Origin of the sequence: Shinella sp. JR1-6, assembly GCF_004284735.1 — a bacterium.
In the GTDB taxonomy this organism is placed as follows: domain Bacteria; phylum Pseudomonadota; class Alphaproteobacteria; order Rhizobiales; family Rhizobiaceae; genus Shinella.
This window is the reverse complement of sequence record NZ_SHMI01000002.1, coordinates 455126-510903: the sequence shown is the minus strand read 5'-3', so window position 1 is coordinate 510903 and position 55778 is coordinate 455126. Positions and strand designations below refer to the sequence as shown.

Here is a 55778-nt window from a genome sequence, read left to right as displayed (position 1 = left end):
GCGCCGGCTTGCCCATCAGGCGCGACCGCAGCGCATTCGAAATGCCGTCAAAGACGAAAACGACGATCAGGATGAGCAGCACCATATAGGCGACGTTCTCCCAATCGGAATTCGTGCGCATCGCTTCCCAGAGCTTGAGGCCGATACCGCCAGCGCCGACGGCGCCGATGATCGTGGCAGAACGGGTGTTGGATTCCCAGAAGTAAAGCGCCTGTGATGCAAAGAGCGGCATGACCTGCGGCAGCACGCCATAGCGTTGCACGGCGACCGGCGCCGCGCCGACGGATTTGACGCCCTCGCGCTGCTTGTCGTCGATGTTCTCCAGCGCCTCGGAGTAGAGTTTTCCGAGCGTGCCCGTATCCGTGAAGAAGATCGCCGACATGCCGGCAAGCGGTCCCGGACCGAAGGCACGGGTGAAGAACAGCGCCCAGATAAGCATGTCGACCGAACGCAGGAAGTCGAAGAGGCGTTTCGTCACCTGGTTGGAAATCCAGCTGCGCGTGATGTTGCGTGCGGCAAGGAAAGCGAGCGGAAAGGCGAGCAGCATGGCGAAGAGCGTGCCGACAAAAGCCATGACGATGGTCTGGAGCAGCTTCGTCCAGACATCGAGGTGCTGCCATTCCGCATTGTAGAGAATGTTGTTCCAGGCGAGCGAGAGGTTCGACTGCTTCGGGTCGATGCGATCGCCTGACGTCAGCAGCGAGAAAACCTCGGAGGTCGACCTGCCGTGGAACGGCGAGTTGGTGTCGAACAGGAAATTGGCCCAGCCGAAGAAGCGCTTGCGGATCGAGATATCATCAGCCTCGATCTCGCCCCAGCCGGTAACGCCGAAGGCGAGCGTGATCTTTTCGCCCGGCGCCTTCTGGGTCGCCCAGGCCGGCAGCCCACCCTCGACCTTGGCGCCCTCGCCCGAGAGGTCGACGACCATCGTCTCGCCGGAATGCTGTACGGTCACGCGATCAGGAACAACTTCGACGCTCGTCGAGGAATTCAGCGTGATTTTCGCGCGCTTGACGACCTCCTCTTCGCGGGTCGTCGCGGTCGCCAGAGCTTCCGCGGCCGCAGCAGAACCACCGACAGCGCCGCCGCTTCCCATGAAGCCCATCGAGGCGGGTTTCTTTTCCGTCGTCGTCGCGCCGCCTGCGGCGGGCGTGGTGCGGATCATCGTGCCGCGTTCGATCTCGACCCAGTCAGGCTCGGCATTCGGGCCGAGCGGCGAGAAACGTGGATAGGTGAGCTTCATCGCGCCATCGGCGTCGATGGTCACTTCAGGGCGCACCTCGTAGGAGACCCAGTCTGCGAGATAAGTGCCGGCGATGTTCCAGTTGGCGGTGCCGAGCACATGGCCGATGGCAAAGAACCACCAGCAATAAAGCGCATAGAGCACGAAGCCGCCGGCGATGATGGCGACGCGAAAACGCTGCCAGAACGAGCGGTGGAAGACGGCGGGATGACGTGCCGCGATCTCATCCATCTGTGTGGGATTGAGGGTCGTCATGGCACTCTCCTATTGAGCCAGCCGGAAGGCCTGGTCGCCGACGAGCTTGCGGCGCAGCCAGGCGGAGAACTGATCGACGGCAATGATTGTGATGAGCAGCAGCAGCACGATGGCAAGTGTCTTGGCCTGATGTCCCTGACCGATGGACAGGCGCAGCAATTCGCCGATGCCGCCGCCGCCGACGGCACCGATGATGGTGGAGGCGCGCACATTGATCTCCAAACGCAGCAGGAAATAGCTCATGAAATTCGGAAGCACCTGCGGCACGATGCCGAACCAGACGCGCTCCACCCAGCTTGCGCCGACCGCGCGAAGCCCCTCCTCCGCCTTCATGTCCGCATTCTCGACCACTTCAAAGAAGAGTTTTCCAAGCGCCCCGACCGTGTGGATCGACACGGCAATGACGGCAGGCAGCGGGCCGAGCGAGAGGATGGCGAGGAAGAAGCCGGCGAGAACGACCTCCGGAAAGGCGCGCAGGATTTCCATGAAGCGGCGCACGAAGCCGCGCAGCAGGCGGTTGGCGACAAGGTTCTTTGCCGCCAGAAAGCAGAGCAGGAAGCCGAAGGTCATGCCGATCACGGTGGAGAAGATCGCGATGTTCAGCGTCTCCAGCATCTTGTGGAAATATTCCGACACATAGAGGCTCTCGGTGATGTAGAGCCGCCCTTCGGGATAGTTGTACTTGAAACTGCCGTCATCGTAGGGCGACGGCAGGTCGAACAGCGCGCGAAAGACCTCGAGGCCATCGCGCGGCACCATATCGCCGACGAAGTCAAAGAAATACGGCAGCCTATCGAAGAATTTTCCGGCATTCGTCTCGTTGGCGAACCAGAGCGAGCCGGTGAGCGCCGTGACGAGGATGGCAAGGCCGAGCCAGGTATAGAGCCGGCGGCGGGCGTTCAGCTCCTGCCAGTGCCGCTCGATGAGCGCACCCTTTTCGCTGAAGCCGTCGTGAAGCGTGTTCATGGCCATGGTCAGTCCGCCTTGCGGTTCCCTGTGCACAATTCCGGCTGCTGATGACGTGCCGCGAACCTCCCCTCCGTCATCCTCGGGCTTGACCCGAGCATCCACGGCCGCAGGTGCCGCATGGATCCTCGGGTCAAGCCCGAGGATGGCGTCGAGAGTGGGGTAATGGCATCAGCAAAAAAGCGCCGGCCGGTTGTCCAGCCGGCGCCGGAAACATCGAGGCTATCAACCGCCGATCGTCGCCTTGCGGGCGTCGATGATCGGCTTGTAGAAGTCGACATTGACTTCCGTGAAGGAGGTGAAGTCACCGCCCATGACGGCGGCGAAGCAGGCCGCGTCCTTCTTCGGCAGGTCGAGCATGAACTGCTTGAACTTCGCCTTCATGTCGCCGTCCATGGAAGAGCGAACGACGATCGGGCCGTTCGGGATCAGCGGCGATTTCCAGAGTTCGACGAGGTCGTTCATGTCGAGAATGCCCTTCTCGACCATCTTGTGCAGGTTGCCGGACGTGTAGCCGTCCTTCCACTCGCCAACGCCCGAACCGAAGGTGGTGCCGGCATCGAAGGTGCCCTTCACGACTTCGAGGACGAGGTTTTCGTGACCACCGCCGAAGCCGGTCTCACCAAAAAACTCCTTGACCGGTCCGCCGATGGCTTCCGGCAGCGTGACGAGCGGCACGAGGTAGCCGGAGGTCGAGTCCGGATCGGCGAAACCGAGCTTCTTGCCCTTCAGGTCTTCGAGCTTTGTGATGCCGCTGTCCTTACGGGCAACCATGATCGAGTGGTAGCCGGTCGAGCCGTCGGTCTGGACGGTCGTCAGGATCGGCTCGACGGCGTCGGCCTTGGCAAGGTAGATCTTGGCAAAGCCGGAAGCGCCGAGTTCGGCATAGTCGAGCGTGCCGCCGAGCAGGCCCTGGATGACACCGTCATAGTCGGCAGCCGGGAAGAACGAGACCTTTTCGAAGCCGAGTTCGGCCTTCAGCTGGTCGCCGAGGCACTGGTAGTTGCGCAGGCGGTCGGCTTCGTTCTCGCCGCCGATGATGCCGACGCGGAATTCCTTGAGGTCTTCAGCCTGTACGTGGCCGGCGAGCGCGATGAGCGCGACGGCGCCGAGAAGAGCTTTCTTCAGCATGGTCTTTCTCCTGTTTGACCGGCTTCGCCGGGGCTCTTTAAAAATGATGGCCCTTCACGCGGGCCCTTCGATCCCAGTCGGCTTAAAGGCCGGCCAGTGCCAGCGGTGTCGGGCTGGCGGATTCCTTTGCATTGTCCTGGCGGGCCGGATTGCGGATCGCCGTCGAGGTCATGCTTTCGTCGATTTCCGCGCCGTCGGCGCCGGTGCCGTAGATCGTGCGCACCGCATCTGCATCAAGCTCACGGGCCGGGCCATCGAAGACGACGCGACCGCCGGACATGCCGATGATGCGTTCGCAATAGGCGCGCGCCGTATCCAGCGTGTGCAGGTTGGTGATGACGGTGATGCCTTCGCGCTCGTTGATGTCGCGCAGTGCATCCATGACGATTTTTGCGTTCAGCGGATCGAGCGAGGCGATCGGTTCGTCCGCGAGCAGCATCTTGGGGTTCTGCATCAGCGCCCTTGCGATCGCCACACGCTGCTGCTGGCCGCCCGAGAGTGTGCCGGTCGGCTGAAGCGCCGTCTGTTCGATGCCGAGGCGCTCGAGCGCTGCGATCGCCATGATGCGCTCCTCACGGGTGAAGAGATTGAGGGCGCTCATGACCGTCGGGCGGTGGTTGAGGCGACCGAGCAGCACGTTGGTGAGCACGTCAAGACGCGGCACGAGATTGAACTGCTGAAAAATCATCGCGCAGTCGCGCTGCCAGTTGCGCAAGCTCGCGCCGCGCAGCGCGGAGACTTCCACATCGTTGAAATGGATCGTGCCCTCGCTCGGATCGGCAAGGCGGTTGATCATGCGCAGCATGGTCGACTTGCCGGCGCCGGAGCGGCCGATGACGCCGACCATCTGGCCCTGCGGAATGTCGAAGGTCACATCGTCGACCGCTACGCGCACGCCAAAGCGGCGGGTGACATTCTTCAGTCGAAACATGGTGGATCCCTTTTTGTCCTGTGTCGGATCAAGGCTGGGCCAAAGGCCGGGCCCTGTCGCTTTCGGGACTGGCTCTAAACGCTGTTGATGAAGGGGCAATGTCAGTTTCATGTCGGAAAAATAACAGTCCACAGGCCTGAATTTCCGGCATCGGAAAGCGCTTTCTCACCCGCCGTGACGGGCAAGAAAGGCTTCTGCGTCAAGTTTGCGAAAGTCGTCGAGAGCGGTGCGCAGCCGGGCATGATCCCAGTCCCACCAGGCAAGTTTTTCCATGTGTTCGGCAATGCTTCGGGGGAAACGTTCGCGGATGACCTTCGCCGCGACGCCGCCGACGACCGTATAGGGTTCGACGTCTTTTGTGACGACCGCGCCCGAGCCTATGACAGCACCGTTGCCGACTGTGACACCCGGCAGGATGGTCGATCCGTGACCGATCCAGACGTCATGGCCGATGACGACGCGGTGCCCGCGCCGCCATTCGAAGAAGTCGGCTTCGTGGTCGGCATCCGGCCAGTAATCGTTGGCGCGGTAGGTGAAATGATGCAGCGTCGCCCGCCACATCGGGTGGTTCGTCGCATTGATGCGCACTGAGGCGGCGATGTTGGCGAACTTGCCGATCGTCGCACACCAGACGGAGCCGCCGTTCATGATGTAGGAATAATCGCCGATCTCGACTTCGCTGACGCGGCAGTTCTCGTCGATCTCCGTGTAGCGGCCGAGCACCGTGTCGGACACGACTGCAGTCGGATGGATCAGCGGCGTTTCGGACAGGCGGGTCATGCGGCGGCCTTTCGTGGCGAGAAGGCGGAGACGTCGACGATGCGGTCGGCGACCTTTTCGCGCACGTCTTCGTCGTGGAAGATACCGAGGAGCGCGACACCGGCCGCCTTCTTCTCAGCGATCATCTCGACGACCACGGCGCGGTTCTTCGCATCGAGCGATGCGGTCGGCTCGTCGAGCAGCAGGATGCGGTGATCGGTAATGAAGCCGCGCGCGATGTTGACGCGCTGCTGTTCGCCACCGGAAAAGGTGGCGGGCGGCAGTTGCCAGAGTTCGCGCGGCAGGTTGAGCCGCGCCAGCATGGCTTCGGCCGTCGCCTTCGCCTCGGCGGCATTGACGCCGCGGGCGGTGAGCGGCTCGGCGACGACATCGACGGCCGCAACGCGCGGCACGGTGCGCAGAAACTGGCTGACATAGCCGAGCGTGGCGCGGCGCACCGAAAGAATGGTGCGCGGATCGGCGATCGCCAGGTCGAGCAGGCGGCCGCCGTGCTCGATCAGGATCTGGCCGCTGTCGACGGCATAGTTGCCGTAGACCATCTTCAGGAGCGAACTCTTGCCGATGCCGGACGGGCCGCCCAATACGACGCATTCACCCGCCTTCACCGAGAAGGCGACATTTGACATCACGGGCAGACGAATGCCGTCGCGAAGATGCATGGTAAAGCTCTTCGCGACTTCGGAAACAACGAGGGGTGTGGCCATGGTTACACCTGAAGGATCGAGGAGACGAGGAGCTGCGTATAGGCTTCGCGCGGATCGTCGAGCACGCGGTCGGTCAGCCCCTGTTCGATGACGACGCCATCCTTCATCACCATCATGCGGTGCGAGAGGAGGCGCGCGACGGCGAGGTCGTGCGTGACGATGATCGCCGAGAGGCCGAGGTCCTGCACGAGGCCGCGCAGGAGATCGAGCAACCGCGCCTGCACCGAGACGTCGAGACCGCCGGTCGGTTCGTCCATGAAGATGAGGCGCGGCGAGGTGACGAGGTTGCGGGCGATCTGCAGGCGCTGGCGCATGCCGCCGGAGAAGGCGCGCGGCTGGTCGTCGATACGGTCGACGCTGATCTCGACGCGGCCGAGCCAGGTGCCCGCCGTCTCGCGGATATTGCCGTAGTGGCGTTCGCCGACGGCCATCAGCCGCTCGCCGACATTGGCGCCGGCCGACACAGCCATGCGCAGGCCATCGGCCGGGTTCTGGTGCACGAAACCCCAGTCCGTACGCATCAGGAAGCGGCGTTCCGCCTCGCTCATGCGGGAGAGGTCACGCATCTGGCCGTCGCGCATGCGGTATTCGACGGCGCCCGATGTTGGCATCAGACGGGTGGCGAGGCAGTTGAGCAACGTCGTCTTGCCGGAGCCGGATTCGCCGACGATTGCCAGGACTTCACCCGGCCAGAGATCGAAGGAGACATTCTGGCAGCCGATGCGCGCGCCGTAGAATTTCGAGATGTCGCGGACTTTGAGAAGCGGCGTGTCGGTCATTCGGCAGCCTCCTTGTTGTAAGCCAGATGGCCGCGATGGCCGCCTGCGCAGCGTTCTTCGCAATGGTCGGTGTCCGAGCAGACGAACATCCGCCCGCCCCGGTCATCGAGCACCACCTCGTCAAGATAGACGTTCTCCGCGCCACACAGCGCGCAGGGCTTGTCGAAGGTCTGGATCTCGAAGGGATGGTCCTCGAAATCGAGGCTGACGACTTCGGTATAGGGCGGCACGGCGTAGATGCGCTTTTCGCGGCCCGCGCCAAAAAGCTGGAGCGCCTCCGACATGTGCATCTTCGGATTGTCGAATTTCGGGGTCGGCGACGGATCCATCACGTAGCGGCCCTCGACCTTGACCGGATAGGCATAGGTCGTGGCGATATGGCCGTTGCGGGCGATGTCCTCGTAGAGTTTGACATGCATCAGGCCGTATTCTTCCAGCGCATGCATTTTCCGCGTCTCGGTCTCGCGCGGCTCGAGGAAACGCAGGGGCTCCGGGATCGGCACCTGGTAGACCAGCGTCTGGCCGGCCGTCAGCTTCTCCTCGGGAATGCGATGGCGCGTCTGGATGATCGTCGCTTCGCGCGTCTTGGTCGTGACCGCCACATTGGCGACCTTCTGGAAGAAGGCGCGGATGGAGACGGCGTTGGTGGTGTCATCCGCTCCCTGGTCGATGACTTTCAGCACGTCCTTCGGCCCGAGGATCGCCGCCGTCACCTGCACGCCGCCGGTGCCCCAGCCGTAGGGCATCGGCATTTCGCGCGAGGCGAAGGGCACCTGGTAGCCGGGAATGGCGATCGCCTTCAGGATCGCGCGGCGGATCATGCGTTTGGTCTGTTCGTCGAGATAGGCGAAATTGTAGGTTGCGAGGTCTGCCGTGCTCATTCTGCGGCCTCCGGAAGATCGATGTTTTGCGCGGTCTCGTATTCGCGCCGCATGCGGCGAACGAGATCGAGTTCGGCCTGGAAATCCACGTAATGCGGGAGTTTCAGGTGCTCGACGAAGCCGGTCGCCTGCACGTTGTCGGAATGGGAGATGACGAATTCCTCGTCCTGCGCCGGCGCGACGATGTCCTCGCCGAATTCCTCCGCGCGCAGCGCCCGGTCGACCAGCGACATGGCCATAGCCTTGCGCTCGCTCTGGCCGAAGACGAGGCCATAGCCGCGGGTGAACTGCGGCGGGTTCTTCGCCGATCCCTTGAACTGGGCGATCATCTGGCACTCCGTCACCTGGATGCGGCCGAGCGAGACGGCAAAGCCGAGTTCAGGCATGTCCAGCTCCACCTCGACCTCGCCGATGCGCACCTCGCCGACAAAGGGATGGGTGCGGGCATAGCCGCGCTGCGTGGAATAGCCGAGCGCCAGCAAAAAGCCCTCGTCGCCGCGGGCGAGCGCCTGCAATCGCAGGTCCCGCGCCATCGGGAATTCCAGCGGCTCGCGCGTCAGGTCGCCAGCGACATGACCGTCCGGCAGGCTGCCGTCATCCTCGACAAGGCCCTCGCCGGCGAGAATGTCGGAAACGCGCATGACCGGCTCGCCGGCCTCCTCGCGCTCCAGCGGCACATCCACCGCTTCGTCGTTCAGCAGCGACGGGTCGAGCAGGCGGTGCGTATAGTCGAAGGTCGGCCCGAGAAGCTGGCCGCCCGGCAGGTCCTTGTAGGTCGCCGAGACGCGGCGCTCGACGCACATGTCGCCCGTCTCGACCGGCTTCGAATAGCCGAAGCGCGGCAAAGTCGTGCGGTAGGCGCGCAGGATGAAGATCGCCTCGATCATGTCGCCCCGGGCCTGCCGGACGGCAAGCGCCGCAAGCGCGCGGTCGTAGAGCGAGGCTTCCGCCATCACGCGGTCGACGGCGAGGCCGAGCTGGGCGACGATCTGCTCGATGCCGATGGCCGGCAGCGAACGGTCGCCACGGCGGCGGTCGGCAAGAAGGCGGTGGGCGTTGGAGATGGCGGCTTCGCCACCCTTGACGGCAACATACATGGTCTTATGCCTCCTTCACGCTGACGACGGTGGTGCGCGGCAGGCAGAGGATTTTCGTGCCGGCAATGAGGATCAGGTCGACCCCGCGCGGAAACTTTTGGCGGTTTTCCGACCAGAAATGCGGGAACATGTCCGGCAGACCGACGGGGGCGATCTCTTCTTCCGTGCGGATGCCAGGCCCCTTCAGCGTCAACGGCCGGCCGCCCTCGAAGGCGTCGATCTCGACGACCAGCGTCGTCGAACGATCGGGGTATTCCTGCGTGCCCTGCGCGAAGAGGCAGAGGTTCGGCAGCATCGCGCCTTTCTCGATGAAGGCGAAGCGGGCGTCCTGGCGCTCCTCGGTGACGGTCGCGCCGGCATTGAAGGCGAGCCAGCCGAGCAGCGCGGAATTGGCGAGCGCCGGGGTCAGCCAGACAGCGGTGTCATGGTCGCACAGCGTCAGCGCGACCGCGCCGGCCGTCGCATTCAGCGGCGCGGGCGGCAGGACCGAGGCCGCGACATCGCCGATCGTGCCCGGGCGAGCCATGCAGTCCATCAGCGTGCGGAAAACGGCCTGGGCCTCGAACACCGGCTCCTCAAAACCGCCGGCAAAAGCGAGCGTATCCAATGTCATCAGTCCTCTCCGCGAACCATGGTGAAGAAATCGACGCGCGTGGCGGCCGTCTGGCGCGCCTTTTCGGCGTCCTCGCCGGCAATGCGCGCGGCGATGGTTTCGAGCAGCGCCGCCACCTCGGCCTGGTGGGCCGGCTGCTGGAAGAGCGCATCGAAGATCGCCGCAAGCCGCGCCTTGGCGCCGTCCGTGCCGAGCGCCTGGCCGTGGCCGACCGTGCCGTCCTGAAGGCGGATGCTGGCGCGGCTCACCGTCGCCTCGCCGAGATTGAACGGCGCACCGCCGCCGCCGATGCGGCCACGGATCATGACGAGGCCCGTTTCCGGCCCGCGCACCGGTTGAACGGCGGGCTGTTCCGCCAGCGCGTCAAAAGCCGCCTGCAACTCGGCCCGGCTCGCCTTCGCCAAGAGACCCATGGCCCTCTGCCGGCCGTCCCCCGCGCTTGCGGCAGATTTCTGAACTGATGTCATTGCCTTCCCTCCAAATGTCTATTAATCTAGACAACTGAACATCTAAGTCTCGTCTTAAAGGGCCGGGATGACAAGGGTGTGACAGAGGGTTTCGCGGGGGCGAAAATGGTGGAACGACAATCGGGCGTGGCGCTCTGGCGGCAAATCGCCGACCGCATGCGCCTTGCGATCAACAATGGCGATTTCGACGAAACCGGCATGATGCCGCCGGAAATCACGCTCGCCGCCCGCTTCGGCGTGAACCGCCACACGGTGCGCAGCGCCATGGCGGCACTGGCAGAGGAAGGCATCGTGCGCCCCATCCAGGGCATCGGCACGCGCATCGAGCGGCGCGACCGGCTGCGCTTCCCGATCTCCCGCCGTACCCGATTTTCGCAGGGTCTCGGAAATCAGACGCGCAATCTGGAAGGCCAGTTACTGGCGGCGGCGACGGAGCCAGCGACCGCCGCCGTTGCCGTGGCGCTCGGCCTTGCAGCCGGCGCGCCCTGCGTGCGGCTCGAAACCGTGAACAGCGCCGACAGGCGGCCCATCTCCTGCGGCACGCATTATTTCCCCGCGGACCGTTTCAGCGGGATCGACACCGTCTACGAAAGGACACGCTCCATCACCGCTGCGTTCCAGGAGCTAGGTGTGTCCGACTATGTGCGCCGCTCGACCGAAATATCCGCCATCCATGCCGAAGGCGACGACATCCGCCACCTGAAGCTCTCACCGGGGGCGATCATTCTTGTGGCGACGGCCGTCAACACCGATCTTGACGGCGTTCCGGTCCAGTTCTCCCGCACGCGTTTTGCCGCCGACCGCGTCAAGCTGACCGTGGAGCCGGAAACCGACGGAGTTACTTCCGGCAGCAGAGAATGAAACGGCGGTAAAGCAGTGTGCGCAGCCTGTTGCGCAGATCCGCCGTGCGCCGCTGCGCCCTCGCGATCGGGCCATGTGAGCCGATCTTGATATCGCGGAACCCCACCGCCGCCAGAAGCGGCTGGACGCGTTCAACGGTAAGCCCGTCGCCAAAGGGCAGCCGGCCCATGATATCGACATGGCGCGCGCTCATCGCGCCGTCATAGTGCGGATCGGCGCCGATGACCTTGTCGAGCAGGGCGATGGCCCGGCCCGCCAGCCTGCCGAGCCGGGTCGGTGCTGCCCAGTCGCCGTCGAAGAACAGAAGGATGCCGCCCGGCCTCAACATGCGGTGCCATTCGGAAAAAGCCTCGACCGGCGTCGTCAGCGTCCAGACCAGATGGCGGCAGACGATCGCGTCATAGCTCTCGTCCGACTCCATCGGGTTTTCCGCATCCGCGAGCAGGAAACGCACGCCCTTGGCACCGGCATGTTTCTTCCGTGCGACCTTCAGCATCGCCTCGGAAAAGTCGAGCGCCGTCACCTCATGGCCGAGGGAAAGCAGCAGACGTGTCACCTCACCTGTACCGCAAGCAAGCTCCAATACGCGGCGTGGCTCCGGACCGAGATTTTCGCGGATCGCCGCCGCCCAGGCCTCGAACTCCGGTCCTTCGGGAATGCGGTGGCCGAAGGCGAGATCGAAGGTCTCGGAGCGGCGCGACCAGTAGTCGCGAATGTCTTCCTTGAGATGACTGTTGCCGCGTGTGCCGTGCATCACTGCCCCTCGCCCGCATCGATACGGGCAAAGATGTCGTCGAAGCGCGGCCGGGCGCGGGCTGGCACTTCAACCGTGCGGATCGCCTCCGTCAGTTCCGCCTCGCCAACCTTCACCAGCATGACCATGCCCATGCCGAAATGCGGCGAGCATTTGATGCCGTAGAAACCGGGGGCATCAAAGGTGACCTCGATCTCCTCGTTGATCTTGCCCTTGAAGCCGGCATATCCCTGCGGAACCATGCCGTCGATGCTGGCGGCGTTGTGGCTCTTGTGGGTGGCGATGAACTTGACGCTGTCCCCCGGCTTGATTGCCAGGAAATCCGGTTCGAAAACCATGGAGCCCTTTTCGCCGCGATTGCGCATCTCAACCCGGAAGGTTTCAGCGGCGACGGGGGCGGCGTGGAGAAGTACGGCGATGGCCGCAGCCAGGAGGAAACGGGTTTTCATCTTGCCTTTGCAACGAGCTTGAGTTTGGCAGGCCGGGGCTCTGGCCGGCGATAGCGAATGAAGCAGCCGCCGGCGCTGTCGCGCTCGACATCCACGGTGACGCCGAAGACATCGTGCAGGCGCTGCGGCTCCAGCACCTTTGCAGGTGTACCGAGCACGACGATGCGGCCGCCCTGCATGACGGCGATGCGGTCGCAGAACATGGCCGCGTGATTGAGGTCGTGCAATGCCGCAACGACGGTCAGGTCCTGTTCGCGCACCAGCTGGAGCAGGCCGATCTGGTGGCCGATGTCGAGATGGTTGGTCGGCTCGTCGAGCAGGAGGATCGGCGCCTGCTGGGCGAGCGCGCGGGCGATGTGCAGCCGCTGCCGCTCGCCGCCGGAAAGCGTGTGCCACAGCCGGCCGGCAAAGTGCGCCATGTCGACCTCCTCCAGCGCCCTGTCGACGATGGCATCATCCGCCCGCGACCAGGGCGTCAGCGCGCCGAGATGCGGCGTGCGGCCGAGTTCGACCGCCTGGCGCGCAGTGATACGCTCGGTCGTCTCCGCCTGCTGCTCGACGAAGGCGATGCGGCGGGCTATGGCTTGCCGGCCGTGGGCCGAAAGCGGCGAGCCCTCAAGCGTTACCAGACCCGCCTGCGGCTTGCGGATGCCCGCCATCAACGCCATCAGGCTGGTCTTGCCCGAACCATTGGGTCCGATGATGCCGAGAAATTCGCCGGGACGCACGTCGAGCGAGACGTCGGTCAGGATGGTCGCGCCGCCGGCCGACCAGCAAAGACCTTTTGCCGAAAGGGTCACAGGGCCGATCTCCTTTGGCTGAGGATGAGCGCGAAGGCCGGCGCGCCGAACAGCGCGGTGATGACACCGATGGGCAGCACCTGGCCGGGAATGATGATCCGCGACAGCACGTCCGCGGCAATCATGAAGATCGCGCCGATCAGCGCCGAGGCCGGCAGCAGCAAACCGTGGCGGACACCGACGACCATGCGCGCGGCATGGGGAATGACGAGGCCGACGAAACCGATCGACCCGACGATGGAGACCATGACGGCGGTCATCAGTGCCGAGACGGCGATCAGCACGACATAGACCCGGCGCACCGGAATGCCGAGCGAGGCCGCCGATTCCGTGCCGAAGGTGAAGGCATCGAGCGCGCGCGCATGCCAGAGGCACACGACAAGCCCGAGAAGCGCAACCGGCAGCGCCAGCCAGACATCCGGCCAGCGCACGCCCGAGAGATTGCCGAGCAGCCAGAACATGATGCCGCGTGCCTGTTCCGCATTGGCCGCCTTGGTGACGATGAAGGAGGTCAGCGCATTGAAGAGCTGCGAACCGGCGACCCCTGCAAGGATGATCGCCCCCGTACCGCGGCCTGCGCGAACCGCCAGCGCGCTGACGAGACCGAAGGCGACGAGCGCCCCGATAAAGGCACCGATCGGCAGCGTCAGGATACCGGCGCCGATGCCGAGGATCGCCACCGCGACAGCGCCCGTGGAGGCACCGGCGGAAATGCCGAGAATGTAGGGATCGGCCAGCGCGTTGCGCAGCAGCGACTGCAGGATCACCCCGCAGATCGCGAGCGCCGATCCGCAGCAGGCCGCAACCACGGCGCGGCTCAGCCGGTAGTTCCAGACGATGCCCTCGTCTATCGGCTCGATGGCGTGCCCCGCCTGCCAGAGGCGGTTCGCCACGGTCTTTGCCACGACGTCGAGCGGAATAGCGGTCTCGCCCACCGCCGCGCCCACCCCGAGCGCGGCGACAAGCAGCACGAGCGCCGCAAGAGCGACACCCGTGCGCAGCAGGATGGGGCGATCAGCCGTCACTTCGCGAGGCCAGCCTTCTCGATGGCGTCGGCAAGCACCTCGATGCCCTCGATCGTGCGGATCGTCGGGTTCATCGCCTGGGCGTCCATATCGACGACATGGCCGTTCTTCACGGCCGGCATCAGGCTGGCGACGGGATCTTCCTTGAGGAACGTGTGCTTGACCGCGACGTCATCGGCAGGGAAGCGGCGGCGCTCCATCTTGCCGGCGACGATGATGCTCGGATCGGCCTTGGCAACGGTTTCCCAGCCGACCGTCGGCCATTCCTCGTCGCTCTCAATGACATTGCGGATGCCGAGCGCCGACATGATGTAGCCCGGCGCGCCGTTGCGCCCGGCGACATAGGGGTCGATGTCGAGTTCGGCGCTGGAGAACCAGAAGACGGCGGAAAGCTTGCCATCCGCCGAAGCGATCTTCTTGCGCGCCGCGTCTTCGCGCGCCTTGAGGTCGGCGATGACTTTCTCGCCCTGATCCTGCACATCAAAGATCTGCGCCAATTCGCTGATTTCCTTGTAGATCAGCTCCATCGTGAAGACCGTCTTGCGCACCCCGTCGCCGCCACCGGAATTGTCCTTACCGATGCAATCGGCCGGCGAGGTGTAGACCGGGATCTTCAGTTCATCGAACTGCTCTGGCGTCGCGACGATGCCCTCCGGACCGACATGCCACTGGAACTGCGCCGTCACAAGGTCGGGCTTCTTGGCGACGACGCTCTCGAAGCTCGGATCGTTGTCGGCAAGGCGCTCGACCTTGGCGTTGGCATCCTCGTAACCCGACAGCACCGGGCCGATCCAGACCGCCGTGCCGACCATGCGCTCGCCAACGCCGAGGAGATACAGGATTTCGGTCGAGCTCTGGCCGAGCGAGACAGCCCGTTCCGGCGCCTTCTCGAAGGTGACCTTGCGGCCGCAATTTTCCAGCGTCAGCGGATACTGCGTCGCGGCCGCCTGCGCGGCGCCCGCTGACAGGGCAAACACGGCGGCACCGGCCAGCGCGGAAACGAGGGATGCGGCGCGCACGGCCGCAGGCAGAATGGTCATGGGTTTCTCCCGAATGAATGAAAGCGTGCGGGCTCAGCCGACGCGCCGACAGGCGCGCGCCGATTGCGGTCGGGAGAAAACGATTGGAATTCCGCCGTTGCCGGCAGCCAGGGTCGTCATAGGGTCTCCTGTTCCGGGCATCCCCGCCCGTGACTTGGATTTTTCTCGACGACGGCAGGTCTCCTGGCTCACGGATATCTGCTGCCTGTCTGCCTTCCCGCGGAAAAACCGCAGTGGCATGACGCGAAAACGCGTCCGAGGACAGGCGGCAATCCGCCTACAGTTGCGGGGGCAGCCACGGAATGGGTCCCTGTTGGGTCGTCCGCACCGTGTTCCCTATTAATCCCCTGGGAGTCATCCCTCGGGAAACCGTCGATCCATCCTTAATCCGCCGCGCTCGGCAGCGTCAAGGCGCTCAGCTCTCGAAATCTCCGAAGATGTCCTGGAGGCGGGTAAGCGTATCGACGCGCTCGCTCACGGCTTCGCCCATGAGCACAATGATATTGCTGAGCATGAGGTCCATGACGGCGGTCATGGTGGCTGCGCCATCCCAGAGCGGCCCGTGCGAGCCCGGCACGACGAGGCAGATATCGGAAACATCCGGCCCCCAGGGGCAGAATTCGTCGGTTAGCAGCACGACCTTGACGCCGGCCCGCCGGGCCTCCAGCGCCAGCGGCCGGGCCTTGGCGGCAAAGCGGCGCACATCGTGCAGGAACAGCACCCTTCCCTCGACGGAACCATCGAGCAATTCCGCATAGGTGCCGTTGAGACCATCGACGAACTGCACGCGCGGGCGCGTATAGGAAAGCTGGCTGGCGAAATATTGCGCGATGCCGCGCACGTTCTGATAGGCGGCGACATAGACCTCGCTTGCGCCGATCAACGCGTCGATCGTCTGCTGCCATTCCGGTGCGCTGGTAATCGCATAGATCTGGCCGAGATTGTCGATCTGCTGCTGGATGAGGCCGGCGAGGAGCTTTCCCTCCTTGCGGTCCTGTTCCAGCGAAGCGACTTGGGCCTTGACTTCCCAGGCCGGATTGGAACCGCCGCGGCGCAGTTCGCTCTTCAACTCGTCGAGGCCGTCAAAGCCCATGCGGCGCAGATACCGGCCGATGGTCATCGGCGAGACCTGAAGCCGCTGGGCGATCGAGCGCGCGGTCTCGAAGGGGAGATCGGCGATGTTGCGCTCGATATAGTGGGCGATCAGCTTGTCGGATTTGGACCGCCTGAGATCGTCGGACTGAACGAGCTTCAGAATGCGTTTCGACACGTCGCCCTCTCCCAAAAATCCCGCCCGCCGAAAAGGCGGGCGGGGATCGCGCATGGTCACTGCGCCGTCTTCACCCGCGTCCAGACCCGGTCGAGCTGGCGGAGCGCCGGGCCCAGGTCCTCAAAAATCTGGAGACGCGCCATGGTCTCGGCGGGCGGATTGATCTCCTTGCTATTCTTGATCTTTTCCGGGGTCAATTGCCGCGCCGGCACGTTGGCCGTGCCGTTGGTCTGCTGCGAGACGTTGAGCGCGGCAATTTCCGGGCGGGTGTAGAATTGCAGGAATTTGATCGCGTTCTCCTTGTTCGGCGCGCTCTTCAGGACGCAGGCATCCTCCTGGTACATCGTCGCCCCCTCCTCGGGGATGACATAGCCAAGATCCTTCTCGTCGCCGAAGACATCGACCATCGCGCCGACGAAGAAGTGGCCGGCCGCGACGTCGCCGGATTGCACCATCGGCCGCGTGTCATAGGTGAAGGCCGCGACATAGGGCTTCATGGCGATGATCGTTTCCGCCGCCTGTTGCAATTCCGCCGGATCGGTGGAGTTGATCTTGTGGCCGTTCAGCATCAGGCCGACCGCCAGAACCTCGCGCATGTCGTCGAGCAGGTTGAATTTCAGCCCCTTGGCCTTCACCGTCTCGATCAGGTCCTTCCAGCCGGTGACGTCCTTGCCGAGGATCGTGCGGTTATAGAAGATGCCGACCGAGCCCCAAGCATAGGGCAGGCAATATTCACCCTTCGGATCGCTTTTCGCCCTCAGGAAGGCGGGATCGATGTTCTTGAAGCCCTCGAATGTGTTGATGTCGGTCTTTTCCAGAAGCTCCAGCTTGGCCATGATGTCGTGCATGTGCACGGAGGGGAAGACGATGTCGTAGCCCGTCGCGCCGCCCTGGATTTTCGCCAGCATCTCCTCGTTGGAGGAATAGGTCGAGAGGTTGACCTTGATCTGGGTCTCCTCCTCGAACTTCTTCAAAACCTCCGGATTGATGTATTCGCCCCAGTTGTAGATGTTGAGTTCGGCGGCGCTCGCCATACCGGCCGTCGCCGCGAGGGCGGCGAGCGAAAAGGCGGTGCGGCGCGTCCATTTGCCAAGGCCGAATGGGCCGCCGCGGTAAAATTTCGTCATCGAATGATCTCCTCTGATGGTTTGGCCCGTCACGGCCCCGGCGTTTTCCTTTGCGCCGGATGTTCCTGTCCCGGCTTCTTTCGGCCGTTGACTTGAATGGATAAATGGTATCCAACTATCGAAATCGCACAAGCGTTATTTTAATAACATTTTGGGGAACGACGATGCGAGATTCGATAGTCCGCCTGGAGAAGGCGGCGAAAGCCTTCGGCACGCCCGAGGGACAGACGGTGACAGCGCTCGACGCGATCGACCTTGATGTGCGCCGCAACGAATTCCTGACGCTGCTCGGCCCGTCCGGCTGCGGCAAGACCACCCTGCTCCAGGCGATCAGCGGCTTCGTGGAACTCGATTCCGGCCGCATCCTGATCGACGGCGAGGACATGACGGACCGCCCGCCCTATCGCCGGCCGGTCAACACGGTGTTCCAGAACTACGCGCTCTTTCCGCATATGACCGTCGGCGAGAACACCGGCTACGCGCTGGAAGTGGCCGGTGTCGCGCGGCCGGAGCGGGCCAAGCGCGTTGCCGAGGCGTTGCGCATGGTCGGCCTTGAGGGCATGGAGGGCCGCAAGCCGCGCCAGCTCTCCGGCGGCCAGCAGCAGCGCGTGGCGCTCGCCCGCGCCATCATCGCGCGTCCGAAACTGCTGCTGCTCGACGAGCCACTTTCCGCCCTAGACAAGAACCTGCGCCAAGCCATGCAGATCGAGCTGAAGACGCTCCAGCACGAGCTTGGCATCTCCTTCATCTTCGTCACGCACGACCAGCAGGAGGCGCTGACCATGTCGGATCGCGTTGCGGTGCTCTCGGGCGGGCGCATCCAGCAGCTCGATACGCCGCGCGCCATCTACGACCAGCCGAAGAACAGCTTTGTCGCCACCTTCGTCGGCGCGAGCAACCTTTTCGAAGGCGAGGCGATCGGCGGACAATTGCTGACGACGGACGGCCTCTCCATCACACACGCCAGGGCACAAACGACGGGCACGGCAACCGCCCTCATCCGCCCCGAACAGTTCTTCCTCGCACAGCAGGAAGACACCGCCCCCGCCCTCGACGTCGACCTCGAACAGATCGTGTTCGTCGGCTCCACCTTCGAGCTGTTCGGCCGCACGGCGACCGGCCGGCGCGTCATCGCAGAAATCCCGGCGGCACGCCGCAGCCTCGTCGGCGAAATCGAGCAATCGCGCCGCGCCCGTCTTGCCTACGATCCCGCGGCGGTGCACCTCATCCCGGCGGAGGCCGCCTGACATGTCGTCGATCGCCTCTCGTCGCCGCGCCCAGCTCGGCCTGCTGCTCGGGCCGGTCTCGCTGTTCCTCGCCGTCTTCTTCCTCGGCCCGCTCGCCATCATGATCGTGACGAGTTTTCTCGCGCCCGGCCTCTACGGCGGGGTGGAATGGATCTGGTATCCGCACAATTACGGCCGCATCCTCGGCTTTGCCGATCCGATGTTCGAGGATTTCGATCCTGTCTATATCGCCATCTTCCTGCGCTCGCTGAAGATCGCGGCGCTGACGGTGGTCGCCACGCTCCTCGTCTGCTACCCGGCCGCCTTCTGCATCAGCCGGCTTTCCGAGCGCTGGAAGAACTTTTGCCTCTTCCTCATCACCCTGCCCTTCTTCACCAGCCTCATCGTGCGGCTGTTCATCTGGGTGCTGATTCTCCGCCAGACCGGCCTCGTCAATTCCGTACTGCTGAGCACCGGCGTCGTCGCCCGCCCGCTGGAGCTGATCTATACGGACGGGGCGATCGTGCTCGGTATGGTCTATGTCTTCATCCCCTTCATGTTCATGCCTGTCTATGCCAGCGTCGAAAAACTCGACTGGACGCTGGTGCGCGCCTCGCTCGATCTCGGCGCCGGGCCGATCCGCACCTTCCTGCGCATCATCCTGCCGCTGACGGCGCCCGGCATCGCCGGCGGAGCGGTCATCGTCTTCATTCCGGCGCTCGGCAATTTCGTCGTGCCGGCCATTCTGGGCGGGGCGAAGGTGATGATGCTCGGCAACCTCATCGAGCAGCAGTTCCTTGCCGCGCGCAACTGGCCCTTCGGCTCGGCGCTCGCCATGATGGTGATGTGCGTGATGCTGGTCCTGCTCTTCGCCTATGTCATCGTGTCCGGCCGCCGCGACCTCGACACTGCTACCGGCCGCTGAGGAGGTTTTCGATGAAGATTTTCGCCTCCCTCGCCCGCGGCAGCCTGATCGCCTACACCGCGCTGTTCTTCGCCTTCATCTATATCCCGCTGGTGCTGATCGCCGTCTATTCGTTCAACGCCAACCCGATCAACATGATGACCTGGACCGGCTTCACCACCGAATGGTACGCCCAGGTCCTCGGCTTCAAGACGACGATCTCCGAAGACGCGCTCTACATCGAATCGACCGACCAACTGGTGCAGGCCGTCTGGAACAGCCTGATGATCGCCGCTTCGACGACGACCATCGCCACCGTGCTCGGCACGGCGATCGCCATCGCCCTCTACCGCTTCGACTTTTTCGGCAGGCGTTTCTACCGCACCGTCATGTTCATGCCGATGCTGATGCCGGATATCGTGCTCGGCATCGCGCTCCTGATCTTCTTCGTCAATGCCGGCGTCAATCTCGGCATGAAGACGATCATCATCGGCCAGTGCACCTTCCTGATCTCCTATGTCTTCATCGTCGTCTCCGCCCGGCTCGCCGGCATGGATCGCACGCTGGAAAACGCCTCGGCCGATCTCGGCGCCAACGAATGGAAGACCTTCCGCAAGGTAGTGTTCCCGCAGCTCCTGCCCGGCATCGTCGGCGGCGCGCTGCTTGCCTTCATCATCTCGATGGATGACCTCGTCATCACCTATTTCATCGCCGGCGTCGATGTGACGACCCTGCCGATGTTCATCTTCGCCATGCTCCGGCGCGGCATCAAGCCGGAGATCAACGCCATCGCCGTGATGATGCTGACCTTCTCCTTCGTCGTCGCCTCGCTCGGCCTCTACCTTCGTTCCCGGCAGAAATGACATGACCCAGACCGTAAAACCCCGCGCCCGCGCCCTCGGCCTGCCCTTCACCGGCCGCACCGGGCCCTTCAACGCCATCACCGACGTCGAAGGCATCGCCGTCGGCTTCCAGACCATTGTCGAAGAGACCCCGCGACCCGGCCGCAAACTGCCGGTGCGCACCGGCGTCACCGCCATCCTGCCGCATGCCGAGAGCGAAACGCCCGTCCCGGTCTATGCCGGCATTCACCGCTTCAACGGCAATGGCGAGATGACCGGCACCCATTGGATCGAGGACGGCGGCACGTTTCTGGGCCCGGTGATGATCACCAACACCCACGCCGTCGGCATCACCCATCATGCGACGATCCGCTGGATGCTGGAGCGCTACGCCTCGACCTACGAGATCGGCGATTTCCTCTGGCTGATGCCCGTCGTCGCCGAGACCTATGACGGCGTGCTGAGCGATATCAATGCCATGCCGGTGACGGAAGCCGATGCCCGCGCGGCGCTAAACAATCTTTCCTTCGGACCCGTCGCGGAAGGAAATTGCGGCGGCGGCACGGGCATGATCACCTACGGTTTCAAGGGCGGCACCGGCACGGCGTCGCGTATCGTCTCCTTCGGCGACAGGGATTACACCATCGGCACGCTGGTGCAGGCCAACCACGGCCAACGCGACTGGTTGACGGTCTGCGGCGTGCCGGTCGGAAAACATATCAAGGACAACACGCCGCAAAGCCAGCTTCAGGAGCGCGGCTCGATCATCGTCGTCATCGCCACCGACCTGCCGCTGGCCCCACACCAGCTAAAACGTCTCGCCCGCCGCGCTGCCATCGGCATCGGCCGCAACGGCACGCCCGGCGGCAACAATTCCGGCGATATCTTTCTCGCATTCTCCACCGCCAATCCGCAGCTGATGGCGCATCGCGCGCCGCTTATGCTCGGCCTCGGCATGGTCAACGACGAATATCTCGATCCGATCTACCAGGCGGCGGTGGAAAGCGTGGAGGAGGCCGTGGTCAACGCCATGCTGGCGGCCGAGGACAGCGGCGGCACGCCACATGACCGGTTTCGCATCGATGCCATCAGGCACGACGAGCTGGTGGCCGTCATGCAGCGCTATGGCCGGTTCGGAGAAACGCAGACCAGCGCCTGATTGTCGATAGCATCGGGCGCCCGCAGCAGGAGGCAGCTCAAAGTACGGCTTCAGGCTTCTGCCGGGCCGTCCAGCCCGAGGGCTTCGAGAAGCCGCCGCTGGCGCAAAAGCAGATGGGTGAGCGCAACGACGTCGCCGGCCGCCGGCTGGTGCGTCATGCCCTCGTCCACCGCCTCGACGATCGCCTCCAGCGTATCGAAGATTTCACGCGAGACACCGTGAAGTTCGGAGAACCGCCGATCGGCGACGGCGGCAGCAAGCGTCGCGGTCGACACACGGCCGATGCCGTGCGGCACCTTCGCCCCCGCGTCGACATAGCCTTCCGGCAGGTCGCCCTTGAGGTTGCGGATGCGGCGATAGCGGATGACGTCGATGATCTGGTCGACCGCCTGGCAGGCCCCGGCAACACGCGAGGGATGGTCCGTGTCGGCTGCCGCATGCGGCAGAAGCTCGAGCTTTCCGGGATGGCGGGCGGCGAGCGTCAGATAGGGCAGCATCGGCCCGCTGAGTGCGCTGCTTGCCGCATCCTTGAAGAGATCGGCATCGATGGCAGCGTGGCGCACCTGGCCGGAGGCGAGCGCCCGGTCGAGCGCCCCGGCATCCACCACCTCGCCACGATCATAGTTGACGACGACGGCGCCGCGGCTCATCGCCGAGAGCACGGCGTCGTTGATGATGCCGGCATTGGCATAGGCGCGTGTCACGGGATCGAGCCGTCCGAGGCCGACATGGACACTGAGTGCATCAGCCCCCGCCGCCGCATCCGTCGGAGAGGATGCATATTCGAACCCCTCCGCCTCGATCCACTGGCGATGTTTTGCGCGCGCATGAACGGCCACCTCCATGCCGAAGGCGCGGGCGAGTTTGGCGACTTCGCGGCCGATGTTGCCATAGCCGATGACCGCCATGCGGCACCCCTCCAGCTTGGCGGTCGGATAGGATTTGAGGTCGCGGCCGGTGTCGAAATCGCCGTTCGCAACGCGTTCATGCATGAGGCCGACCGGCAGATCCGGCGACACCTTCAACAACGCCTTCATCACCATCTGCGCCGTCGCCCGGCTGTTGATGCCCGGCGTGTTCATCAGCGGCGCGATGCCACCCTCGCCGTTGCCGCCGCCCCAGGAAAGCGAGCCCATATTGCCGGTCCCCGCGCCAATGCGCACCCCGCCGAGGGGAAAGACCGCCAGCCGCGGAATGAAGGTCGCCGCGGCGATGAGCGCATCGTACTGCCCGCGTGAGGTCTGCGCCAGGATCTCTGCCTCGGTGCTGATATCCGGCTGGTAGAAGAAGTGGATGCCGGGCGGTAGGGCCTCGCCGGCGAAGGCCCCGTCATGGAACGTGCCGCCTCTTTCTTCGATATAGGCTGCGACCTCGCTGAAATCGGGGCGCCCTTCGGCATCGAAGCGCAGGCCGACCAAATCGGCAATCAGGACACGGTAGGCACGTTCGGGATCGTCGAGCCGCACACTCTCCTGCAAAGCCGTGTTTCGATCCTGCATGATACCCCTCCTACGTGTCCCCTTCCTTCCGTATGCGAGTTTCCCGACCCTCGCAAGCTGCCCGGCATACCGGGACAAGCGCCGCAAAGAGCGCAAGGGCGAAGAGGATGCCGCCGAGTTCAACTGCCCGGCAAAGATATCGCGGCCTCTACAATTTTTATGAAGACATTTTTGACGATATCGCAAAGGCTTGAGCATCAATGCTGACAAAATACATCAGGCTGGAGTGCCGAGACCGTAGCGCACTTCGTCAGCAGTGCACGGTGTGCAACCGAGATGGCCGAGGGCCAGCGTGACCGCGCCGACAAGATCGGCATTGGACATCGCGCGGCTGCCGTCGGGCCTGAAGAGATTGTTCTCGAAGCCGACGCGGGCATGGCCGCCGAGCAAGGCGGCGGCGGTGACGCAGGCCGCTTCATGGCGACCGAAGGCGCAGACGCTCCAGTTGGAAAAACGCGGCGTCTCCGGTGACAGGAAAGGCAGCAGGTCCGCAGGCTGCGAGGTCTGGGAGACGGTGTAGCGCCCGAGCACGTAGAGCACGGGAATATCCGGCCAGGGCACGAGGCCGCGCCGGATCATTTCGGCGAGGCGCACCGCCTCCGTCGGCTCGTAGAGGATGATCTGCGGCAGGACGTTTTCCCGTTTCATCCAGAGGAGCACGTCGGCGAAGGCGGGTTCGGCAGCCGCATCCGGCACGAGTTCCCGCAACGCCAGCGAGGCCGCTTCCGGCTTCACCGCCTTCAGAACGGCGATCTGCTCCGCTGGCGTATAGAGATCGAGCGCTTCCGTGGTGATCTGGATGACCAGGCGATCGCCCACCGCCGCGCGGACGGCCGCAATCGCCGCCCCGTAGGCATCGGCGTCAAGGAGATGGCGGCCATCCGGCCGGCGCACATGGGCGTGGATCATCGCGGCACCCGCCTCCAGGCAGCGTGCGGCGGTATCCGCCAGTTCGGCAGGCGTCAGCGGAATAGCAGGATGGTCCACTCTGGTGCGGCGGCCGCCGTTCGGGGCCACGGCGATGGCCACGCGGCGCAGTACGGAAGAATCTGTCATCGTACATCCATGCTATGATTCATATGGATCATTATTCTACATTAATGAAACACATGTTGCAAAGAGATTTGGAAAGGTGTATTCGATCGCCATGCAAACCAGCCCTCTCGCAGATCAGATCGTCCAGGCCTTCGACACGATGTCGGAGCAACTTCAGGCCGCCGCGCAATATGTGCTGAACCAGCCGCACGAGGTTGCGTTGCTCTCCATGCGCGAACAGGCAAGGCAGGCGGGCGTGCAACCCGCCACCATGACGCGGCTTGCCAAACATCTCGGCCTCGCCGGCTATGAGGATATCCGCCAGCGCCATGCGGATGCCATGCGCGGCGACGTCACGGGCTTTGCCGGCCGCGTCGGCGCACAGGCGAAAAGCCAGAAGCTCAAGGGTGACCAGGTATTGGCGGCCGACATGCTGGGCGGCATCGCCGCGCAAGTCAGCCAGCTCTCGCAGCCGCAATCGCTGGAAATGCTGGTGGAGGCCGCCCGCCTGCTCGGCACAGCGCGACGCATCTACTGCCTTGGCCTGCGCTCCAGTCATTCGCCGGCCTGGCATCTGCACTACATCCTGTCGCTCGCGGGAAAACATTCGATCATGCTGGATGCCATCGGCGGCATCGGCGCCGATGCGCTCGGCAGCGCGAGCGCCGGGGACGTGATGGTCGCTGTCAGCGTTCTGCCCTATACGCGCCAGACGATCGAAATCGCCGACTACGCCGGCGAGGCGAGCGTGCCGCTGATCGCCATCACCGACAGCCTCGTCGCCCCTCTCGCCCAGCTAGCCACCTGCACGCTGGTGGTGCCGACCGAAAGCCCCTCGTTCCTGCACACGATGTCGCCTGCCTTCGTCGTCGCCGAAGTGCTCGGCGCGTTGGTCGCCGGCCAGGCCGGGGATGTGGCAGGAGCCGCGCTTGCTGCCGTCGACCGGCAGTCGGTGGCCCTCAACATCCATCTCAAGACAAGGGTGAAGCGTCCGTGACCCGCCTCCTGCATCGCACCATCCATTCCCGCATGCCGATCGCCGTGGGCGGCAGGGGCATCGAACTGTTCGACGCCGAGGGCAAGGCCTATATCGACGCCTCGGGCGGCGCCGCCGTCTCCTGCCTCGGCCACGCCCATCCCGCTGTCCTTTCCGCGCTGCACGAACAGCTTGACCGGCTCGCCTATGCCCATACGGGCTTCTTCACCTCCGAGGCCGCCGAGGCGCTGGCGGAGTTGCTGATCGCTGATGCGCCGGCAGGCTTGAGCCACGCCTATCTCGTCAGCGGTGGCTCGGAAGCGGTCGAGGCGGCACTGAAGATGGCGCGGCAGTACTTCGTTGAGAAGGGCGAACCGCAGCGCCGTCACATCATTGCACGCCGGCAGAGCTATCACGGCAACACGCTCGGGGCGCTCGCGGCGGGCGGCAACGAGTGGCGGCGGGCGCAGTTCAAGCCGCTGCTCGTCGAAACCCACCATATCGACCCGTGTTACGCCTACCGCCTGCAGGAAACGGGCGAGAGCGACGAGGCCTACGCGGCCCGCGCGGCCCGGCAGCTTGAGGACAAGATCCTGGAACTGGGCGCAGACGAAGTCATCGCCTTCGTCGCCGAAACGGTCGTCGGCGCCACGGCCGGCGCGGTCCCGCCCGTCGCCGACTATCTGAAGCGCATCCGCACCATCTGCGACCGTTACGGCGTGCTGCTGATCCTCGACGAGGTGATGTGCGGCATGGGGCGCACCGGCACGTTGCACGCCTGCGAGCAGGATGGTGTCGCGCCCGACCTGATGACCATCGCCAAGGGGCTTGGCGGCGGCTACCAGCCGGTCGGCGCCGTCCTGCTTTCGGAAAAGATCTTCGAGGCCTTCGCCAGCGGCTCTGGCTTCTTCCAGCACGGCCATACCTATATGGGCCATCCGATGGCCGCTGCCGCCGGGCTTGCCGTCCAGCAGGTCATCCGGCGTGAAAATCTCCTTGCCAATGTCGTCGCGATGGGCGCCGAACTGGAAAGCCAGCTCGTCGAGCGCCTCGGCAATTACCACCATGTCGGCGACATCCGCGGGCGCGGTCTTTTCCGCGGGGTGGAACTGGTGGCGGATCGTATCAGCAAGCGGCCCTTCGACCCGAAATTGAAGCTCAACGGTCTGATCAAGAAGGAAGCCATGGCGCGCGGCCTGATGGTCTACCCGATGGGCGGCACGATCGACGGCCGGCAGGGCGACCATATCCTGATCGCCCCGCCCTTCATCGTCGAGCGCGCGGGCATCACGCGCATCGTCGAAAGGCTGGGCGACGCAATCGACGCCGCTATCGGCGCACTACCAAACGCATAACCAAGCAAAAGGGGAACAACCATGAAACTGCGTACCATTCTCTTTGCCGCCTTCGCATCGGCCCTTGCCTTTGGCCAGGGCGTGCATGCCGAAGACCTGGTGGTCGCCACCGACACGGCCTTCGTGCCCTTCGAGTTCAAGGAAGGCGACAAATATGTCGGATTCGACATCGACATGTGGGATGCCATCGCCAAGGAGATCGGCGTTACCTACACGCTGCAGCCGATGGACTTCAACGGCATCATTCCCGCTCTCCAGACCAAGCAGGTGGACGTGGCGCTTGCCGGCATCACCATCAAGGATGAGCGCAAGAAGGCGATCGATTTTTCCGACGGCTACTACGACAGCGGCTTCCTGTTGATGGTGCCGGCGGACAGCACGGTCCAGAGCGCCGAGGACCTGAAGGGCAAGATCCTTGCCACCAAGACCGGCACGTCGGCGACGGACTATGCCAAGGAGCACTTCAAGGAAACGGAGCTGCGCCAGTTCCCGAACATCGACAACGCCTATCTGGAACTCCAGACCGGCCGCGTCGATGCCGCCATGCACGACACGCCGAACGTGCTCTACTACGTCAAGACCGCCGGCGGCGGCAAGGTGAAGGCCGTCGGCGAGCAGATGATGGCCCACCAATACGGCATCGGCTTTCCGAAGGGCAGTGAGCTCGTCGTCAAGGTGAACGCCGCGCTCGCCAATATGAAGAAGGACGGACGCTACACCGAGATCTACAAGAAGTGGTTCGGCACCGAACCGAAACTCTGATGTCTCGGCGTTCGGCAAGTTTCGGCGGGCAAACCGCCCCGCCCACTTGCTGAACCTGCTCTCGCCGGGCGCGCCGGCATGCCGGCGCACCCTCCTCACGCTGGGGAGCCCTTCATGGAATTCGACTGGTCCGTCATCGGCGAGGCCATGCCCGCCCTGTTGAGCGGCGCACGCCTCACCATCCTCATCACCCTCGCCGGCCTTGTGGGCGGCCTTGTCGTCGGCTTCGTCGCAGGTCTGATGCGCGCCTATGGCAACGCATTGCTGAACGCCATCGCCTTTACTTATATCGAGCTCATCCGCGGCACGCCGATCGTCGTGCAGGTGATGTTCATCTATTTCGCGCTGCCGGTTCTCGCCGATATCCGCGTCAACCCGATGACTGCCGCCGTCACGGCGATCGTCGTCAATGCGGGCGCCTATATCGCGGAGATCGTGCGCGGCTCCTTCCTGTCCGTGCACAGGGGCCTGAAGGAGGCCGGTCTGGCACTCGGCCTGCCACTGTGGAAGGTGCTGGTCTACATCATCGGCCCCGTCGCCTTCCGGCGCATGATCCCGCCGCTCGGCAACCAGTTCATCGTCAGCCTCAAGGACACCTCGCTGTTCATCGTCATCGGTGTCGGCGAACTCACCCGCCAGGGCCAGGAGATCATGGCTGCCAATTTTCGCGCGGTCGAAATCTGGAGCGCGGTGGCGATCCTCTACCTGCTGATGACCGGAACCCTGACGCTGATCCTGCGCGTCACCGAAAAGAGGATGCGGATCCTGTGAGCATCGTGGAATTTCGAAACGTCACGAAGACCTTCGGCCCCGTCGTGGTGCTGCGCGAGGTCGACCTCAACATCGACAAGGGCGAGGTGGTCGTGCTGATCGGCCCGTCCGGCTCGGGAAAGTCGACGCTGCTGCGCTGCATCAACGCGCTGGAGGAAATCAATGGCGGCGATCTCGTCGTCGACAACATCAGCGTCAAGGCCGGCCGCTCACAGGTGCGCCTCATTCGCCAGGAGGCCGGCATGGTCTTCCAGCAGTTCAACCTCTTCCCGCAGATGACGGCGCTGGAGAACGTCGCCTTCGGCCCCCGCCGCGTGCGCGGCGCCAGCCGCGCCGAGGCCGAGGAACAGGCGCGGGCGCTGCTCGCCAAAGTCGGTCTCGCCGAGCGCGGCCATCACTACCCGGCCGAGCTTTCGGGCGGACAGCAGCAGCGCGTGGCGATTGCCCGGGCGCTGGCCGTCAAGCCGAAGCTGATGCTGTTCGATGAACCGACCTCCGCCCTCGACCCGGAGCTGCGCCACGAGGTGCTGCGCGTCATGCAGGCGCTTGCCGAAGAAGGCATGACGATGATCGTGGTCACGCACGAAATGGCCTTTGCCCGCCAGGTCGGCACGCGGCTGATCTTCATGGAGGACGGCAAGATTTCCGTCGACGGCAAGCCGGCCGACCTGCTCGCCAATCCGGAAAATCCACGCCTGCGGGAGTTTTTGCAGCATGTCCACTGACACCAGGCTGGGTTTCATCGAGATTGCCGGCAGGCCGCGGGAAATCGGCCTCCAGCTCGGTCGTTTCGGTCGAGACATCGTCCATCGGCATCTGGTGCACGGCCATGCCTGGGCCTCCGTCCTCGCCTTTCGCGCCGATCCGCGCGTTGCCGCGATGCGCCGGATGGTGGAGGCCCGCTTCCCGACCTGTTGGGCGGAACTCCAGGGCCTCGCCCTCGGCCTCGATCTTCCCTTCAACGACGTCTTCCTGTGGAATTGCCGCGGCGACCTCTGGGCCTTCGCGCCGGATGGCTGCACGACCGTGCAGATACCCGGCGCCGAACCGCTGCTCGCCCATAACGAGGACGGCGATCCCGGCTTTCGCGGGTATTGCGCGCTCGCCCATATCCGCCCCGAGGGCGGCACGGCCTTCACCAGTTTCGTCTATCCGGCCTCGATCCCCGGCCACACCTTTGCGGTGACGGCGGCGGGCCTCGTTCAGACCGTCAACAACATCCGCTCGCGCGGTGTCGGCACGGGCCTCCCGCGCATGGTGCTCGGGCGCGCCCTGCTGGACTGCCCGTCGATAGATGCGGCCATCCATCTGCTGGAGACCTCGGAACGGGCCGGTGCCTTTCACATGACGCTCGGGCAAAGGGGCGATCCGCGGCTCGTCAGCGTGGAATTCACCCATGGGCAATGCTCCGCCATCACGCTTGACCGCCCGCAATGCCATTCCAATCATCTGGTTCATGCCCGTATGGCTGGCGAGCGGCAGGTGATCACCGGCTCGTCCGGGGCGCGGCAGCAGCGCGGAGACCGTCTTGTCGCCGAAGGTGGCGAAACCCTGCGGGATCCGCGTACCATCCTGTGGGACAAGGCCGTATCGCCGCTGCCCATCTATCGCGCACAGCCGGACGACCCGGACCACGAGAACACGCTGGCAACCGCAGTGTTCCACGTCGGCACGAACAGCATCCGCTGGCAGGTCTATGATCGCCCGGAAGAAACGCCGCGTTTTGTGATGGACGGAGACCTGAAGCCTGTTTCCTGATCTCCATCATGAACGGGGCGGCGGAGACGGCCGCCCCGGCCGCGTCAGCCGAACGTGTAAGCGGCAATCGATTCCGGCTTCATCTCGATCGAAAAGCCCGGCAGCGTGGGCGGCATGTAGGCAGCATTCTCGATATGGCAGGGATCGATGAAATGCTCGTGCAGATGGTCGACATATTCGATCACGCGACCATCCTTGGTGCCTGAAACGGCGATATAGTCGATCATCGAGAGATGCTGGACATATTCGCAGAGGCCGACGCCACCGGCATGCGGCCAGACCGGCAGACCATATTTTGCCGCCATCAGCAGAACCGCGAGCACCTCGTTAAGCCCGCCCATGCGGCAGCTGTCGATCTGCACGATGTCGATCGCGCCGCCGGCGATCATCTGTTTGAAGATGATGCGGTTCTGGCACATTTCGCCCGTCGCCACCTTGACCGGATGAACGGCCTCACGGATCGCCTTGTGGCCGGCAACATCGTCCGGGCTCGTCGGCTCCTCGATGAAGAAGGGTTTGTACGGCTTCAGCTCCGACACCCAGTCGATCGCCTGCCCCACCTCCCAGATCTGGTTGGCGTCGATCATCATGGTGCGCTCGTCGCCGATCACCTCCCGGGCGATGCGCAGGCGCCGCTTGTCGTCCTCCAGATCGCGGCCGACCTTCATCTTGATATGGGTGAACCCCTGATCGACGGCCTCCTGGCAGAGGCGGCGCAGCTTTTCGTCGTCATAGCCGAGCCAGCCGGCCGAGGTGGTGTAGCAGGGGTAACCCTCGCTCTCCAGCGTCGCGATACGGTCGGCCTTGCCCGCCTCTGCCTTCCTCAGGATGGCAAGCGCCTCCTCCGGCGTCAACGCATCCGTCAGATAGCGGAAGTCGACGATGGAGAGGATCTCCTCCGGGCTCATCTCGGCGACAAGCCGCCAGACGGGCTTGCCCGCCTGTTTGGCCAGGAGGTCCCACACGGCGTTCACCACCGCGCCCGTTGCCAGATGCATCGCGCCCTTGTCCGGGCCGATCCAGCGGAGCTGGCTGTCGCTGGTCACATGGCGCCAGAAACGGCCGGGATTTTCGCGCACCCAGGCGAGATCGAGACCGATCACCAGATGTTTCATCGCCTCGATCGCCATGCAGCAGATGTCGTTGCCACGGCCGATGGTAAAGGTGAGGCCGTGGCCTTCGAGGCCGGGCGCATCCGTGCCGAGCACCACATAGGCGGCAGAGTAATCCGGGTCAGGGTTCATCGCGTCCGAGCCGTCGAGGCTCTGCGAGGTGGGGAAGCGCAGGTCGATGGAGCGAAGGCTGGTGATCTTGGTCATGGGTGCGGCCCTTGCGATGATAGACGTGTCTCAGATGGTCCAGCCGCCGTCGATGGCGTAGGCCTGTCCGGTCGTATAGGTGGCGCCGGCGAGGTAGACGGCAAGATCGGCGATCTCCTCCGGCGTGCCGATACGACCGATCGGCTGGCGGGCTATGAAGGCCGCGCGTGCCGCCTCGTAGTCGCCCTGCGCGCGCAAACGATCCTGCAGCGACGGGCTTTCGACCGTGCCGGGGCAGATGCAATTGCAGCGGATGCCTTGCGCGACGTAGTCGGCCGCTACCGACTTGGTGAGCCCGACGACCGCCGCCTTGGTGATGGTGTAGGCGGCGCGGTTCGGCACGCCCTTCACGCTGGAGGCGACCGACGCCATGTTGATGATCGCGCCGTCCTTCTTCTCCAGCATCGCCGGCAACACGGCGCGGATGGTGCGCACCATGGCGCGCACGTTGAGATCGAAGGCGAAGTCGAGGTCCTTGTCCGGCATGTCGAGGATCGAGCCGGCATGCACGAAACCGGCGCAGTTGAAGAGCACGTCGAACGGGCCGGTCGCCGAGACGACGCGATTCACGGCGTCCTCGCTGAGCACGTCGAGCACATGGGTCTCGATACCGGCCTCGCCGGCAAGGCTTTCCAGCGCTTCGGCATTGATGTCGGTCGCGACGACCTTTGCGCCCGCGCGGGCGAAGGCGATGGCGCTCGCCCGGCCGATGCCCTGGCCGGCGGCGGTGATGAGGACGCGCTTGTCTTTGAGGGAAAGGGACATGGTGGCTCCTTGTGACGTGTCAGGCGCTCGGACGGCGCTCGACGACATAGATATGGTCCGCGGCGAGAACGACCTCGCCCTTCTGGTTGACGACTTCCGTACGCTCGATCACCCGGCCGAAACCGGCGCGTTTCGGATCGTCCTCCTTGCCTGATATCGTCACGCGGGTGTGGATCGTATCGCCGATGAAGACGGGCTTGATGAAGCGCATGCGATCATAACCGTAGGAAAAAGCAACGGGGTTGATGACACCAGCCGTCAGCCCGACGCCGATTGCGAAGACCATGGTGCCGTGGGCGATGCGCTGGCCGAAAGGCTGCGTCTTCATGAACTCCGCATCCATGTGATGCGGGAAGAAATCGCCGGTATGTCCGGCATGCACGACGAAATCGGTCTCGGTGATGGTGCGCCCGCTCGTCTTGCGGCCCTCGCCGATTTCGTATTCTTCGAAATATTTGAGCTGTTCCATGGGCTTTCCTGTCTAGGGCCGTGCGGCGAGCGGCGTCGCGGGCGCGGCGCTGGAGGCATAGGCCGCCTCGACGAGCGCCATCGTCATCCAGGCATCCTCGACCGAGGAGACGAGGTCCGTATCTTCGCCGGAAACAAAACGCTGGAGGTTCGCCATGCGGCCGACGAACGCATCCGGGAACCACGTCCCCTCCAACGGCACCGGCACCCAGCCATCGCCGCCTTTCGGATGGATTTCCAGAATATCCGGCTCGCCGCGCGGATAATCGAGATTGACGCCGAGCTGGAGATAGGCCGCGCCCTCGGTGCCAGAGATGCGGAACGCGCAGGCCTGGTGCCTGCGGCCGAACTTATGGTCGTGGTTGATGGAGAGCGCGCAGCGGACCCGGTCGCCATAGTCGAGGATCGCCGTTGTGCGCGTCTGCGCCATGCCGTGGTTCGGATGGCCGATCGACTTGGCGTGCACACCCTGCGGGTCGCCCAGCACTCCCCGGATGACGTCGAGATAGTGGATCGAGTGCATGGCGATCTCGATGCGCGGCAAGCCTTCGAGGAAGGACCAGAGCTGCCAGGGCGTATCGAGCGCCAGATAGACGTCGAAGTCCACGACCTCGCCGAGAAGGCCCCTGGCGATGGCGTCCTTCAACGCCAGCATCATCGGCGCGAAGCGGAGCTGGAAATTGACGGCGGCCTTGAATTTCCTCGCGCGGCAGATTTTCAGGATTTCCGTCGCGGCGGCAAGGTCGGAACCCATCGGCTTCTGGATCAGTACCGCCGCGCCCTCCGGCAGGGCCGCCAGCACCTTCGCATGGGCGGCGGGCGGGGTTGCCAGATCGAAGATCGCGTTGTCGACGGACGCGGCTTCCTCGACGGTGCGATAGGCGGCGACGCCCCATTTTTCAGCCAGCGCCTTCGCCTTGTCGTGGTCCGGATCGTAGAGGCCGGCGATCGGAAAGCCGCCCTTGCGATAGGCCGGATAGTGCGCGTCGCCGACGATCGAGCCGGCGCCGAAGGTGACGATCGGGCGCGGATTCGCCGGTAGCGGCCAGGATTGGGCGAGCGTGCGGGGGTCAAAGGGCATAGCGGCCTCCCTGACGACGAGGCTTCGCCTTACTCCCCTCTGCCCTGCCGGGCATCTCCCCCACAGGGGGGGAGATCAGCAGGCGGCAAGAAACTCGCTCACGCGGCATCGTTGAAGATGGGCGGAAGGCCGCTCCATCCAATCTCCCCCCTTGTGGGGGAGATGCCCGGCAGGGCAGAGGGGGGTGAACCACGACCTCACGCATGGAAGAACACCTCCTCCATGCCCGCCCACCACTCGCCCTCTTTCCGCGTCTCCAGCGGCGATTGGCAGGGCATGCAGACGGCCCACCATTCCTGCGTCTTCGGGTCCGCAGCCATCTTTGCCATGTCGGCAGAAAAATCCGTGCCGTGATATTCGAAGAAGGAGAAGAGAAGATTCTCGGGCTCCTTCAGGAAGATCGAATAGTTTTGGATGTTGCAGGCGGAAATCATCGCCAGCACCTCCGGCCAGACGGCCGCGTGCAGGCGTTTGTATTCTTCGACCGTCTCCGGCTTCACGCCGATCACCATGCCGATGCGCTGCATGTCTCAGGCTCCCTTGCGGATCTCGTGCTGGAATTCAGCAATCGACCGGCTGCGGATCGCATCCCAGTCCCAGTCGATGCCAAGACCCGGCGTCATGGGCGCAAGCGCCATGCCGTTCTCGATCCTAAGGCGCGAGGCGGTAATGTCGTCGAGCTGCGGGATGTATTCGACATATTTGCCGTTCTGCACCGCGCAGGCGAGGCTGACATGCAGCTCCATCAGGAAGTGCGGGCAGACCGGCATGTCGAAGGCTTCCGCCGCATGCGCCACCTTCAGCCAGGGCGTGATGCCGCCGATGCGGCCGGCATCGACCTGCACGATCGAGCAGGCGCCCTTCTGCATGTATTCGCGGAAATGGCGGATGGAATAGAGAGATTCGCCGATGGCGATCGGCGTCGCCGTCGCGCGGTTGAGGCGGACATGGCCGTCGATGTCGTCGGCCGGCAGCGGCTCCTCGATCCAGCCCAGATCGAGGTCGCGCAGGCGCTCGGCACGGCGGATCGCCTCGTCAACGGTAAAACCCTGGTTGGCGTCGGTCATGATCTCGTACCCGTCGCCGACCGCTTTCCTCACCGCCGCAAGACGCGCAAAATCCTCGGAACCGTGCGGCTTGCCGATCTTTACCTTCGAGCCGGAAAAACCCTTCGCCTTGGCGTCCAGCGCATCCTCGACCAGCGCCTCCACCGGGATATGCAGCCAGCCGCCCTCGGTCGTGTAAAGCGGGCAGCGGTCCTTGGCTCCGCCGGCGAGCTTCCAGAGCGGCAGGTTCTGTTTTCGTGCGCGAAGATCCCACAGCGCGGTGTCGACGGCAGCGAGCGCGATCGAGGTGATGGCGCCGATGGTCGTCGCGTGGGTGGCGAATTCCAGTTCGTGCCAGATCACCTCGATCCGATCGGCATCGCGGCCGAGGATGCGCGGCGCGAGATGATCGGCAAGAAGCCGCATGACGGAGGAGCCGCCGGTGCCGATCGTGTAGCTGTAGCCGGTGCCGATCGCGCCGTCGCTGTCGGTGATGGTGACGAGCGGCGTTTCCTGGCTGACGAAACTCTGGATGGCGTCGGTGCGCTCGACCTTCGGGCGAAGGTCGACCATTTTCAGCTCAATGCGTTCGATCCTTGCCATGTCAGCCCCTGAGCGTGCGGCCGCTGTCGCGGTTGAAGAGATGGGCCTGCGACAGGTCGAAGCAGAACGGCAGCGTCTCGCCAGGCGCAAGCCGCCGCGGGTTCAGCATGCGGCCGACCCATTCGGCGCTACCGAACGCGGAAAACACCAGCGTCTCGTTGCCGAGCGGTTCCGTGAGGATGACGCGCAGGTCGTGCCGGTGCACGTCGGCATCCTCGCCGGAATGGATGCCGTGGCCGGCGGGATAGAGATCGTCCGGGCGCAAGCCGAAGGTGACCTTCTGGCCGGCCGTCACGCGCTCCTTAAAGCGGGCGGGCAGCGGCAGACGGTCGCCGTTTTCGAAGACGAGCTGGCCGTCCACCACCTCGGCATCCTTGAGGTTCATCGGCGGTGAGCCGATGAAGCCGGCGACGAATTTCGATTGCGGGCGCTGGAAGACATCCTCGGGGGTGCCGACCTGCTCGATATGGCCATCGCGCATGATGACGATGCGGTCGGCGAGCGTCATCGCCTCCACCTGGTCATGGGTGACGTAGATCACCGTCGACTGGACCTTCGCATGCAGCTTCTTGATCTCGACACGCATCTGTGTGCGCAGCTTCGCGTCGAGGTTCGACAGCGGCTCATCGAACAGAAACACTTCCGGCTGGCGCACGATGGCGCGGCCCATGGCGACGCGCTGACGCTGGCCGCCCGAAAGCTGCGAGGGGCGGCGGTCGAGAAGATGCGTCAGGTCTAGCGTCTTCGCCGCCTCTTCCACCTGCGGGGCGATGTCCTCCGGTTTCTGGCCGGCGATCTTCAGCGAAAAACCCATGTTTTCGCGTACCGTCATGTGCGGATAGAGCGCGTAGGACTGGAAGACCATGGCGAGGTTACGCGAACGCGGCGGCAGGTCGTTGACGATCTTGCCGCCGATCCTGAGATTGCCGCCGGAGATCGGCTCCAGCCCTGCGATCATGCGCAGCGTCGTTGATTTGCCGCAGCCGGAGGGGCCGACGAGGGCGATGAATTCGCGGTCGGCAACCTCCAAATCGATGCCGTGCACCACTTCGACCGCGCCATAGCGTTTGACCAGCTTTTCGAGGGAAACGGTTGCCATGGACTATCCTTTGACTGCGCCGGAGGTGAGGCCGGACACGAGATGCTTCTGCACGATGAAGGTCAGCACGAGGGCGGGGATGATCATGATCACTGCCAACGCACACATGCCGCGCCAGTCGATGGTGAACTCCGCCGTGTAATCGAGCAGACCGACGGGCAGTGTCTTGGAATTGACGGAACGGGTGAGCTGCGAGGCGAGTGCGAACTCGTTCCAGGAGGTGAGGAAGGCAAAAATGCCGGCCGATGCGATGCCGGGGCCGGCGAGCGGGAACTCCACCTGCCAAAAAGCCTGCCAGCGCGTGCAGCCGTCGATCTGCGCGGCCTCGGCCAGATCTTTCGGCACCTGGCGGAAGAAGCCGTCGATCAACCAGATCGTGAAGGGCACGTTGAGCGCCACATAGGCCATGATCAGCCCGAAATGCGTGTCGATGATGCCGAGCTTCGAATAGACGAAGAACAGCGGCAGCGAGAGCGCGATGCCCGGCACCGTGCGCGTCAGCATCAGGCCGAGGAAGATCGAGGATTTCGCCTTGAAGCGGAAGCGCGCGAAGGCGTAGCCGCCGGCCATGCCGATGGCGAGCGCGATCGCCGTCGAGGTAACGGAGATGATCAGCGAATTGCGGAAATAGTCGATGACCGGAATGCCGCCCTGCCCGACGCCGGAAAACATCGCGACATAGGCGTCGAAAGAGAGGTCCTGCGGGATCCAGACAGGCGGCTTCGCCATGATCTCGACCGTCGGGCGGAAGGAGGCGAGCACGATCCAGAGGCCCGGCAGGCAGATGACCGTCATGGCCAGGAACAGGCCGATCTTGTGTGCGGCGGACAGGAGAAGGCCGTTGAGGCGGGCTTTTGCGTTCTCGTTCATCTTGCTTACCACTCCGCCGCAATCTGCGTCCGCGCCGCGGCGAGCTTGCGGAAGAAATAGACGGTGAAGAGGATGGAGAGCAGGATCGCGACATAGGCCATGGCGTTGGCAAGGCCCATGCGGGCATCGGCATAGGCGGTGCGCGAGACCAGCGTCCACAGCAGTTCCGTGCGCTTGGCCGGGCCGCCGTCCGTCATGATCTTCACGATGTCATAGGCGCGCGCGACGTCGAGCGAACGGATGGTCATGGCGATATAGGCGAAGGGCATGATGAAGGGCCAGGTGACGTAGCGAAACGTCTGCCAGGGCGTGCAGCCGTCGACGCGCGCCGCCTCGATCGGCTCCTTCGGCATGGCGAGCAGGCCGGCGAGAATGAGGATGGCGAAGACCGAGGTGGACGACCAGATTTCGGCGATCAGGATCGCGGTGAAGGCGAGCGAGCCGTCGATCAGCCACGGGATCGCCTGGTCCGTCAGGCCGAGCGATTGCAGCGCGTTGTTCACGAGGCCGATATTGTCGTTGAACATGAACTTGAACTGGAAGCCGACGAGGATCGGCGAGAACATCATGGGGAACATCATGATGGTGCGGAGCAGCCGCTGTCCGCTCGTCGCCTTCTCCACCAGCATGGCAAGGCCGAGGCCGAGCAGCATTTCCACGTTGAGCGCGACGGTGAGCAGGAGAACGGTGCGGCCGAACGCCGTCCAGAATTCGAGGTCCGTCAGAATGCGCGCATAGTTGCGCAAGCCGACGAACGTATAGAGCGAGGCGGGCTGCGTCAGCCGGAAGGGCGTGAAGCTCGAATAGAGCGACAGGATGAGCGGGACGATGACGACGGCTGCGAGCACCACGATGGCGGGCAGCAGAAGCAGAAACGGCGCCGGTGGCCTCCAGCCTTTCATATGTGCCTCTTGGATATGCGCTGACCGGTCATCCCATCCGGGTGCCGGCCGCGTTTCAAGAAGCGGCCGCTGAGGGCGGCCGCCAGTTGGTTTGTTTGCCCCGCCCACCGCCTTGGAGAGCGGGTGGTCGGGGCACACCGACGATGACGGAGGAGAGATGGCGAACAGGCGTTGCCCCTCATCCGGTTGCGCCACGTCTCCCCGCAAGCGGGGTGAAGGGGATATGCCGATCCGGTTTCCTCAACCAATGACCGCAAGCGAGGCAAGTCCCCTCTCCCCGCTTGGCTGGAGAGGGTTAGGGTGAGGGGCAACCACCCTCAGAGCGCGCCGGCATCCTCAAGGATCTGCGTCGCCTTCTCGGCTGCCGCGTCCAGCGCTTCCTTGGAGGTCTTGTCGCCGAGGATGGCGGCTTGCAGCTCCGGATAGACGGCGTTGGAGATCTCGATCCAGGACGGCGTCTGCGGTACGGCGAAGGCGTGTTTGGCCGCCTCCTGGAAGGCGGTCAGGACTTCCTTGCGATACGCGTCGCTTTCCGCCTGCTTGATGTTGTAATCCCAGACGGTCGTGCGCGTCGGCAGCGGGCCGGCCGAGGATTCCAGCTTCTGGCTGTCCTCGTTGGTGAGGAACCAGACAAGCGAGGCGGCGGCTTCCTTGTTGGCGCAGCTTTCCGTGACCGAGAAACCGTGGTGACCGGACCAGCCGGTGCGCTTGCCGGAGGAACCTGCCGGCTGCACCTTCACGCCGACATTGCCGGCGACTTTCGACGACTTCGGGTCGTTGAAGAAGCTCGCCCAGCCAGGCCAGTCGAGGTTGACCGCGATCGTGCCTGACGCAAAGCCCTGGCCGAGATCGTCCCACAGATAGTTGGTGGTGCCGACCGGTACGGCTTTCGCCTTGTAGAGATTGACGAACCAGTCGAGCGCGCGAACGCCCGCTTCCGAGTTGAAGGCCGGCTTGCCGTCGGCGGCAAGATATTCGCCGCCCTCGGCCACCAGCATTTCATAGAAGCGGCCGTTGATCGCCTCTTCCTTGCCGGCGTACTGCGTGCCGTAGAAATCCGGCGGATTGGAGAAGAACGTGGCCTGGTCGGTGACCTGCTGCCAGGTGTCCGGCGGGGCGAGATCGTAGCCGTATTTCTCCTTGAACGCCGCCTTCTTCGCGTCGTCCTGATAGAGGCTCTTCTGGTAGTAGAGCGCGGAAACGTCGAATTGCGCGCGCGGCAGCATCACCAGCTTACCATCGAGCGTCGAGGACGCGATGTTGGCCGGCACGAAGGCCTCGATCTCCTCCTTCGGCAAAAGCGCCGAAAGATCGGTGTAGATATCAGGATACTGCGGGGCGAAGGACGAGTGGTTCGAGCCGACGCACCAGGTGATGTTGCCGGTCGCGATGTCGGACTTGATCTCCTTGTCCAGCTCGAAATGGTTCTTCTTCGAAAGAACGTTCACCTTCGCGCCGGTCGCCTTCTCCCATTCGGCGATGCGCGCATAGAGCGCTTCATACTGCTGGCCGCCGATGAGCTTCGCATCGACGGTCACGCCTTCGAATTTTCCCGGCAGATCGGCTGCAAGCACAGAGCCAGCCCACGCGCAGATCACGGCACCGGCAGCAACGCCGGTTAGAAATCTTGTCATCTTCTCCTCCCAGTGGCTTTTCGCCAGCCCTTACCGATAAGAGCTTCATTCATATACAAACCAATCATTCACATATCGTCAAGCGGAAATCGGCATCCCGGGATTGTCACGCCCCGTTCCTGCGTATATGAATTTGCTCATTCACTAGAGGATTTCAGGTGACGGACGAGGAAAACGATCGCTACAGGGCGCCAGCGCTCGACAAGGGCCTCGACATCCTGGAACTTCTCGCCGCCGTCGACGGCGGCCTCACCCAGGCGGAAATCGCCAAGCGGCTCGATCGCAGCCCCAACGAATTCTACCGCATGCTCGACCGACTGGTGAAACGCGGTTACGTCACCCGCATCGACGGCGACCGTTTCTCCCTCACCCTGAAACTCTTCGGCCTCGCGCAGTTGCACGCGCCGGTGCGCCGACTCGTCTCCTTCGCCGTACCGCTGATGCGCGAACTGGCCGAAACCTCGCGCCAGGCCAACCAGCTTGTCGTCTTCGACCGCGGCAATCCCGTCGTCATCGCCCAGCAGGAAGCGCCAGGCTACTGGGGCATCTCGATCCGCGTCGGTTCGCGCATCGGCCTGTTCGACACGGGCTCCGGCCACGCGCTGCTCGCCTTCCGCTCGCCGGAAGAGCGCCTGCGCATGATCGCCGAGCATGTCGGCGACGGCGGTACGGATGTGCGCGTCACGCCGGAATTCCTCGCACGGCTCGACCTCATCCGCTCCCGCGGCTACGAAATGATGCCGAGCGCCCAGACGGCGGGCGTCATCAACCTCTCCGCGCCCGTGCTCGGTGCGGACGGCAGGGCGATTGCCGCCCTGACGATCCCCTACATCACCCTGATCAATGCGCCGGTCGCGCCTGACATCTCGACGACCATCCAACTGCTCGGCGAGACGACGCGCAGGCTGTCGGAAATGGCGGGCGCCGGCTTCAATGCCGAGGAACAATAGGCCTCGTATTTGAAGGCGTGATTCGCCAGCGCCCCAAGCATCGGCTTATCCGCTCCTCGCAAAACTCTTCAGGAAGAGCGCGTTGAGATCCGCTATGGCTTTTCCTGCCGGTTCACGGCCCGTCACGGCCTGATTGATGCGCTCAGACGCAGCCTCCTGGAAGGACATGTAGCCATCGTGGCGAGGACGCAGCCAGGCACCCTCCAGCGTTTGGCGCGTGTTGCGGTAGAAGCCGAGCGTTGCGGCATTGGCCGCCTCGTCCTCCCATCCCGCCGCATGACCGGGCTGGCCACCGGTCTGCCAGTAGCGACCCGCCTGCTGCGGCCCTGCCGCAATCCAGTAGGCGAAGTCCACGGCCACCTTACGATGCGCCGAGAAGGCGGACACGGCGATGCCCGTGCCGCCCAACGCGGAGCCGACCGGTCCCGCACCGCCGGCAACCGGCATATCGGCAAAGGCGATGCGATTGGCCCGGAAGCCTGCAAGGGCGTAGCTGACATAACCGTAGATCAGTGGCGAGACGCTGTAGTGCGACCCCGCCTCGCCCATCCGGTCCAGCACGGCGATGGGGTCCATTTCGGTGCAGGCGGCATCGGTGAGCGCGGCCAGTTCCCGGATCATCTCGATTGCCTGCACGCCGATTTCGACATCGACGAAAGGCACGTCCCTTTCCACCGAGCAGGGTCGGCCGAGATTGCCGCAAAGCGTGAAAAGGCACATCAGGGAATGCGGCGGGCGCAGCGGCAGCAGCATCTCCCCGGCTTTTGCAAGGTCAACAACCTCTGCCCACGAGCCCGGTGCCGCCGCCAACCGGTCTGGCCGGAAGGCCAGTACCTGCGTGGCGGCATCGACCGGGAAGGCCCATTGGCGGCCCTGCCAGTTGTAACTCGGGAACGAGAGGCCGACGGAACCGCCCGCAAGCACCGCGAAGGCCGCCTCGCGGCCGGGCAGGTCAAGTGGCGCGAGGCAGTTCTCCGCCGTGATCTGGCCGACATGGGGATGATCGATGACAATGAGATCGTAGCGGCGGGCGAGATCCTCGACCGGAAAACTCTCGAAGTCCTGCAGCGAGCGCTTGTCCCATTCGATGGTGACGCCGGTTCTGGCAAGCCAGTCCTGCGCACAGGCAACCATCGGATCATAGCCGCGCGGATGGCTCCAGGTCATGCCCCTGAGCGTGATCGCGCTCATCACGCAAACTCCGCACGGATCGTCGCCGAGTGCTCGCCGATGCGCGGTGCGGCGCGATGGCCGGCCGGGCGCTGACCGTTCACCCGCACAGGGCAGCGGGTCGTGCCGATCGAAACCGCATCTTCACGCGTCACCGTCTGCAGCATGTCGAGGATGCGGAAACCATCGCTGGCCAGAAGCTCCGGCCATTCCAGCACCTTCGAGCACCAGATATCGGCGGGCTCCAGGATGGAGAGCCAATGGTCGACGGTTTCGCTCGCAATGCACTCGGCGATGGTTCTCTTGATCGCATCGCGCGCGGTGAACCAGGCCTTGCTGTCGTCGCGATAGGGTGCCAGCGCCTCGATCTGCAGCAGATCCTGCAGGCGGCCGAGTGGCGTCATGGCGATCGCAAGATACCCGTCCTTCGCCGGATAGACGCCGTAGGGTGCGGAAAGATAGGCATGCGCGCTACGGAAATCCGAGCGCTTCGGCTTGCGGCCGCCGTCGTTGAGATGGGTGGTCAGCACCTCGAACTGGAAATCGATGAGGCTTTCGAGCAGGCTCGTCTGGATATGGGCACCCTTGCCAGAAATACCGCGGCGCACGAGGGCGGCGAGAATGCCCTGGCAGGCATTGGCGCCGGCGAGCATGTCGGCGACCGCCAGGCCGAAGGGCACCGGTCCTTGCGCCGCGTCGCCGTTCAGCCACATCAGACCGGAGCGTGCCTGCGCCAGGAGATCCTGCCCTGGCCGCATGACCCAGGGGCCATCCTCGCCATAGCCGCTGATCGAGGCATAGACGATTGCCGGGTTGATCGCCTTGACGGCCGCATAGTCGAGCCCGAGGCGTTCGATGACGCCCGGACGGAAATTCTGAATGAGCACGTCGGCCTTGCCGAGAAGCCGGCGCAGGAAGGCAAGGTCGTCGGCGTTCTTCAGGTCTATGCCGAGGCTTTCCTTGCCGCGGTTGATGGCGTGGAAGAGCGTCGAATCCCCCCCGACCTCGGTGTCGCTGAGATAGAGCCTGCGGGAGAGATCACCGCCGTCCGGACGCTCGATCTTGATCACGCGGGCGCCGAGATCGGCCAGCCGCAACGAGCAATAGGGGCCAGAGAGGAACTGGCTCATATCGACCACCGTCAGGCCGGCCAGAAGTCCTGTCTCATCCTGCATGCGCATGTCCTCCTGCGCTCCCCGAGGTCGCGCCCGCGTAATTCTTATTTAAATTATTCTTTCATATATGGATTGCTGTTTCAAGCCTTGCAAAACGGTCAACGGCTCACGTACGGATATGCCCCCGCCGCGGCCACGCGATCGGCCCCGGCAACGCCACGATTGCCAGGGTGGAAAGATCGAATGTCTTGCGGGGATCAGGCCGGTTTGCGTGGCGAAACGGCGATGCGGGTCCAGATGTCCAGCGTCTCGCCGGGAGAAAGCACTTTCAGGCCGTAGGCGTCGGCCCGGTCCGGCAGGTTGAAGGCATCGACGGGATGGCTGACCGGTTCGAAACAGAAGAAATCGGCATCGGCGGCAGGCGAGAAGACCACATACTGGTCCAGCACCTCGCTTGCCTCGATATCGGCCTGCAGACCACGCGCCGGCCAGCCGATCCGCGCCTTGCCGTCCCAGCCGTCGAACCAGTTGTTGATCCACCGCGGCGGCAGGGACCTTGGCGCGTTGAAGTCCATATCCGGATGCTTCGCGATGGGCTCATGAGCCTTCGGAAGATGATCGGACTGCTCCAGCCAGACGCCCTTCGACGGCGCAGTGAGCGTCGTATCCGCATCGCGCACGAACCAGGGATGGAAGCCGGCACCATATGGCAGGCGTGTTTCGGCGCGGTTGACGAGGCTCAGTTCCATCACGAGGCCAGCGCCTTCCAGACGATAGCACAGCATCGCATCGTAGCGGAACGGCCCCGGCCCGTCCGACGACAGGGTCAGGGTAATGGAATCGCTGCTCCGGGAGGCCTCCGTCCATGTGGCGGAGAAGCCGTTGCCGTGGATCGGATAGGGCTCCGTCTCCACATTGCGCGGCAGGGCGTGAAAGGCCCCGTCGAAGGAAAACCCGCCGCCGGAGACCCGCCCGGAGAACGGCACGAGGAGGATGTTGGCGAGCGCAAAGGGATGGTCCGTTGCGGGATCCACCGTGCGAAAGACCGGCTGCCAGACGCCGTCCTGCCTGACATCGAAGCATGTCAGGCCAGCGCCGAGATCGGGACGCAGGCGGATGCGTGCCGCCCCGTTGTCGAGTTCGATCTCCATCACCAGCCGCCGTCGATCGCGATGTTCTGGCCGGAAATCATGTCTGAGGCCGGCGAGACGAGGAAATGCACGAGATCGGCGACATCCGCCGGCTGGATGCGCGCCTTCAGCGACTGGTTCTCGAGGATCCAGTCATTGTACTGTTGCAGGCGATCGGCGAAGACGCGCGCCTCCGCCTCGGACACCACCGCGCCCGGTGACACCGCGTTGACGCGCACGCCATGCGGACCCAGTTCGCGCGCCAGCGATTTCGTAAGGCCCAGCATCGCGCCCTTCGAGGCGACATAGGGCACATAGCCGTCCCAGCGCCCATTCAGGGTGACCGAGCAGAAATTGACGATCTTGCCGTAGCGCTTTGCCTTCATCGCCGGCGCGACGGCCCGGGCGAGCGCGAAGGCAGCGGAGGAATTGACCCGGACCTGATCCTCGTATTCCTCCAGCGAAAAATCCTCGAACGGCTTGTTGATGATCAGCGCCGCATTGTTGATGAGGATGTCGATGCCGCCATGCGCGCGCGAAAGCGATTCCGCCCGCCGCTCCGCCGCAGCAAGGTCGTTGAGGTCCTCACCGACATAGGTAGCCGTAACGCCATGGGTTACGGCAACATCCGCCGCGAAGGCCGCGCCGCCCTCGGCGCCCGGCCGGTCGAGCAGCAGCAGGCTGGCGCCGGCACGGGCGAGCCGCGCGGCCTGGGCGCGGCCGAGCGTGCCGAGCGCACCGGTGATGAGGACGGTCTTTCCTGAAAGCTCTGTCATGGTCTCCTCACAGAAGGGCATGGACCTCGTCGATCGAGGTTGCAGCGGTCGGCTTGTCGAAGACGATCTCGCCACGCGCCATGGCGACGATGCGGTCGCAGGACTGGAAGACGTGCTGCATGTTGTGCGAGATGAAGATGCCGGTGAGGCCCTGCGCCTTCAGGCCGCGCACAAAGCCGATCACCTTGTCCGTCTCCTTGACGGAAAGATGGTTGGTCGGCTCGTCGAGGATCAGCACCTTGGACTTGAAATGCATGGCGCGGGCGATCGCCACGCCCTGCCGCTGGCCGCCGGACAGTTCGCCGACCAAGGCATCCGGCGAGCGCAGGTGCAGATCGACATCGGCGATGGCCTGCATGCTTTCGGCGCGCATACGCTTCTGGTCCATGAGGCCGACACCGAAGACCGACCATTTCAACGGCTCGCGGCCGATGAAGAGATTGCGGGCGATCGACATGGTCGGCACCATGGAATTGTACTGATAGATCGTCTCCAATCCGTGACGCATCGCGTCCTTCGGGCTGCGCAGATCGACGGTCTTGCCCTCGATAAGCACCTCGCCGGAATCCTGGTGGTGCGCGCCGGAAAGGATCTTGATCAGCGTCGACTTGCCCGCGCCGTTGTCGCCGACAAGGCCGACGGTCTCGCCGGGATGGATGGTGAGGTTGACATTCTTCAGCGCGTGCACGCCGCTGTACCATTTCTGCAGGTTGCGGCATTCGATGACCGGTGTCGTCACTTGTGCGCCTCCACCTTGATCTTGCGGGAGATCTTGCCCATCCAGGCATTGGCGATGACCGCAAACATGGTGAGCACGCCGATGGCGAACTTGAACCAGTTGGCATCGACGCGCGACAGCACCAGGCCGTTGTCAATGGTGCGGATGAGCAGAGTGCCGATGATGGCGCCGAAAACCGTGCCTATGCCGCCGGCCAGCGCCGTGCCGCCGATGACGGCCGCGGCGACCGCCTGCAGCTCCAGCCCCTCGCCGATCGAGGGCAGCGGCGAGCCGAGGCGCAGCACCTGGAGCAGGCCGGCGAAACCCGCCAGCACCGAGCAGAGCATGAAGCAGGCGATCTTCACACGCTTGACGGGAATGCCCATCGAGGCCGCCGCCTCGTTGAAGCCGCCGGTGGCGCGGATCCAGTTGCCGAAATTGGTGAGCGACAGCAGCGCCGCGGCAAGAACGGCAATGCCGACGAACCAGACGAAGGACATGCGGAAGAGCGCACCCTGCCAGATGTAATCCGTAAAGAGCCAGGTCGGCAGATCGGACGGCAGAAGCGGCGGAAAGCCGCCGGATACGACGATGGTGAGCGAGCGGGCGATGAACAGCATGCCGAGCGTGGTGATGAAGCTCGGGATCGAGAATTGCAGCGTCACATAGCCGTTGATGAAGCCGATCACCGCGCAGATGGCAAGGCCGAGCAGCACGGCGGCGGCGAAGGGCACGCCGGAATTGAGGATCACCGCCATCGACATCGGCATCAGCGCGAAGACGGAGCCGACCGACAGGTCGAACTCGCCGCAGATCATCAGGATCGTCACGCCGATGGCGACGAGCGCCATTTCCGGCAGAAGACCCATGACGCCGCGTACGTTCTCGAAGGAGAGAAGCACGCCGTTCGACTTCACCTGGAAGACGGCAAGAAGGATGATCAGGAGGGCGAGGCCGGCAAGCTCCGGCTTGTCGAGATAGATTTTCAGAAACCGCTTCATGGGCTCCACTCGTGCTTCGGTGCCCCGCCGCATAGGCAAGGCACCGGTTTTCCCATAGGAGCGCCGGATCAGCGCAGGCCCTGCTTTGCCATTTCGAGAATGGTCGGCACGTCCTTGGGCGTGACGATGCCCTGCCCCGTGTCGATGTCCGACGGCGTCAGGCCGGCCGTCTTCCACAGATAGGCCTGCATGACCGGCATGAAGCCCTGCATGTAGGGCTGCTGGTCGACCTGCACCTGCACGTAGCCGGCTTCCATCTGCTGCAGAACCTCCGGCACGAGGTCGAAGCCGCCGAGCAGCACCTTGCCGGGCTCGATGCCCCGGTCCTTCAGAACCTTGGCGACGCCGGCATGCCAGTAGCCAGTGTCGAAATAGGCCGTGGTGTTCGGGTTGGCATTGAGATAGGCGCCGATGCGGTCGGCGGTCAGCGCGAGGTCGGTGGCCGAATCGATGCGCGTGATGGTGATCTCGCGATCGGCATGGGCGGCCTTGTATTCTTCCAGGAACTTCATCACGCCGCCGGCGCGCTGTTCGGACCAAGTCTGGCCCGGCGCGTTGACGCCGACCAGCAGGCTGAGCGGGCCTTCCTTGGGGAAATTCTCCGACTGCGCCTTGGCAAGCGAATAGCCGGCCGCTGTAAAGCCCTGGCCGATGAAAGCCTTGCGTGCATTGCCTTTGGCGCCTTCGCTATCATCGACATTGACGGCAAGCACGAGGATGCCGGCATCGACGGCTTCCTTGATCACATTGTCATAGGCCTTGTTGTCGACGATCGCGACGAAGATCGCATCTGGCTTCGTGGCGATCGCCGCCTGCAGGTTGGCGACGGCCTGCTCGACCGCGCCTTCGGTCTGCGTCAGAATCAACTGGCATGAGGCCCCGACCTTCTCGCAGGCGTCGTCGTAGCCCTTCTTGACCGATTGCCAGAAGGTGTTCGAGGCGGACGAGTGGCTGATGAAGGCAATGTTGAGGCCTTCCGCGCTGGCGCCCGAGACCATCACCCCCAGGCCGAGGGCCGTTCCTGCAAGAAATTTCCGGATCATCATGATGCGTACCTCCCGTTGAACATCAATCGTGGTTGTTCCGGCGTCACTCCACGCCGTCGAAGAATTCCGTCCGCGCCCGGGCAATCTCGGGCAGCGATTTGAGGATCTCGCGCAGATGCGTGCGCAGCGCCGCTTCGGCCTTGCCGACATCGCCCGCAGCGATCGCATCGACAATGCGCTCGTGCTGCCCGATCAGCCGGCCGATCTGGATATCGTCGACGCTGAGGAAGCGCACGCGGTCCATCTGCGCCTTGACGCTTTCGATGACGCTCCAGGCATAGGCGCGGCCGGCCGCCGCTGCGAGCGTGTGGTGGAAGAGTTCGTCAAGCCGCAGGAAAGTGGCGCGGTCGTCCTGCGGCACCTGCTTCTGCCTTGCGATCTGATCGCGCAGTTCCCGCACGGTCTCGGCCGTATGCTCTGCGGTGACCTGACGCACGATATCGGCCTCGATCGCCTCGCGCACGAAGCGCACGTCCATTACGGAAGCGGTGGAAATCCGCGTCACATAGGTGCCGCGCTGCGGCAGGACCTGCACCAGCCCCTCCTCCGACAGCTTGATGAAGGCCTCGCGCACCGGCTGGCGGCTGACCGACAGGCTTTTGGCGATCTCCGCCTCCGAGATGCGCTCGCCCGGCATCAGCTCGGCCTGGATGATCTGCTCGCGCAGGATGCGATAGACCTGCGGCCCGACGGCCTCGGCGACCGAGAGAACGCGCTGCGGTTTGATGTTCTGCATTCCAGCCTCCCTCACTCCGTCAAAGGCTACTAGCCTACTACCATACGAGTCAAGCGACCAGCGCCGTGCCGGTCACTCCAGCGCCGAAGTCCGGCGCGAGACGTCGAATTTGCGGTCGAGATCCGGCGCAAGATCAATGCCATGGCCCGGTCCGGGCGGCACGGTGATCATGCCGTTCGTCACGGTTGGCAGTTGCGTCGTCAGGTCGGCGTACCAGGTCTTGTAGTAGGCGCGCACGCTTTCCTGCACGAGCGCGTTCGGCGCGTTCAGCGACAGGTGCGTCGAGGCGGCGAGCACCACGGGGCCGGTGCAGTCATGCGGGGCCACCGGCAGGTGCCATGCTTCCGCCATGGTGGCGATCTTCTTGGCCTCGGAAAGGCCTCCGCACCAGGAAAGATCGAGCATGACGACGCCGGCAGCATCGGTCTCCATCAGATCACGAAAGGCCCAGCGGGTGGCAAGCGTCTCCGAGGCGCAGAGCGGCGCGCGGCTTGCCGCCGCATAACGCTTGAGGCTGGAGAGCGAATCCATCTTGATCGGATCTTCGTGCCAGAAGGTGGCATAGGGCTCCAGCGCCCGGGCGATCTGGATGGCCGGGGTGAGTTGCCACATGGAATGGAACTCGACCATGATGTCCATGCGGTCGCCGACACGCTTGCGAATCTTCTCGAAGGGTTCGAGCGCCTTGCGCAGATCCAGCCCGGAAATGTACTGGCCGCCGCTCTTTTCCGCCGCGATGTCGAACGGCCAGATCTTCATGGCCGTGATGCCCTCCGACAGGAGGTCTTCGGCAAGCTCGTCCGCCCGCTCCAGAAAGCCGTTAAGGTCGTCATAGTCGCGCCGCGGGCCACCGATGCCGTAATTGCCGGTCTGCTGGCCCTTGGCCTCGCGCATGTAGGTGTTACCGGCGCAGGTGTTGTAGGTGCGGATCTCGCGCCGCGAGAAGCCGCCGAGCAACTGGGCGACCGGCAGGTTCGTCGCCTTGCCGAAGAGGTCCCAGAGACCGATATCCACCGCCGAATTGCCGCGCATTTCCGCCCCCGTCGAACGGAAGCCGAGATAACCCGTCAGATCCTTGGAAATACGGTCGATCTCAAGGGGATCGCGGCCGAGCAGTTTCGGCGCCACGACCTCGTGGATATAGGCCTCCACGGTCGCAGCCATGAAGAAGGTCTCGCCAAGCCCAACAAGGCCTTCGTCGGTGTGGATGCGCACCCAGAGGATGTTGGCAAAGTCGCGGGCGCGGACGGTTTCAAACGCGGTGATCTTCATACTCAGTACACTCCCGCTGCCAGCAGCGCCTTCACCGTCAGGTCGAAATGCTCGACCATCGCCTGCTCGCCCGTCGTCGGGTCGCCATTGGCGATGGCCTGGGCGATGGTCATGTGACCGTCGATGCTTTCCTGCCGCGTCTCGTTGCTGGCGCGGCTTGCCCAGCCGATCGGCCAGGTCTGGCGCGTCACCACATGGAACGAGCCGACGATCAGCGAGAACATCGGATTGCGCGACGCCGCGCCGATCGCCTCGTGAAAGGCGATGTCGTGCTCCATGACCTTTTGCGGTTCTTCGAAATCCCGCTGCATCGCCTCGGCCAGCGCAACGATTGCAGCCGCCTCGCGGTCGGTGCGGCGCATGGCAGCAAGCACGACCGTCCGGCGCTCGACCGTGCGGCGGACATCGAAAATCTGCTGGATCGTCACCTGGTCGGTGTGCACGGCATGATCGGTGACCAGCGCCAGCACGTCTGCCCTGGGCGCCGCCACCCGAGGGCGCCGGCCGTTACCGATATCGATCAGCGTCAGTGCGGACAACGACCGATAGGCCTCGCGCACGATACCACGGGAAACGCCGAGTTTTTCCGCGAAGGCCCCCTCGCTCGGCAGCCAATCGCCGACCTGCAGGCCATTTTCGCGAATATGGATCCGGACGGCATCCATGACGCCGCCGAGCAGCCCCTCGCCGCCCTTCTGACCACTGACCGCATCCGGTTCCGACTTCGATTCCATCGCGTCGCCTTTACCTATCATATAGGTTCATATAAACCTCGAAATAGATTTACCGCCAGCTATTGTCAACGTAAATTTCATGGATAGGGAGAGCGGCGCTTGGAGACAGGAATCCGATGCACTACGGCCAGCATCGCCGCCAACGACGTCATCTGGTCCGGCGGGAAACAGGCACTCTGCTGGGCGCACATCGGCGGCTAATACGCCCACCGTCACAGGCCGGCCAGCGCGGGGCATACAGACCCGCCAACGACCGGATCATCGAGTGATGAAGCGGCCAGACCCAAGCCTGATGTTTTTTACGATCCACAGCGCAGCGTCCTTTCGGTGCGCGAGCACCGGAAGCGCGGAAATTCGCCATTTGCAGACCGGCATCGGCTGAGTATCAATTGGCCTTACAGGCCGCCGAGCAGGACGATATCGGCGGGCATGCCAGGCCTGAGGAAGCCGACGTTTGCCTCCAGCCTCATGAGGCGGCTCGGATTTGCCGTTGCCATCTTCAACGCGTCCTCGAGAGGAACACCCACGACATCGACCAGCCGCCGCAGCGAGGTCGCCATGTCGGTATGCACGCCGGCCAGCGAGCCGATACTGTTCACCAGCTTGCCGCCTTCAAGGCGGATGGTCTCGCCATAGAGGGTGAAATGATCCGGCCCGTTCCACGTCGACATGGCATCCGAGACGAGCACCATGCGCCCGACCATCGGACGGGAACGGATTGCCAGGCGCAGCACCGCATCGTCCACATGGTGCCCGTCGGCAATGAAGCCACAATAAAGATCGCTGTCGAGCGCGGCGCCCACGACACCCGGCTCGCGCGAGGTGATGGGCGTCATCGCATTGTAGAGATGGGTCACCGCTCGCGCGCCCTCCGCAATCGCGGCCCGCGTCGTCGCGGCATCGGCCGCGGTATGGCCGAGCGAGACGACGACGCCCATCGCGCGCAGCGACGCGATCGTTCCCGGCGGCACGCATTCCGGCGCGAGCGTCAGGAGGACGGGCACATTGGCGGCGCGCAGGCGCCGGACACAGGAAAGCGTATCGTCGTCAATCGGGCGGATGAAGCGTGGATTGTGCGCCCCCTTGCGTGCCACGCTGATATGCGGGCCTTCGAGATGAACGCCGACGATGCCATCCCGCCCGACCGCGGCGATCACGGCTGAGACGGCCTTTTCCATCACCTCGGGCGCATCCGTGATAAGCGTCGGCAGGATGGCCGTCGTGCCGCCCGGCCGATGCGCAGCGGCGATGGCGCGGAGACCATCGGCCGTCGGCGTGCCGTTGACCATGACACCGCCGCCGCCATTGACCTGCACGTCGAAGAATCCAGGCGATGCGAGGCCGTTCGTCCGCCAGACGGGCAGGTCGTCCCGCCCCGCCTCCACAACCGGGTGCAGGTCGTCGATGCGTCCCGCCACGATGCGCACGGCGCGACCCGTATCGAGCGTCTCGCCGTCGAAAAGCCTCTCCGGCACGAGCCACCACGCCTCGGTCGCGTCGATATCGAAGGGAGCCACGTCCTGCCCGGCGATGACCGTCATCCCGCGGACCTCGCAGACGCCGCATAGTAGGGCGCAAGCGCCGCCTGGATCTGCGCATAGACGAGAGCCAACCGCCAGTCGCGCACGCGCGATGCCAGGCGATCGGCACGCGCAAGAACGCCAGGCGCGAAATATTGCTCCAGCACCATGCGCGGCGGCCGGGTCTCGCCGAGGAGGGACATCAGGCGCTCCACCGCCTGCCGCGCCGCCGGCTGGGTCCAGTAGTAGCGGATTCGGTCGGCATAACTGAAGTGCCGCAGCAGGCGAAGCTGTGCCTCGCCACCGCTGTAATGTTTGCGCCAGTTCGCGGGATCGGCCAGCATCAGGTCCTCCATGACGGCAGGAACACGCGGACGCTCCGGCTCCGCACCGATCCAGTCCGACACACCTTCCAGCGCATAGACCGCCTGGCGATAGGCATGGGTCAGCGCCGGACCGACCTTCAGCACCGCGAAATGACGCCGCCCGAGCTCGGGATAGACGTCCGGCGCCTGGTAATCTGTGGAATGAGCCTCGAAACTCAGGCCGGGACGATCGCGCAGCACCGGCGACAGGCGATCGGGCGTTGCCGAATCGAAGGCATGGATGTGGTCCGGCGCAAACTCCAGGCCCGGCTGGACCACGAGGCCCACTGCCCGTTGCCAGGCACCATGAAGCCCCAGGGCCTCGAAATGATCGCGATGCGCCGCGATGGTGGCCTCTGCGCTTTCCGGCGTCGTCGGGGCGATTCCCTGTCCACCCTCCTCCGCCCGGGCACCGCCGGGCGGCGGCACTTCCGTGCCATACATGTAGCTCAGCGACGACGGGTCGTCAGTGGCGGCCTCGCAGACGCCGGCAAGTTCGGCCGCCCGCGCGGCGCTGACCGCATCGGCCACCTGGGCGGGCTCGCCCGCGCAGCCTTCCGAGCAGTCGAGATGGATCTTGGTAAAACCGGCACGTACATAGGCCGCCACGAGGTCCCGCGCATGCGCTATCGCCACATCGGCCGGCTGGCTGCGCCACACCTGCGGCCCGAGATGGTCGCCGCCGAAGAGCAGTGGCTGGCCCGATGCGCCGACGCGATCGCGAATCTCGTGCACGAAGCGGATGAAATCGGCCGGTTGCATACCGGTGTAGCCACCGAACTGGTTGACCTGATTGCTCGTCGCCTCGACGAGCAACGGCACCCCATGCTCTTCGGCGAGAAGAAGTGCGGCGGCGATGACATCCGGATGCGCCGAGCACACGGAGGGCATGGTCTCGCCCGAACCCGCGCGGTTGCGGGCGATCAGAGCACGCAGCTCCTTCATGGCCGGCCCTCCCGCAGCGATTGGCGGGCAAGGATGGCCGCGCCCCGGGTGCCGCTGGCATCACCATGCAGCGCAATCCGGAAGACAGGGCTGCGCACGCCCGTCAGCTTGTGCGCCTCGAAGGCCGCGGCAAGGTCGTCGGCAAGGCCAGCCATGCGCGACAGGCCGCCGCCGAGCACGACGCAGTCCGCGTCGATCGTCAGCTGGATCGTGTGAACGAGTTCGCAGAGCAGGTCGAGCCAGATGTCCAGTACGGACCGCATCGCCGCGTCGCCTCCGGCCGCAGCCTCGACGATCTCCTCCGCCCGCAGCTGCCGAGCGGCAACATGCTGCGCGAGGCGTGTCAGGCCGGGGCCGGACACGTAGGTCTCGTAGCATCCGGTGCGTCCGCAACCGCAGGCGACGAGCGGCAGGCCGTACGTCGCCACACGCTCGGCCGGCAGGCCGAAATGGCCGACCTCGCCGGGAAGCCCGTTGAGGCCCTTCACCAGCCGGCCATCGACGCAAACACCACCACCGACGCCCGTGCCGAGAATGAGGCCGAAGACGGTGCGATGGCCCTCGCCCGCTCCACCATTGGCTTCCGACAGGGCAAAACACTTGCAGTCGTTCTCCACCGGCACGCGGCGGCCGAGGCACGCCGAAACGTCGGCGCCAAGGCTGCGCCCGGTCGCCGGCAGATTGGAGGTCACCGAAAGCCCGGTCGCTGCATCGATCAGTCCCGGCAGGCCGATGCCGATGGCGGCAAGGTTGCCGGCTTTTGCCTCGAGCCAGCCGGCCTGCTCGGCAATCGCCGCCACGAGGTCGTCGTAGCTGTCCTTGCGGGTATCGATCCTGCGCTTTTCGATCGGCTGCAAGTCGTCCCCGAACAACGCCGCCTCGATCTTCGAACCACCGACATCGATGGCGCCATAGGCGGCCGGGGCGGGCTTCGGCAGGTCGTAGAGCGTCACGCCGGCAACGACACGGGTAAGGTTCCGGCCGGCAAAGGGGTCATCGACCGCAAAACCGAGCCGGTCCGACCAGATCACGGCCAGCATCTGCGCAACGATGACATGCAGCACAGAACCCCAGGCATCGTTACCGATGGCGGGCACGTCGATATCAGCGCCGCCCGTCGCCGGGCCGAGCCGGACGATGGCCTGGGGACCGAACTGCACGGCGATCTCCCGGGCAAGGTCGATGTCATAGGCCTGCGTGAACGGATCGGCCGATTGCAGGACGAAGACCAGCGTATTCTTGTTCACCACCGCCTTCGGGCCGTGGCGAAAGCCGAGCGTCGAATCCCAGGACGTGGCGATGCCGCCGGCCGTCAGCTCCAGCACTTTGAGTGCACATTCCCGCGCCGAGCCAATCAGCGGACCGGAACCGAGGAAGACGACGCGCTCGGGCGTGGCGAGCCTAGCAAGATCGGCAAAACCGCGGCCGATCAGTCCCTCCGCCGCATCGGCAAGGCGCGCCAGCAGCGCGGTCGGCTCGTCGGGCGGGGCGGGATCGAAGCAGGCGAGCGCCGAAAGCAGCATCGTCGTGTAGCTGGAGGTCATGGCGAAGCCGCGGTCGTTCGTTTCCGGCGGCAGCAGGATCGTCCGTTGTTCGCCCGGCCCCGGCCCCATCGGCCGCGCCAAAGCGCTCTCGGCGTTGCAGGTGATGTGCAGGCGGTCTGCCTCTGGCGCATGCGCATCCAGCAGCCGGAGGGTGCCAAGGGTTTCCGAACTGTTGCCGCTGCGGCCGAAGGAAACGACCAGCCTGCGTGCGCTGGGCCTCAGGAAGCTCAACGGGCTAGACACGAGGTCCGTCGTCGGCACGGCGCGGAAGCGCGCAGGGCCGGCGGCGCGGTTGAGATAGGATGCCAGCGTCTCGCCGATGAAGGCGGAGGTGCCGGCACCGCAGAACCACACCTCATCATGCGCGCGGCTTGCCAGCCATGGGCGGATTTCGGCGGCAATGCCGGCAAGTTCGAGGGCGAAAGCCCGCCAGACCGCGGGCTGCTGGCAGATTTCCCGTGTGGTGTCCCAGCGGTCGAGGCCGGGGATGGCGGTGGAAGCGCTTTGCGACGTCATTTTGCAGTCTCTTCGATTGGTTCCACGCGGTGAACGGCAACGCCCCGCGCCTCGATCGCGGCGACCACGTCGTCGCCAAGACCGGTATCGGTGATGATCGTGTGGATGCGCTCGATCTCGCAGAAGCGGTGCAGGCCGGGCGCGCGGAACTTCGTCGAATCCGCCAGCACGACGACACGCCGCGAAACCTGGATCATCGCCGTGTTCTGGTGCGCTTCGTCCTCGTTGAAGGTGCTGAGGCCGGAGGCGGGATCGATGGCGTCGGCACCGAGATAAACGGCGTCGAAATGCATGTTGGCAAGCGTGTTCTCCACCATGCGGCCGGAGAGCGAGCGCGATTCATGGCGCAGCACGCCGCCCGGCAGCATGATGGAATGCTGCGTTGCCCCGCGCAGCGCATCGACGATGTTGAGGCCGGTGGTCATCACCGCCAGCGGATCGGCATCGCGAAGCGTTTCGGCGAAGAGCTGGGCGGTCGAACCGGAATCGATGATGATCGAGCGGTCCGTGCCGATCAGCGTGCGCGCGTGGCGCGCGATGGCACGCTTCAGTGCGAGGTTGACCACCGCCTTGTCGGTGATCTGCGGCTCGAGGAACGAGCTGCGCTCGGCTGCCGGCCCGTTCGCCAGCGCCATGGCAAGCGCGATGCGGAAATCCGGAATGCCCTTGTAACCGTAGCGACGGCAGAAGCGGATGACGGAGGGCTCGCTCACCTCCGCGGCGGCGGCAATCTCCTGCACCGGCTTGTGCATGAAGCCCTCCGGCGCGGCGAGCATGTACTGCGCCACACGCCGGAAGGTCTTGTTGAGTTCCGGCAAATCGGCGGAAACGGTCTCGATCAGGGTCTGGCCGGGTGGGGGAACAGAGGTCAAGGCACACTCCTTTCGACCAGACTGCCGGGCTGCGCACCGGCCTCTCGCATCCGGTAACGCAAGTTGCGGCCCATCGCATCAAAGAGTTGCAGGCGCTCCTGCGCCAGCGTGAAGGAGAGCC

General features: G+C 64.5%; 56 protein-coding genes, 1 pseudogene and 1 riboswitch (2 of these 58 running past the window's edge). Of the genes and pseudogenes, 12 read left to right on the top strand and 45 right to left on the bottom strand.

Annotated features, from left to right (window positions below; genetic code table 11):
• From phnE (EXZ48_RS05025) to phnG, 11 genes are all read right to left on the bottom strand, one after another.
• Positions 1-1498 carry the 5' portion of a phosphonate ABC transporter, permease protein PhnE gene (phnE, locus tag EXZ48_RS05025; RefSeq protein ID WP_130514543.1) on the bottom strand. The gene continues 5 nt to the left of window position 1, outside the view, so only the first 1498 of its 1503 coding nucleotides appear in the window; it begins with the start codon at positions 1496-1498; its stop codon lies off the left edge, out of view.
• A gap of 9 nt (positions 1499-1507) precedes the next feature.
• Positions 1508-2470, bottom strand: a complete 963-nt coding sequence (phnE, locus tag EXZ48_RS05020; RefSeq protein WP_130514541.1) for a phosphonate ABC transporter, permease protein PhnE — start codon at positions 2468-2470, stop codon at positions 1508-1510.
• Positions 2471-2689: 219 nt separating this feature from the next.
• Complete coding sequence (phnD, locus tag EXZ48_RS05015; RefSeq protein WP_023514462.1) at positions 2690-3595, bottom strand: phosphonate ABC transporter substrate-binding protein; 906 nt, start codon at positions 3593-3595, stop codon at positions 2690-2692.
• Between the two features lie 82 nt (positions 3596-3677).
• Positions 3678-4526 (bottom strand): phosphonate ABC transporter ATP-binding protein, encoded by an 849-nt coding sequence (gene phnC / locus EXZ48_RS05010; protein ID WP_130514539.1) that lies wholly within the window; start codon positions 4524-4526, stop codon positions 3678-3680.
• A 165-nt stretch (positions 4527-4691) separates the two neighbouring features.
• On the bottom strand, positions 4692-5306 hold the full coding sequence (locus tag EXZ48_RS05005) for a DapH/DapD/GlmU-related protein (protein WP_130514537.1): 615 nt from the start codon (positions 5304-5306) through the stop codon (positions 4692-4694).
• On the bottom strand, positions 5303-6010 hold the full coding sequence (gene phnL / locus EXZ48_RS05000) for a phosphonate C-P lyase system protein PhnL (protein WP_023514465.1): 708 nt from the start codon (positions 6008-6010) through the stop codon (positions 5303-5305). The genes EXZ48_RS05005 and phnL overlap by 4 nt, the downstream gene beginning before the upstream one ends.
• Positions 6011-6012: 2 nt before the next feature.
• The gene (gene phnK / locus EXZ48_RS04995) at positions 6013-6789 is read right to left on the bottom strand and encodes a phosphonate C-P lyase system protein PhnK (protein WP_023514466.1); all 777 of its coding nucleotides are present in this window, start codon (positions 6787-6789) and stop codon (positions 6013-6015) included.
• Positions 6786-7670 (bottom strand): alpha-D-ribose 1-methylphosphonate 5-phosphate C-P-lyase PhnJ, encoded by an 885-nt coding sequence (locus EXZ48_RS04990; RefSeq protein ID WP_023514467.1) that lies wholly within the window; start codon positions 7668-7670, stop codon positions 6786-6788. Before EXZ48_RS04990 ends, phnK begins: the two co-directional genes overlap by 4 nt.
• On the bottom strand, positions 7667-8767 hold the full coding sequence (locus EXZ48_RS04985; RefSeq protein ID WP_130514535.1) for a carbon-phosphorus lyase complex subunit PhnI: 1101 nt from the start codon (positions 8765-8767) through the stop codon (positions 7667-7669). Before EXZ48_RS04985 ends, EXZ48_RS04990 begins: the two co-directional genes overlap by 4 nt.
• Before the next feature lie 4 nt (positions 8768-8771).
• On the bottom strand, positions 8772-9380 hold the full coding sequence (phnH, locus tag EXZ48_RS04980) for a phosphonate C-P lyase system protein PhnH (protein ID WP_130514533.1): 609 nt from the start codon (positions 9378-9380) through the stop codon (positions 8772-8774).
• Positions 9380-9847, bottom strand: a complete 468-nt coding sequence (phnG, locus tag EXZ48_RS04975) for a phosphonate C-P lyase system protein PhnG (protein ID WP_130514530.1) — start codon at positions 9845-9847, stop codon at positions 9380-9382. Before phnG ends, phnH begins: the two co-directional genes overlap by 1 nt.
• A gap of 105 nt (positions 9848-9952) precedes the next feature.
• Here phnG and phnF point away from each other — a divergent pair, with 105 nt between their 5' ends.
• Positions 9953-10708, top strand: a complete 756-nt coding sequence (gene phnF, locus EXZ48_RS04970; protein ID WP_130514529.1) for a phosphonate metabolism transcriptional regulator PhnF — start codon at positions 9953-9955, stop codon at positions 10706-10708.
• On the opposite strand, the gene EXZ48_RS04965 is transcribed toward phnF, so the two are convergent.
• The 7 genes from EXZ48_RS04965 to EXZ48_RS04935 all read right to left on the bottom strand — a co-directional run bounded on the left by EXZ48_RS04965 (position 10686) and on the right by EXZ48_RS04935 (position 17173).
• Positions 10686-11462 (bottom strand): class I SAM-dependent methyltransferase, encoded by a 777-nt coding sequence (locus EXZ48_RS04965; protein WP_130514528.1) that lies wholly within the window; start codon positions 11460-11462, stop codon positions 10686-10688. The genes phnF and EXZ48_RS04965 overlap by 23 nt on opposite strands.
• Positions 11462-11911, bottom strand: a complete 450-nt coding sequence (locus tag EXZ48_RS04960; RefSeq protein WP_023516427.1) for a pseudoazurin — start codon at positions 11909-11911, stop codon at positions 11462-11464. Before EXZ48_RS04960 ends, EXZ48_RS04965 begins: the two co-directional genes overlap by 1 nt.
• Positions 11908-12711, bottom strand: a complete 804-nt coding sequence (locus EXZ48_RS04955; RefSeq protein WP_130514527.1) for an ABC transporter ATP-binding protein — start codon at positions 12709-12711, stop codon at positions 11908-11910. Before EXZ48_RS04955 ends, EXZ48_RS04960 begins: the two co-directional genes overlap by 4 nt.
• Positions 12708-13736 (bottom strand): iron ABC transporter permease, encoded by a 1029-nt coding sequence (locus tag EXZ48_RS04950; RefSeq protein ID WP_130514526.1) that lies wholly within the window; start codon positions 13734-13736, stop codon positions 12708-12710. The genes EXZ48_RS04955 and EXZ48_RS04950 overlap by 4 nt, the downstream gene beginning before the upstream one ends.
• The gene (locus tag EXZ48_RS04945) at positions 13733-14776 is read right to left on the bottom strand and encodes an ABC transporter substrate-binding protein (protein ID WP_023516424.1); all 1044 of its coding nucleotides are present in this window, start codon (positions 14774-14776) and stop codon (positions 13733-13735) included. Before EXZ48_RS04945 ends, EXZ48_RS04950 begins: the two co-directional genes overlap by 4 nt.
• 155 nt (positions 14777-14931) lie before the next feature.
• Positions 14932-15165: riboswitch (cobalamin riboswitch) on the bottom strand.
• A gap of 26 nt (positions 15166-15191) precedes the next feature.
• Positions 15192-16046, bottom strand: coding sequence for a MurR/RpiR family transcriptional regulator (locus EXZ48_RS04940; RefSeq protein ID WP_130514525.1), 855 nt, complete (start codon positions 16044-16046; stop codon positions 15192-15194).
• A 56-nt stretch (positions 16047-16102) separates the two neighbouring features.
• Positions 16103-17173, bottom strand: coding sequence for a spermidine/putrescine ABC transporter substrate-binding protein (locus EXZ48_RS04935; RefSeq protein ID WP_371687638.1), 1071 nt, complete (start codon positions 17171-17173; stop codon positions 16103-16105).
• Positions 17174-17337: 164 nt separating this feature from the next.
• Between EXZ48_RS04935 and EXZ48_RS04930 the strand changes: the two genes are divergently transcribed.
• The 4 genes from EXZ48_RS04930 to EXZ48_RS04915 are packed head-to-tail and all read left to right on the top strand — an operon-like array spanning position 17338 to position 21304.
• Positions 17338-18420 (top strand): ABC transporter ATP-binding protein, encoded by a 1083-nt coding sequence (locus EXZ48_RS04930; protein WP_130514523.1) that lies wholly within the window; start codon positions 17338-17340, stop codon positions 18418-18420.
• Between the two features lies 1 nt (position 18421).
• Positions 18422-19324 carry an ABC transporter permease gene (locus EXZ48_RS04925; RefSeq protein WP_130514522.1) on the top strand — a complete coding sequence of 301 codons (903 nt, stop codon included), beginning with the start codon at positions 18422-18424 and terminating at the stop codon, positions 19322-19324.
• Positions 19325-19335: 11 nt separating this feature from the next.
• On the top strand, positions 19336-20166 hold the full coding sequence (locus EXZ48_RS04920; RefSeq protein WP_130514521.1) for an ABC transporter permease: 831 nt from the start codon (positions 19336-19338) through the stop codon (positions 20164-20166).
• Position 20167: 1 nt separating this feature from the next.
• Positions 20168-21304 (top strand): P1 family peptidase, encoded by a 1137-nt coding sequence (locus EXZ48_RS04915; RefSeq protein ID WP_130514520.1) that lies wholly within the window; start codon positions 20168-20170, stop codon positions 21302-21304.
• Between the two features lie 50 nt (positions 21305-21354).
• On the opposite strand, the pseudogene EXZ48_RS04910 reads toward EXZ48_RS04915, so the two are convergent.
• Positions 21355-22770, bottom strand: a pseudogene (locus EXZ48_RS04910) (NAD(P)-dependent oxidoreductase); the annotation flags it as partial.
• A gap of 249 nt (positions 22771-23019) precedes the next feature.
• On the bottom strand, positions 23020-23859 hold the full coding sequence (locus tag EXZ48_RS04905; protein ID WP_130514518.1) for a 3-keto-5-aminohexanoate cleavage protein: 840 nt from the start codon (positions 23857-23859) through the stop codon (positions 23020-23022).
• Positions 23860-23950: 91 nt separating this feature from the next.
• Between EXZ48_RS04905 and EXZ48_RS04900 the strand changes: the two genes are divergently transcribed.
• From EXZ48_RS04900 to EXZ48_RS04875, 6 genes are all read left to right on the top strand, one after another.
• Entirely contained in the window at positions 23951-24835 is an 885-nt protein-coding gene (locus tag EXZ48_RS04900; protein WP_130514517.1) for a MurR/RpiR family transcriptional regulator, read from the top strand.
• On the top strand, positions 24832-26169 hold the full coding sequence (locus EXZ48_RS04895) for an aspartate aminotransferase family protein (protein WP_130514516.1): 1338 nt from the start codon (positions 24832-24834) through the stop codon (positions 26167-26169). The genes EXZ48_RS04900 and EXZ48_RS04895 overlap by 4 nt, the downstream gene beginning before the upstream one ends.
• A gap of 21 nt (positions 26170-26190) precedes the next feature.
• Positions 26191-26931 carry a glutamine ABC transporter substrate-binding protein GlnH gene (gene glnH / locus EXZ48_RS04890; RefSeq protein ID WP_023515216.1) on the top strand — a complete coding sequence of 247 codons (741 nt, stop codon included), beginning with the start codon at positions 26191-26193 and terminating at the stop codon, positions 26929-26931.
• Positions 26932-27045: 114 nt separating this feature from the next.
• Positions 27046-27702, top strand: coding sequence for a glutamine ABC transporter permease GlnP (gene glnP, locus EXZ48_RS04885; protein ID WP_023515215.1), 657 nt, complete (start codon positions 27046-27048; stop codon positions 27700-27702).
• Complete coding sequence (glnQ, locus tag EXZ48_RS04880) at positions 27699-28427, top strand: glutamine ABC transporter ATP-binding protein GlnQ (protein ID WP_130514515.1); 729 nt, start codon at positions 27699-27701, stop codon at positions 28425-28427. The genes glnP and glnQ overlap by 4 nt, the downstream gene beginning before the upstream one ends.
• Entirely contained in the window at positions 28417-29460 is a 1044-nt protein-coding gene (locus EXZ48_RS04875) for a C45 family peptidase (RefSeq protein WP_130514514.1), read from the top strand. Before glnQ ends, EXZ48_RS04875 begins: the two co-directional genes overlap by 11 nt.
• A gap of 44 nt (positions 29461-29504) precedes the next feature.
• Here the strand turns inward: EXZ48_RS04875 and EXZ48_RS04870 are convergent, their stop codons facing one another.
• The 10 genes from EXZ48_RS04870 to EXZ48_RS04820 all read right to left on the bottom strand — a co-directional run bounded on the left by EXZ48_RS04870 (position 29505) and on the right by EXZ48_RS04820 (position 39247).
• Complete coding sequence (locus tag EXZ48_RS04870) at positions 29505-30779, bottom strand: L-fuconate dehydratase (RefSeq protein ID WP_130514513.1); 1275 nt, start codon at positions 30777-30779, stop codon at positions 29505-29507.
• Between the two features lie 30 nt (positions 30780-30809).
• Positions 30810-31544, bottom strand: a complete 735-nt coding sequence (locus EXZ48_RS04865) for an SDR family oxidoreductase (protein WP_130514512.1) — start codon at positions 31542-31544, stop codon at positions 30810-30812.
• A 19-nt stretch (positions 31545-31563) separates the two neighbouring features.
• The gene (locus tag EXZ48_RS04860; protein WP_130514511.1) at positions 31564-32013 is read right to left on the bottom strand and encodes a MaoC/PaaZ C-terminal domain-containing protein; all 450 of its coding nucleotides are present in this window, start codon (positions 32011-32013) and stop codon (positions 31564-31566) included.
• A 12-nt stretch (positions 32014-32025) separates the two neighbouring features.
• Positions 32026-33093, bottom strand: coding sequence for a Gfo/Idh/MocA family protein (locus EXZ48_RS04855; protein WP_130514510.1), 1068 nt, complete (start codon positions 33091-33093; stop codon positions 32026-32028).
• Positions 33094-33290: 197 nt separating this feature from the next.
• Complete coding sequence (locus tag EXZ48_RS04845) at positions 33291-33620, bottom strand: L-rhamnose mutarotase (RefSeq protein WP_130514509.1); 330 nt, start codon at positions 33618-33620, stop codon at positions 33291-33293.
• A gap of 3 nt (positions 33621-33623) precedes the next feature.
• Positions 33624-34742, bottom strand: a complete 1119-nt coding sequence (locus EXZ48_RS04840) for a mandelate racemase/muconate lactonizing enzyme family protein (RefSeq protein ID WP_130514508.1) — start codon at positions 34740-34742, stop codon at positions 33624-33626.
• A gap of 1 nt (position 34743) precedes the next feature.
• Positions 34744-35841, bottom strand: coding sequence for an ABC transporter ATP-binding protein (locus tag EXZ48_RS04835; protein ID WP_130514507.1), 1098 nt, complete (start codon positions 35839-35841; stop codon positions 34744-34746).
• Positions 35842-35844: 3 nt separating this feature from the next.
• Positions 35845-36711 carry a carbohydrate ABC transporter permease gene (locus EXZ48_RS04830; protein ID WP_050744905.1) on the bottom strand — a complete coding sequence of 289 codons (867 nt, stop codon included), beginning with the start codon at positions 36709-36711 and terminating at the stop codon, positions 35845-35847.
• 5 nt (positions 36712-36716) lie between these two features.
• Positions 36717-37613, bottom strand: a complete 897-nt coding sequence (locus EXZ48_RS04825) for a carbohydrate ABC transporter permease (RefSeq protein ID WP_130514506.1) — start codon at positions 37611-37613, stop codon at positions 36717-36719.
• 317 nt (positions 37614-37930) lie between these two features.
• Positions 37931-39247, bottom strand: coding sequence for a sugar ABC transporter substrate-binding protein (locus EXZ48_RS04820; protein WP_130514505.1), 1317 nt, complete (start codon positions 39245-39247; stop codon positions 37931-37933).
• A 158-nt stretch (positions 39248-39405) separates the two neighbouring features.
• Between EXZ48_RS04820 and EXZ48_RS04815 the strand changes: the two genes are divergently transcribed.
• Positions 39406-40197, top strand: a complete 792-nt coding sequence (locus EXZ48_RS04815; RefSeq protein WP_023514812.1) for an IclR family transcriptional regulator — start codon at positions 39406-39408, stop codon at positions 40195-40197.
• 45 nt (positions 40198-40242) lie between these two features.
• Here EXZ48_RS04815 and EXZ48_RS04810 read toward each other — a convergent pair whose 3' ends face one another.
• The 15 genes from EXZ48_RS04810 to EXZ48_RS04740 all read right to left on the bottom strand — a co-directional run.
• Positions 40243-41388 (bottom strand): extracellular solute-binding protein, encoded by a 1146-nt coding sequence (locus tag EXZ48_RS04810; protein WP_130514504.1) that lies wholly within the window; start codon positions 41386-41388, stop codon positions 40243-40245.
• Positions 41388-42542, bottom strand: coding sequence for a CaiB/BaiF CoA-transferase family protein (locus tag EXZ48_RS04805; RefSeq protein WP_130514503.1), 1155 nt, complete (start codon positions 42540-42542; stop codon positions 41388-41390). The genes EXZ48_RS04810 and EXZ48_RS04805 overlap by 1 nt, the downstream gene beginning before the upstream one ends.
• A gap of 197 nt (positions 42543-42739) precedes the next feature.
• Positions 42740-43636 carry an aldose 1-epimerase gene (locus tag EXZ48_RS04800; RefSeq protein WP_130514502.1) on the bottom strand — a complete coding sequence of 299 codons (897 nt, stop codon included), beginning with the start codon at positions 43634-43636 and terminating at the stop codon, positions 42740-42742.
• Positions 43633-44388: an SDR family oxidoreductase gene (locus EXZ48_RS04795; protein WP_130514501.1), complete on the bottom strand. Its 756-nt coding sequence runs from the start codon at positions 44386-44388 to the stop codon at positions 43633-43635. Before EXZ48_RS04795 ends, EXZ48_RS04800 begins: the two co-directional genes overlap by 4 nt.
• 7 nt (positions 44389-44395) lie before the next feature.
• A complete protein-coding gene (locus EXZ48_RS04790; RefSeq protein WP_023513672.1) occupies positions 44396-45127 on the bottom strand; it encodes an ATP-binding cassette domain-containing protein in 732 nt (243 codons plus the stop codon).
• Complete coding sequence (locus EXZ48_RS04785) at positions 45124-46107, bottom strand: ABC transporter permease (protein WP_130514500.1); 984 nt, start codon at positions 46105-46107, stop codon at positions 45124-45126. The genes EXZ48_RS04790 and EXZ48_RS04785 overlap by 4 nt, the downstream gene beginning before the upstream one ends.
• 68 nt (positions 46108-46175) lie before the next feature.
• Positions 46176-47150 carry a sugar ABC transporter substrate-binding protein gene (locus EXZ48_RS04780; RefSeq protein ID WP_037409257.1) on the bottom strand — a complete coding sequence of 325 codons (975 nt, stop codon included), beginning with the start codon at positions 47148-47150 and terminating at the stop codon, positions 46176-46178.
• 46 nt (positions 47151-47196) lie between these two features.
• Positions 47197-47889 carry a GntR family transcriptional regulator gene (locus tag EXZ48_RS04775; protein WP_023513669.1) on the bottom strand — a complete coding sequence of 231 codons (693 nt, stop codon included), beginning with the start codon at positions 47887-47889 and terminating at the stop codon, positions 47197-47199.
• Positions 47890-47961: 72 nt separating this feature from the next.
• Positions 47962-49161 carry a mandelate racemase/muconate lactonizing enzyme family protein gene (locus tag EXZ48_RS04770; protein WP_130514499.1) on the bottom strand — a complete coding sequence of 400 codons (1200 nt, stop codon included), beginning with the start codon at positions 49159-49161 and terminating at the stop codon, positions 47962-47964.
• 2 nt (positions 49162-49163) lie between these two features.
• Positions 49164-49895, bottom strand: coding sequence for a FadR/GntR family transcriptional regulator (locus EXZ48_RS04765; RefSeq protein ID WP_050744897.1), 732 nt, complete (start codon positions 49893-49895; stop codon positions 49164-49166).
• A 395-nt stretch (positions 49896-50290) separates the two neighbouring features.
• Positions 50291-51436 carry an N-acetylglucosamine-6-phosphate deacetylase gene (gene nagA / locus EXZ48_RS04760; protein ID WP_130514498.1) on the bottom strand — a complete coding sequence of 382 codons (1146 nt, stop codon included), beginning with the start codon at positions 51434-51436 and terminating at the stop codon, positions 50291-50293.
• Positions 51433-52725, bottom strand: a complete 1293-nt coding sequence (locus EXZ48_RS04755; RefSeq protein ID WP_023513665.1) for a class II D-tagatose-bisphosphate aldolase non-catalytic subunit — start codon at positions 52723-52725, stop codon at positions 51433-51435. The genes nagA and EXZ48_RS04755 overlap by 4 nt, the downstream gene beginning before the upstream one ends.
• Complete coding sequence (locus EXZ48_RS34755; protein ID WP_165909277.1) at positions 52722-54785, bottom strand: ROK family protein; 2064 nt, start codon at positions 54783-54785, stop codon at positions 52722-52724. The genes EXZ48_RS04755 and EXZ48_RS34755 overlap by 4 nt, the downstream gene beginning before the upstream one ends.
• The gene (locus tag EXZ48_RS04745) at positions 54782-55657 is read right to left on the bottom strand and encodes a DeoR/GlpR family DNA-binding transcription regulator (RefSeq protein WP_050744894.1); all 876 of its coding nucleotides are present in this window, start codon (positions 55655-55657) and stop codon (positions 54782-54784) included. The genes EXZ48_RS34755 and EXZ48_RS04745 overlap by 4 nt, the downstream gene beginning before the upstream one ends.
• A protein-coding gene (locus EXZ48_RS04740; protein ID WP_130514497.1) for an ABC transporter ATP-binding protein crosses the window boundary here: on the bottom strand, positions 55654-55778 show its 3' portion. It continues 1012 nt past the right edge of the window; the window shows 125 of its 1137 coding nt (coding positions 1013-1137); the start codon falls outside the window, past its right edge; its stop codon occupies positions 55654-55656. Before EXZ48_RS04740 ends, EXZ48_RS04745 begins: the two co-directional genes overlap by 4 nt.

Excerpts from the sequence above, each read along its gene's own strand:
- phnE (WP_130514541.1), bottom strand. The coding sequence starts at position 2,470 with ATGGCCATGAACACGCTTCACGACGGCTTCAGCGAAAAGGGTGCGCTC.
- phnD (WP_023514462.1), bottom strand. The coding sequence starts at position 3,595 with ATGCTGAAGAAAGCTCTTCTCGGCGCCGTCGCGCTCATCGCGCTCGCC.
- phnC (WP_130514539.1), bottom strand. The coding sequence starts at position 4,526 with ATGTTTCGACTGAAGAATGTCACCCGCCGCTTTGGCGTGCGCGTAGCG.
- EXZ48_RS05005 (WP_130514537.1), bottom strand. The coding sequence starts at position 5,306 with ATGACCCGCCTGTCCGAAACGCCGCTGATCCATCCGACTGCAGTCGTG.
- phnL (WP_023514465.1), bottom strand. The coding sequence starts at position 6,010 with ATGGCCACACCCCTCGTTGTTTCCGAAGTCGCGAAGAGCTTTACCATG.
- phnK (WP_023514466.1), bottom strand. The coding sequence starts at position 6,789 with ATGACCGACACGCCGCTTCTCAAAGTCCGCGACATCTCGAAATTCTAC.
- EXZ48_RS04990 (WP_023514467.1), bottom strand. The coding sequence starts at position 7,670 with ATGAGCACGGCAGACCTCGCAACCTACAATTTCGCCTATCTCGACGAA.
- EXZ48_RS04985 (WP_130514535.1), bottom strand. The coding sequence starts at position 8,767 with ATGTATGTTGCCGTCAAGGGTGGCGAAGCCGCCATCTCCAACGCCCAC.
- phnH (WP_130514533.1), bottom strand. The coding sequence starts at position 9,380 with ATGACATTGGATACGCTCGCTTTTGCCGGCGGTTTTGAGGAGCCGGTG.
- phnG (WP_130514530.1), bottom strand. The coding sequence starts at position 9,847 with ATGACATCAGTTCAGAAATCTGCCGCAAGCGCGGGGGACGGCCGGCAG.
- phnF (WP_130514529.1), top strand. The coding sequence starts at position 9,953 with ATGGTGGAACGACAATCGGGCGTGGCGCTCTGGCGGCAAATCGCCGAC.
- EXZ48_RS04965 (WP_130514528.1), bottom strand. The coding sequence starts at position 11,462 with ATGCACGGCACACGCGGCAACAGTCATCTCAAGGAAGACATTCGCGAC.
- EXZ48_RS04960 (WP_023516427.1), bottom strand. The coding sequence starts at position 11,911 with ATGAAAACCCGTTTCCTCCTGGCTGCGGCCATCGCCGTACTTCTCCAC.
- EXZ48_RS04945 (WP_023516424.1), bottom strand. The coding sequence starts at position 14,776 with ATGACCATTCTGCCTGCGGCCGTGCGCGCCGCATCCCTCGTTTCCGCG.
- EXZ48_RS04935 (WP_371687638.1), bottom strand. The coding sequence starts at position 17,173 with ATGACGAAATTTTACCGCGGCGGCCCATTCGGCCTTGGCAAATGGACG.
- EXZ48_RS04930 (WP_130514523.1), top strand. The coding sequence starts at position 17,338 with ATGCGAGATTCGATAGTCCGCCTGGAGAAGGCGGCGAAAGCCTTCGGC.
- EXZ48_RS04925 (WP_130514522.1), top strand. The coding sequence starts at position 18,422 with ATGTCGTCGATCGCCTCTCGTCGCCGCGCCCAGCTCGGCCTGCTGCTC.
- EXZ48_RS04920 (WP_130514521.1), top strand. The coding sequence starts at position 19,336 with ATGAAGATTTTCGCCTCCCTCGCCCGCGGCAGCCTGATCGCCTACACC.
- EXZ48_RS04915 (WP_130514520.1), top strand. The coding sequence starts at position 20,168 with ATGACCCAGACCGTAAAACCCCGCGCCCGCGCCCTCGGCCTGCCCTTC.
- EXZ48_RS04905 (WP_130514518.1), bottom strand. The coding sequence starts at position 23,859 with ATGACAGATTCTTCCGTACTGCGCCGCGTGGCCATCGCCGTGGCCCCG.
- EXZ48_RS04900 (WP_130514517.1), top strand. The coding sequence starts at position 23,951 with ATGCAAACCAGCCCTCTCGCAGATCAGATCGTCCAGGCCTTCGACACG.
- glnH (WP_023515216.1), top strand. The coding sequence starts at position 26,191 with ATGAAACTGCGTACCATTCTCTTTGCCGCCTTCGCATCGGCCCTTGCC.
- glnP (WP_023515215.1), top strand. The coding sequence starts at position 27,046 with ATGGAATTCGACTGGTCCGTCATCGGCGAGGCCATGCCCGCCCTGTTG.
- EXZ48_RS04875 (WP_130514514.1), top strand. The coding sequence starts at position 28,417 with ATGTCCACTGACACCAGGCTGGGTTTCATCGAGATTGCCGGCAGGCCG.
- EXZ48_RS04870 (WP_130514513.1), bottom strand. The coding sequence starts at position 30,779 with ATGACCAAGATCACCAGCCTTCGCTCCATCGACCTGCGCTTCCCCACC.
- EXZ48_RS04865 (WP_130514512.1), bottom strand. The coding sequence starts at position 31,544 with ATGTCCCTTTCCCTCAAAGACAAGCGCGTCCTCATCACCGCCGCCGGC.
- EXZ48_RS04860 (WP_130514511.1), bottom strand. The coding sequence starts at position 32,013 with ATGGAACAGCTCAAATATTTCGAAGAATACGAAATCGGCGAGGGCCGC.
- EXZ48_RS04855 (WP_130514510.1), bottom strand. The coding sequence starts at position 33,093 with ATGCCCTTTGACCCCCGCACGCTCGCCCAATCCTGGCCGCTACCGGCG.
- EXZ48_RS04845 (WP_130514509.1), bottom strand. The coding sequence starts at position 33,620 with ATGCAGCGCATCGGCATGGTGATCGGCGTGAAGCCGGAGACGGTCGAA.
- EXZ48_RS04840 (WP_130514508.1), bottom strand. The coding sequence starts at position 34,742 with ATGGCAAGGATCGAACGCATTGAGCTGAAAATGGTCGACCTTCGCCCG.
- EXZ48_RS04835 (WP_130514507.1), bottom strand. The coding sequence starts at position 35,841 with ATGGCAACCGTTTCCCTCGAAAAGCTGGTCAAACGCTATGGCGCGGTC.
- EXZ48_RS04830 (WP_050744905.1), bottom strand. The coding sequence starts at position 36,711 with ATGAACGAGAACGCAAAAGCCCGCCTCAACGGCCTTCTCCTGTCCGCC.
- EXZ48_RS04825 (WP_130514506.1), bottom strand. The coding sequence starts at position 37,613 with ATGAAAGGCTGGAGGCCACCGGCGCCGTTTCTGCTTCTGCTGCCCGCC.
- EXZ48_RS04820 (WP_130514505.1), bottom strand. The coding sequence starts at position 39,247 with ATGACAAGATTTCTAACCGGCGTTGCTGCCGGTGCCGTGATCTGCGCG.
- EXZ48_RS04810 (WP_130514504.1), bottom strand. The coding sequence starts at position 41,388 with ATGAGCGCGATCACGCTCAGGGGCATGACCTGGAGCCATCCGCGCGGC.
- EXZ48_RS04805 (WP_130514503.1), bottom strand. The coding sequence starts at position 42,542 with ATGCAGGATGAGACAGGACTTCTGGCCGGCCTGACGGTGGTCGATATG.
- EXZ48_RS04795 (WP_130514501.1), bottom strand. The coding sequence starts at position 44,388 with ATGACAGAGCTTTCAGGAAAGACCGTCCTCATCACCGGTGCGCTCGGC.
- EXZ48_RS04785 (WP_130514500.1), bottom strand. The coding sequence starts at position 46,107 with ATGAAGCGGTTTCTGAAAATCTATCTCGACAAGCCGGAGCTTGCCGGC.
- EXZ48_RS04780 (WP_037409257.1), bottom strand. The coding sequence starts at position 47,150 with ATGATCCGGAAATTTCTTGCAGGAACGGCCCTCGGCCTGGGGGTGATG.
- EXZ48_RS04775 (WP_023513669.1), bottom strand. The coding sequence starts at position 47,889 with ATGCAGAACATCAAACCGCAGCGCGTTCTCTCGGTCGCCGAGGCCGTC.
- EXZ48_RS04770 (WP_130514499.1), bottom strand. The coding sequence starts at position 49,161 with ATGAAGATCACCGCGTTTGAAACCGTCCGCGCCCGCGACTTTGCCAAC.
- EXZ48_RS04765 (WP_050744897.1), bottom strand. The coding sequence starts at position 49,895 with ATGGAATCGAAGTCGGAACCGGATGCGGTCAGTGGTCAGAAGGGCGGC.
- nagA (WP_130514498.1), bottom strand. The coding sequence starts at position 51,436 with ATGACGGTCATCGCCGGGCAGGACGTGGCTCCCTTCGATATCGACGCG.
- EXZ48_RS04755 (WP_023513665.1), bottom strand. The coding sequence starts at position 52,725 with ATGAAGGAGCTGCGTGCTCTGATCGCCCGCAACCGCGCGGGTTCGGGC.
- EXZ48_RS34755 (WP_165909277.1), bottom strand. The coding sequence starts at position 54,785 with ATGACGTCGCAAAGCGCTTCCACCGCCATCCCCGGCCTCGACCGCTGG.